We start from the raw sequence: 57,671 nt of genomic DNA on the forward strand, positions 1-57,671 counted from the left end.
CGTAGCTGATGAGCGGGTCGGCCTTCAGGTCCGATTTCGACTCGGCGAGCACCGAGCCGTCGGCCGCCTTGATCGTCACCGTCGACGTCGTCTTCAGCGGGATGTACGTCACCGACGCGATCAGCCCGAAATGCTCGGTCATGTTGTACTGCAGGCCCGCGTTGAACACCGGCTGCCATGACGACGACGCCTTCGCCTCCACCGATGTCGTACCCGGCTTGCCCGCGCCCGCCGCGAGAATCGCGCCGAGGTTTTCCTGCGTCTGCTTGATGAAGTTCGTGTTGAGCTGCAGGTCGCTGAACCAGTTGTACGACACGCCGAGGCCGACGAACGGCCGGAACTTCGCGGTCGCCTGCCCGAAGTAGTACTGCAGCAGCACGGCCGGGCTCCACTGCCGCACGCTCTTCACGATCGGGTTGACCGACGCCAGCCCGATGTTTTGCGTGCCGAGCGCGCCGGCAGGGCCGGGCGGCTTGATCGTGCCCTGGCCCGACACCTTGAACACCGGCGGCACGCCCGCCACCGACGTGACCGCGATGTGGTCGGTCAGGAAGTGGCTGATGGTCAGGCCGACGGTGTCGGCGCCGTTCGTGCGCAGCCCGGTGCCCGGCGACGTGAACGACGGCGGCAGCCGCAGCGGCGTGTTGATCGGCGTCGGCGCGACGTTGGTCGTCATTGGCGTGCTGCTCTGCTGCGGCATCACGTGGAACCAGCCCAGCGTGACGACGTTGCTGCCGGCGCTCTGCGCGTGCGCCGCGAGCGGCGCCAGGGCGGCGACGCCCGCCGCCGCGCAGAGAAGTGTTTTCTTCATCACGGCATTCCCCTCCGCTTACTGGACGAACGCGCCGATCGTGAAATACGGCGTCGATCCCGCGTTATCGAGGAAACCGAACACGCCACCCGTGAAGATGAACTTGCCGGTCGGCGACGTGCTGCCCGAACCCGTGTGGATCGTCGTGACCACGCCCGGCACCTTCTGCGTGTAGTCGAGATCGAGCGCGGTCGCGAGCGAGGCCTGCGACGGCTGGAACGGATCGAGCAGCGTGGCCTGGTTGTTGATCAGCGCGGTGGTCCGGTAATTGAACTGGCTGTCGACGCCGACGTACTCGCCGTTCTGCGAACCGGCCGCGATGGCCGTCTGCGGCGCGAGGATCGAGATGCTCGATTCGTCGTCGGCGGTGAGGCCTGGCACGCCGTTGCTGTCGGGCGTCGGGTTCGGGTTGGCGACGCCCGTGCGCACGAGGATCGGCACGAGCTGGTTGCGCAGCTTGCCGACGATCATGAAGCCCTTGCCCTGCGGCGTCGCCGACAGTGTCGGCTTCAACTGGCTCTGGTAGTTGTTCGACTGGAACGCGCCGCTGCCGTCGGCGGACTGCGCGAAGTTCGTGCCCTGCTGCGTGCACGCGCCGCCGGCGAACTGGCCGGTCGTGTCGCACTTGGTCCACGAGCCGTCCGCGTTGATCGTCACCTTCGCGTCGATCGATGCGGGCGCGAAGTTCTGCGACGGCACTTCGCCGAAGCCGACATGGCTGTACGTGCCCGCGACCTTCGTGATGTCGGTTTCGATCGACGAGAAGCCGATGAACGGGTAGTACGGGAATTTCGTATCGGGCACCGCGGCCTGGCCGAGCACGCCACCGAACTGGATTTCCTTGCCGGGAATCGTGCCGCCCGCGACGCCTTCGCCGACGAAGATCCGCGCCGGACGCGACGCGTCGAGGCTCGCGCCGTTCAGGCGGAACGCGCACTGGTTCAGCTTGTTGGTCGGCAGCAGCGTTTCCTGCGTGAGCGTGCCGCTGTCGACGGTGCCCGCGCGGGTCGGCGTGACGGTGCCGGTCGTGCGCGGCACGGCCGATTCGACATACGTGACCTGCCAGGTCATCTTGGTCGTGTCGAGCTGGACCTTGGCGAGTTCGCCGCTGCCCGCGCCGCCCGTAAACACGGTGCTGTAGTCGAGCGACGCAGGACAGAGCCGGTCTTCGACGAGCGGGGGCGGAGTGTCGTCGCCACCGCCGCCGCAGGCGGAAAGAAGGGGGGCGGCAAGGGCCGCCGCCAGAATGAGGTTGCGCTTCATGTTGCTCCTCCAGATTTGTCTTGTGCGGCGGCCAGCTCCCTGTCGGCCGCTTCTGTTGCTTGTGCTCGTCCTGCCTGCGCCGTGCCGTTCGCGCGTCCGTCACGCGGCGGCGGGCTGGCCGCCGCCGCGTCTCCGATCGCTACTTGCTGATCTGCGCACCCACGCCGAAGTACGGTGTCGACGACGTGGTCGAATTCGCCGACGTCGACGTGACGCCGCCGTTCACCGTGCCCTGGATGAGCGCCGCGTACAGCCCTCCCGTCGCGATCACCACGCCCGACGCGGACGGGTAGGTCGCGCCGCCGGGCGGCGTCGTCTTCGCGTTCAGCAGGCCCGGCGTCGCCTGGCCGTAGTCGAGCGTGAAGCCGTCTTCCTCGGCCTGCGTGGTCGGGTTGATGAACGACGCGTTGCTGCCGCGAATCAGTGCAGCCGTGTACTTGAAGTTCGAGTCCGCGCCCGCGTAGCCGCCGTCGATCGCGCCCGACGTGACCGCCGTCGCCGCGCCGAGCACCGCGATGCCCGATTCGTCGTCGACCTGCGCGTCGGTGTGCAGCGGCGGCGTGCCGAGGTTCACGTTGCCCGTGCGCACGATCACCGGCACGGTCGCACCGTTGAGCTGGCCGATCACCATGTGCGCGGTCGCCGACTTGCCGGTCGCGCCGACGATCGGCAGTTGCGTCTGCGGCAGCGTCTGCGGTGCCTTCGTGCTGTCGAAATAGCCGCCGTTCGCGGTGTTCGCCGTCCACGGATTGCCGGTCGTCTGGCAGCCGCCCGAGCCGGTCGACGTGCATGCGCCGTTCGCGTCGAACGTCTCGCTCGAGTTCGAGCCCTTCGTCGCGTAGTTGCCCGACGGCACGAGGTGATAGATCAGCGCGTTGTACGTGCCCGGCAGCTTCGACAGATCGGTCGTCGTGTTCGAGAAACCGAGGAACGGATAGAAGTCGAAGTGGCGGTTCGGCACCTGGCCGACGTTCTGCACGAGGCCCGGGATGATCGTCAGCCCGTCGTACTGGATCGTCGCACCCGGAATGCCGCCGCCCGCGACGCCCATGCCGACCAGCAGCATCGGCGGGTTCGCCTGGTTGAAGTCGGCTGCCGTCGAGTAAGTCGCGCCGCCCGGCGCGGTGCCCGCGCCCGGCGTGAGGATGAACGCGCAGCGCGTCTGCTCGGCGGTCGGCAGCGTGCCGGTCGGCGGATGGATGACCTTGCCGGCGATCGTCGTGCCGGCGCGGCTTGGCGTCACCGTGCCGGTCGCGAGCGGAATCGGCGACTCGAGCCACTTGAGCGTGTACGTCATCGCGACCGCGTCGATGTTGACGCTGACGATCTCGCCGCTACCGGCGCCGCCGAGATACGTGCTCTTCACGATGTCGGCATTGGCCGGGCACAGCGAACCGTTGACGGGCTGCGAAGGCGGCGGCCCTTGCGTGCCGCAGCTCGATCCGGAACATTGGGGCGCATTGATCGGCGCGGGCGCGCCGGAATCCCCCCCACCACATGCAACCAGGAAAGGGGTAATGGCAAAGGCCGTTGCCACCCCCTTCGATAAGGCGTGCGACATACCGCTGTCTCCAATCGTTTAATTGTGCGAGCTAATGTCGCCGCCTTGATTTTTGCTGTCAATTGATGAACCCGTCTAAAAAAGGCGATTGAAACGATTGTCGTGTTTTGAATCCTTGTCCAACACGGCATTCGGTAAGAATTAAAACGGGCGAAGGGCTGACGAAAGCTGTCGGAGTGGGGGATGTGCCACGCTCGCCAGGCTGTCGAAGAGCCTTCGCGCGTATAACGGCAGCGTTTAAAGCGGCGGTATCCGGTTTATCCCTATTCGGGATTGACTGGATAAAGAACTGGGAGATTAATTCGCAGGTAATCGCGCAACGGAAAGCTTGTAAATATTTGTAAATGCGCGAACCGGGTTTTATATATTGCCTGATACGGGTAAATAAAAAGCCGGCCAGCGGCCGGCTTTGCATCGCATGCGACGATGATCAGCGTGTGAGGCCCGCGTCCTCGGCTGCGCCGATGCTGAGGTTCATGCACTGGATCGCGGCGCCCGACGCGCCCTTGCCGAGGTTGTCGAGCCGCGCGACCGTGACGAAGCGCTCTTCGTTGCCGAACACGAACAGGTCGACGCGGTTCGTGTCGTTGTTCGCCTGCACGTCGAAGAAGCCGCTGTCGAGGTTCGCGTCCGCGTTGAACGGCGCGACGCGCACGAACGCTTCGTCCGCGTAGTACTCGGCGAACACGCGCTGCACGTCCTGCGGCGTGGCGCGCTTCGCGAGCTGGTCGGGCGAGAAGTAGGTCGTCACCGCCAGGCCCTTCAGGAACGGGCCGACGATCGGCGTGAAGATCGGCGGGTTCGCGAGGCCCGTGTGCGCGGCCATTTCCGGCAGGTGCTTGTGCGCGAGGCCGAGCGCATACGGGCGCGGGCTCGCGAGCTTGCCGCCCGGCGCGGCGCTCTCGTAGTCGGCGATCATCGACTTGCCGCCGCCGCTGTAGCCGGTGATCGAGTAGCTGTGCGCGGCGAAGGTCGGCGCGACGATGCCCGCGTCGACGAGCGGACGCATCGCGAGCACGAAGGCCGATGCGTGGCAGCCCGGCACCGCGATGCGCTTCGACGTGCGAATCTTCTCGCGCTGCGCGCGGGTCAGTTCGGGCAGGCCGTAGGCCCAGTCGGCGCTGGTGCGGAACGCGGTGCTCGCGTCGATCAGCGTCGTGTTCGGGTTCTCGACGAGCGAGGCCGATTCGCGCGAGGCGACGTCCGGCAGGCACAGGAACGTGACGTCCGACGCGTTGATCAGGCGGCGGCGCTCGTCGACGTCCTTGCGCTTCGCATCATCGATGCGCAGGATCTCGATGTCGTTGCGTGCCGACAGGTATTCGAAGATCTTGAGGCCGGTCGTGCCTTCCTGGCCGTCGACAAAAACTTTGGTGCTCATTTCGCTCTCACTGAATGAAACGGGGGCCCGCGCCCTGAATCCGTCATTTTAAGACGTCATCCGGTGGACCTGCACCGCGCGGGGCGAAAAAAAGACGGCGGGCGGGCCGTCTTGTGTCCCTTTGATGCCCGCCGACACGAGCGCGCGGGCGTCGGGGCGCGCTCAGCGGCCGCCGGCGGTCCAGCGGGCCGTTGCCTCGGCGACGCGCCGGCCGAACGCTTTTGCGGTTTCGAGGTCGCCCGGCAGCGGGCCCTCGTCGGGCGTCGCATCCGCCGGCGACTGCGCGAGCAGGCCCGTGGAGCCGCCGACGAAGTTGATGTCGTTGCGGGCGGCCGCCTTCGAGTTGGCCGGCATCAGCCCGGTGCCGACCCATACCATCCCATGCTGCATCGACAACGTGACGAAATATTGAATCGTCGAGAACTTGTCGCCGTTCATCGATGCGGAATTCGTGAAGCCCGCGGCGATCTTGTCCTTCCATTTCTGCGTGAACCACGCTTTCGACGTCGCGTCGGCGAACTGCTTGAACTGCGCCGACGGGCCGCCCATGTAGGTCGGCGCGCCGAAGACGATCGCGTCGGCCGCATCGAGCGCGGCCCAGCCCGCGTCGTCGAGGTCGCCAACGGCGAGCAGGCGCACGGTCGCGCCGGCGTCCTGCGCGCCCGCATGCACGGCCTCGGCCAGTTTCTGCGTGTGACCGTAGCCGCTGTGATAGACGATGACGATGTTCGACATGAAGCGTTCTCCGGAAAGGGGCGGGAACGGCGGCCGCAGCGGCCTGCCGCGTCACGCGTCGCCGGCGGGCGGTGCGATGGATGCGCGGCGGGGCGCCGGCGACGCGTGACGAAGAGTCTAGCAAGCCGAAATGACGGGAAAACGCGCGCGTGCGGGGCACGGAAATTCGCGCTGGCAGGCAATCGCGGCGTGGCGGCGCGCGGCGCCTGTTACTGCCCGTAGTTGACCGTAAGTTGCGCGTTGCCGATCGCCAGCGTGCCGATCTCGTGGTCGAACATCGGTGCGGGGCGGCCCTGCGCGACGCGCAGGTCGGTGCCCTTCAGCGCGTAGACGGTGATCACGTAGCGGTGCGGCTTGCCGGGCGGCGGGCACGGGCCGCCGTAGCCGTCGATCCCGAAGTCGTTGCGCGCCTCGCTCGCGCCGATGCGCCGCAGGAAGCCGGACGCGCTCGCGTCGGCGGGCAGGCTCGTGACCGTGGCCGGGATGCCCGCCACGGCCCAGTGCCACCAGCCGTGCCCGGGCGCGTCGGGATCGAAGATCGTGACCGCGTAGCCGCGCGTGCCGGGCGGCGGGTTGTGCCAGGTGAGCTGCGGCGAGCGGTTTGCGCCCTTGCAGTCGCCGCGGTCGAACACGTTCGCGGCGTGGACGCGCCCGCCGGGCGTCAGGTCGTCGCTCGACACGGTGAACGGGCCTTCCGCATGCGCGGGCAGCGCCGCGAAGACGGCAGCGTAGAGGAGAGCGGCGATGAATGGAGACGGGCGACCCGATGGCGCAGGCGGAGTGATCCGGCGATCCACACGCATATGGCGCTTCTCCCGTCACGTGGGCCGAGCCGATGCTCCCGGCGTTGTTGGCGTTGCGTGTCGCCCGCGCAGCTGATGGCGGCGATGGATCAAGTCTAGCATTAGGGTTCGATGAGCGATGCACACCGCAACCCGCGATTGCGACCGGTTCTTGCGCGGGTCGATGGACGAAAAAAAGCCGCCCGCGACGAAGCGGGCGGCTTTTTCAGCCAGGGCGCCGGCCTGCGTGCCGGCGCGGCGTCATTCCTTGGGGGCCGTCGCGCCGCCATGCGCAGCCGACCATTCGGCCGGCGCGTGCAGGAACTTCTCGACTTCGTCGAGCGTCTTCGTCTCGAAGTAGCCCGACGCCTTCGCGACGCGCAGCACGTCCCACCAGGTCGCGAGCGCGTGCAGGTCGACGTCGATGTCCTTCAGGACCGACACGCTTTCCTTGAAGATGTCGTAGTGGAACAGCACGAAGCAGTGGTTCACCGTCGCGCCCGCGGTACGCAGCGCGTTGACGAAGTTGATCTTGCTGCGGCTGTCGGTCGTCAGGTCTTCCACGAGCAGCACGCGCGAGCCTTCTTCCAGATGGCCCTCGATCTGCGCGTTGCGGCCGAAACCCTTCGGCTTCTTGCGCACGTACTGCATCGGCACCATCATCCGGTCCGCGATCCATGCCGCGAACGGGATGCCGGCCGTCTCGCCGCCCGCCACCGCGTCGATCTGCTCGAAGCCGATGTCGCGCGTGATCGTCGTTTCCGCCATTTCCATCAGCGCGCGGCGCACGCGCGGATACGAGATCAGCTTGCGGCAGTCGATATAGACGGGGCTTGCCCAGCCGGACGTGAAGATGAACGGTTTCTCGGCGTTGAAGTGCACCGCCTGCACTTCGAGCAGAATTTTGGCGGTCGTATCCGAGATCGACTGACGATCGTAGCCTGTCATGGGCATTCCTTGGGTGATGAGCGAGGAGCGGGCGCGGGCCCGGTGGCGCAGCACGGGAACCCGGCCGGAGGTCGGGGCGCAATCGGAGGACCGATCGCATCGCTGCGCGCGTAGCCCGCGATTTTACCCGATTCAGGGTGGTTTTCGGCGGAATTCGCGCAGGTTCGCCACGCCGCTCACCACCGGCGAAACAAGCGGGGACGGACCGCTCGCGTGCCGATGCCGGGGATGCGGCGCTGCACCAACGCGTGTCATGCGCGGGGTGTACACTAGGCGACCCTTAGAAATCGTTCAGTACTTTGTACTTTCCTCTTGCCACCCGCCAAGGTTCGATGGCGTGCCGATCCGGCGCGTCGCGTGCCGTCTCGCAGTCGACCATCCCCTCGATTCAAGCAGACGCGGCTCAAGGTGCGGTGTACTGAACCGTCAAAATTTCGCATGTCTCTCGCAGGTCAATCATGGACGAACAACTGAAGCAGGCCGCTCTCGCTTATCACCTGAACCCGAAACCCGGCAAGATTTCGGTCACCCCCACCAAGCCGCTGTCGAACCAGCTCGATCTGTCGCTCGCGTATTCGCCGGGTGTCGCCGCTGCGTGCGAGGCGATCCACGCCGATCCGCTCGACGCGCAGAAGTACACGTCGCGCGGCAACCTGGTCGGCGTCATCACGAACGGCACGGCCGTGCTCGGTCTCGGCAACATCGGCCCGCTCGCCGCGAAGCCGGTGATGGAAGGCAAGGGCTGCCTCTTCAAGAAATTCGCGGGCATCGACGTGTTCGACATCGAACTGTCGGAGTCCGACCCGGACAAGCTCGTCGACGCGATCGCGATGCTCGAGCCGACGCTCGGCGGCATCAACCTCGAGGACATCAAGGCGCCGGAATGCTTCTACATCGAGCAGAAGCTGCGCGAGCGCATGAAGATCCCCGTTTTCCACGATGACCAGCACGGTACCGCGATCATCGCGTCGGCCGCGATCCTGAACGGCCTGAAGGTCGTCGGCAAGAAGCTCGCCGAAGTGAAGCTCGTGTGCTCGGGCGCCGGCGCCGCGGCCATCGCGTGTCTGGACCTGCTGGTGAACCTCGGCCTGACGAAGTCGAACATCCTCGTCGCCGATTCGAAGGGCGTGATCTACGAAGGGCGCGGCAATCTCGATCCGTCGAAGCAGCGCTATGCGGCGACCACCGACGCGCGCACGCTCGCCGATGCGATCGTCGGCGCCGACGTGTTCCTCGGCTGCTCGAGCGCGGGCGTGCTGAAGCAGGACATGGTCAAGACGATGGGCGACCGCCCGCTGATCCTGGCGCTCGCGAACCCGGAACCGGAAATCCGCCCGGAAGACGCGAAGGCCGTGCGCCCGGACGCGATCGTCGCGACCGGCCGTTCGGACTACCCGAACCAGGTCAACAACGTGCTGTGCTTCCCGTTCATCTTCCGCGGCGCGCTCGACGTCGGCGCGACGACGATCACGGAAGAAATGAAGCTCGCGTGCGTGCGCGCGATCGCCGAGCTGGCCGAGGAAACCGACCAGAGCGAGGAAGTCGCGAAGGCATATGAAGGCCACTCGCTCGAATTCGGGCCGGACTACCTGATTCCGAAGCCGTTCGACCCGCGCCTGATCATCAAGATCGCGCCGGCCGTCGCGCAGGCCGCGATGGATTCGGGCGTCGCAACGCGCCCGATCCAGGACATGGACGCGTACCGCGAGCAACTCGGCGCGACCGTCTACCGCACCGGCATGGTGATGCGCCCGGTGTTCGCGACCGCGAAGAAGAAGCAGGCCCGCATCGTGTTCGCCGAGGGCGAGGACGAGCGCGTGCTGCGCGCCGCGCAGTTCGTGCTGCAGGAAAAGATCGCGCAGCCGATCATCGTCGGCCGTCCGTCGGTCATCGAGATGCGCCTGCAGAAGATTGGCTCGAAGCTGAAGGCCGGCGTCGATTTCGAAATCGTCAATCCGGAAGACGACACGCGCTACCACCGCTACTGGCAGGCGTACCACGAGATCGCCGCGCGCGACGGCGTGACGCCGGAAGTCGCGAAGGCCGCGATGCGCAAGTTCAACACGCTGATCGGCGCGATGCTCGTGCACCTGGGCGACGCGGACGGGATGATCTGCGGGATGATCGACACGTTCCACAGCCACCTGAAGTTCATCGAGCAGGTGCTGGGCCGCGCGAAGGGCGCCGAGCACTTCGCCGCGATGAACCTGCTGATGCTGCCGGGCCGCAACCTGTTCGTGTGCGACACGTACGTGAACGAACTGCCGAGCGCCGAACAACTCGCCGACATGACGATCCAGGCCGCGGCCGAAATCGAGCGCTTCGGCATCGCGCCGAAGGCCGCGCTGCTGTCGAACTCAAACTTCGGCAGCGCGCCGTCGGCGTCGTCGCGCCGGATGGCCGAGGCCCGCAAGCTGATCGTCGAACGTGCGCCGAACCTGGAAGTCGACGGCGAAATGCATGGCGACGCGGCACTGTCGGAGCTGATCCGCAAGCAGGCCTTCCCGGGCACGACGCTGTCGGGCGAAGCCAACCTGCTGATCATGCCGAACGTCGAAGCCGCGAACATCGCGTACAACCTGCTGAAGATGGTCGGCGGCGAAGGCGTGACGGTCGGCCCGTTCCTGCTTGGCGTCGCGAAGCCGGCCCACATCCTGACGCCGGCCGCGACCGTGCGCCGGATCATCAACATGACGGCCGTTGCCGCCGCGAACGTGAACACGAAGTAAGTTCGCGCCCGCGTGTGCCGCGCTTCAGGCGCGGCGCAATGAAAAACGCCACGGAGCTGCGTTCCGTGGCGTTTTTTTTATCGTGAACCGCAAGCGGTGCGGGCGGGCGTCCGGACCGCGAACGCCCGCCGCGCGCCGTTACGCGACCTGCTGTTGCGACTGGCCGCCTGTCGGCGAACGCCATTTCGTGAGCAGCGTGTCCCACTTCTGGCGTACCGCGCGCAGGTTGTTGTCCTTCACGTGGCCGTAGCCGCGAATGCCGTCCGGCAGCCCCGCGAGCTCGAGGGCGAGCGGGCGGTTGGCCGCATTCAGCTTGGCCGTCACTTCGCCGATCAGCGCCTCGTACTCGCCGATCAGCGCGCGTTCGGTGCGGCGCTCCTCGGTGCGACCGAACGGGTCGAGCCCCGTGCCGCGCAGGAACTTCGCCTTCGCGAGCAGCCGGAACGCCGACATCATCCACGGACCGTACGCCTTCTTCACGAGATGGCCATGCGCGTCCGTCTTCGCGAACAGCGGCGGCGCGAGGTGGAATTTCAGTTTCCAGTCGCCTTCGAACTGCGCGGACAGGCGTGCGAGGAACGCGGGATCGGACTGCAGCCGCGCGACCTCGTATTCGTCCTTGTACGCCATCAGCTTGAACAGGTTGCGCGCGACCGCTTCGGTCAGCTGCTCCTGCATCGTGTCGCCGTCCGCCAGCGCGCGCTCGGCGGCACGCACCTGGTCGACGAACGCCGCATAGCGCGATGCGTACGCGGCGTTCTGGTACGCGGTGAGGAATTCCACGCGCTTCGCGATCAGTGCGTCGACCGCCTTCTTCGTGTGCAGCGCGATCACCGTGGCGCCTTGCGCGGGGCGTGCATCGCCGGCCGCGGCCTGCTTCACGCTGGCAAGGTCGTGCGCGGCGCGGCGGCCCCAGTCGAATGCCGCGCGGTTCTTCTCGACCGACACGGCGTTCAGTTCGATCGCGCGTTCGAGCGACGCGAGCGTGAGCGGCAGCCAGCCCTTCTGCCACGCGTAGCCGAGCACGAACGGGTTCGTGTAGATCGCGTCGCCGAGCAGCGCGACCGCGAAGCGGTTCGCGTCGATGAAGTCGACGGCTTCGCCCGCCGCCGCGCGGATGTCGTTCTCGGCGGACACGCCGGGGAACGCCCAGTTCGGATTCTTGATGAACTCGGCGGTCGGCGTCTGCGCGCTGTTGACGACCACGCGCGTCGTGTCGTGCCGCATCCGCGACGTGCATTCGTCGCCGGCCGTGACGATCGCGTCGCAGCCGATCACGAGGTCGGCTTCGCCCATCGCGATCCGGGTCGCGTGGATGTCGGTCGGCGCGTGCGAGATCTGCACATGGCTCATCACGGCGCCGCCCTTCTGCGCGAGGCCCGTGACGTCGAGCACGGTCACACCCTTGTTCTCGAGGTGCGCGGCCATCCCGAGCAGCGCGCCGATCGTGACGACGCCCGTGCCGCCGACGCCCGTGACCAGTACGCCGTACGCGCGGTCGATGTCCGGCAGCGTCGGCTCCGGGATCGGCGGCAGTGCGTTGCCATCGACCGAAACCGCCTTCGGCTTTTTCAGCTGGCCGCCCTCGACCGTGACGAAGCTCGGGCAGAAGCCCTTCACGCACGAGAAGTCCTTGTTGCAGCTCGACTGGTTGATCTGGCGCTTCGTGCCGAATTCGGTTTCCAGCGGCTCGACCGACAGGCAGTTCGACTGCACCGAGCAGTCGCCGCAGCCTTCGCACACCGCGTCGTTGATCACGACGCGCTTCGCCGGGTCCGGATACGTGCCGCGCTTGCGGCGGCGGCGCTTCTCGGTCGCGCAGGTCTGGTCGTAGATCAGGATCGTCGTGCCGGCGATCTCGCGCAGCTCGCGCTGCACGTCGTCGAGCTGGTCGCGGTGATGGATCGTCACGTCCGGCGCGAGCAGTGCCTTCTTGTCGTCGTACTTCTCCGGCTCGTCGGTGACGATCACGATCTTCCTCGCGCCTTCGGACGCGAGCTGGTGCGTGATCTGCGGCACCGTCAGCACGCCGTCGACCGGCTGGCCGCCCGTCATCGCGACCGCGTCGTTGTAGAGGATCTTGTAGGTGATGTTCGCCTTCGACGAAATCGCCGCGCGCACCGCCAGCAGGCCCGAGTGGAAATAGGTGCCGTCGCCGAGGTTCGCGAATACGTGCTTCTCGTCCGTGAACGGCGCCTGGCCGATCCACGGCACGCCTTCGCCGCCCATCTGGCTGAAGGTGCTCGTGCTGCGATCCATCCACACGGTCATGTAGTGGCAGCCGATGCCGGCGATCGCGCGCGAGCCTTCCGGTACGTTGGTCGACGTGTTGTGCGGGCAGCCCGAGCAGAACCACGGCTTGCGCTCGGTCTGCACGTGCGGCTTCGCGAGCGCCATTTCCTTCGCGTTGATCACGGCGAGTCGCGCGGCGATGCGCGCGCGCACGTCGGACGGTAGCTCGAACTTCTCGAGGCGCGTCGCGATCGCCTTCGCGATGATCGCGGGCGACAGTTCGTAGTGCGCGGGCAGCAGCCAGTTGCCCATCGGCACCGACCATTCGCCGCCGGCGCCGTCCTTCTCGTCGAACTTGCCGAACACGCGCGGCCGTTGCCCGTCGGGCCAGTTGTACAGCTCTTCCTTGATCGCGTATTCGAGGATCTGGCGCTTTTCCTCGACGACGAGGATTTCGTCGAGGCCGCGCGCGAACGCCTGCGCGCCCTGCGCTTCGAGCGGCCACACGCAGCCGACCTTGTAGAGTCGGATGCCGATCCGCGCGCAGGTTTCGTCGTCGAGACCGAGGTCGGTCAGCGCCTGGCGCACGTCGAGGTACGCCTTGCCGCCGGTCATGATCCCGAAGCGCGCGCTCGGCGAGTCGATCTCGATCCGGTCGAGCTTGTTCGCGCGCACATAGGCGAGCGCCGCGTACCACTTGTAGTCGAGCAGCCGCGCTTCCTGCACGAGCGGCGGATCGGGCCAGCGGATGTTCAGGCCGCCGTCCGGCACGATGAAGTCGGTCGGCAGCACGATCTCGGTGCGATGCGGGTCGATGTCGACCGACGCCGACGATTCGACGACGTCCGTCACGCACTTGAGCGCGACCCACAGGCCCGAATAGCGGCTCATCGCCCAGCCGTGCAGGCCGAAATCGAGATATTCCTGCACGTTGGACGGGAACAGCACGGGCAGCCCGCAGGCCTTGAAGATGTGCTCGGACTGGTGCGCGAGCGTAGACGATTTCGCCGCGTGGTCGTCGCCGGCGAGAACCAGCACGCCGCCGTGCTGCGACGAGCCGGCCGAGTTCGCGTGCTTGAATACATCGCCGGTGCGGTCGACGCCCGGGCCTTTGCCGTACCACATGCCGAACACGCCGTCGTGCTTCGCGCCGGGGTACAGGTTCACCTGCTGCGAGCCCCACACGGCGGTGGCGGCGAGATCTTCGTTGAGGCCGGGCTGGAATACGATCTGGTGGGCCGCCAGGTGCTGCTTGGCCTTCCAGAGCGAAAGATCGAGGCCGCCGAGCGGCGAACCGCGATAGCCGGAGATGAAGCCGGCCGTATTGAGGCCGGCGGCACGGTCGCGTTCCTGCTGGAGCATCGGCAGGCGCACGAGGGCCTGAATGCCGCTCATGTACGCGCGACCGCGTTCCAGTGTGTATTTGTCATCAAGCGTGACGGACTTCAGCGCGGCTTCCAGGGATGCGCGTTGGTCTGCGTCTAGCGGGGCATTCATTAACAGTCTCCTCCACCCAGTTTGGGATCACCAAAACTCGACTGCTCCGGCGTCTTGTGAACGCGTCGGCAGTGGCCGGCATATTGGCCGGTTTTAAGCGATGGTAGCACTGGGGCAAACCCGCCACCCACCGGCCGGAATGCGGCGGCGCATCAGGAAAACAGGGCCGTATGATGCGTTACATCATGTAAAGGCATGTAAAGCCGGCCCCATCTACGGGCAAATGCCGTTAATCTTGTCGGCCTGCCGGAGGTGCCCGGCCGCGTTGGTTGGTTTCGACGCAATCGGGGAGGCGCCGGCAGTTTTACAGGAGGTGCAATGAACACACGTCATATCCAGAGTTTCCTGATCGTGTCCGCCGCGTTTTTCGCGATGACCGGCCCGGTGCGCGCGCAAGGCGCGAGCGCACTGGCGGCAGCCGGCGCGCAGATGCGTCAGATCGTGCCGGCACAAGACGCCGTCGCGCAGCCGTCGGCGGAGCGCGCCGTCGAGTCGAAGGCGAACGCGCGTTGATCCGGTCGCGCGGCCCGCAGGCCGCGCCGGAATGCAAAAAGGGCGGGAATCCTCGGATTCCCGCCCTTTTTCTTTGTACCGCCTGATCGTGCGGCCGGCCGGGTTGCCCCGGGCAGCGGCGTGCCGGATGCGTCAGGCCTTGTCCTGCACGACGCCGCGGCGGATCTGGTCGAGCTCGATCGATTCGAACAGCGCCTTGAAGTTGCCTTCGCCGAAGCCCTGGTTGCCCTTGCGCTGGATGATCTCGAAGAAGATCGGCCCGATCTGGTTTTCGGTGAAGATCTGCAGCAGCAGGTCGTCGCGCGCGCCGTCGATCAGGATCTTGCGCTTCTTCAGTTCGTCCAGCGATTCGCCGTGGTCCGGCACGCGGCGGTCGACCAGCTCGTAATACGTGTCGATCGTGTCGAGCAGCTTCACTTCCTTGCTGCGCAGGCCGTCGACCGCGCCGTAAATGTCGCTCGTGCCGAGCGCGATGTGCTGGATGCCTTCGCCGTGATACGCGTCGAGGTATTCCTGGATCTGGCCGGCGGTGTCCGAGCCTTCCTCGTTGATCGGGATGCGGATCTTGCCGCACGGCGACGTCATCGCCTTCGACTTCACGCCCGTCACCTTGCCTTCGATGTCGAAGTAGCGCACTTCGCGGAAGTTGAACAGGCGCTCGTAGAACTCGGCCCATTCCTGCATGCGGCCGCGATGCACGTTGTGCGTCAGGTGGTCGATGTAGGTGAGGCCGTGGCCGGCCGGGTTCGGATTCGCGCCGGCGATCGGCTCGAAGTCGACGTCGTAGATGCTGATGTCGCCGATCGCGCCCGGCTGCGCGCCGTTCTTGCCGCGCCAGCGGTCGACGAAGTAGATCAGCGAATCGCCGATGCCCTTGATCGCCGGGATGTTCAGTTCCATCGGGCCGGTCTTGTTGTCGAAGCCCCATGCGCCAAGTTCCAGCGCGTGCTTGTATGCCTTCGCGGCGTCCTCCACGCGGAACGCGATCGCGCAGATCGACGGGCCGTGCAGGCGCGCGAAGCGTTGCGCGAACGAATCGGGTTCGGCGTTGATGATGAAGTTGATGTCGCCCTGGCGGTACACCGTCACGTCCTTGTGGCGGTGGCGTGCGATCGCGGTGAAACCCATCCGCTCGAACAGTTGTCCGAGCGCTTTCGGGTCCGGTGCCGTGTATTCGATGAATTCGAAGCCGTCGGTGCCGACGGGGTTGTCCCAGTTGGGGATCTGCATGTCGTGTCTCCTGTGCTTGGCGATCGGCCGGGGCGATGTGCGCATGTCCGGCCCGGTTCGATGTCGAAGGCGGCGCACGCGTCGGCGTGCGCAACGAATCGGTACGTGCGACAGAGTGTAGCGGGCGGCCGCGAGCGGAAGCTTGCGAACTTAGTCGTCCGTGCCTACGATGGCGCAATTTCCAGTCTCTAAATAACCATTGGAGGGCAGAAGATGGCGCAAGCCGAATTGGATGCCATCGACCGGCGGATTCTCGCGATTCTTCAGGAGAACGGGCGCCTGTCGAACCAGGAGATCGCCGAGCGCGTGAACCTGTCGCCGAGCCCGTGCCTGCGGCGGATCCGGCGGCTCGAGGAGATCGGCGTGATCACCGGTTACGTCGCGCTGCTGAACCCGCAGAAGCTCGGGCTCGACCTGCTCGCGTACGTCAGCGTGCGGCTCGAAAAGCGCGGCGGCCTGGCGCCGGTCCGGGCCGATGAGACGTCGGCGCGCGCGGGCGCGACCCATGCGGAGCTGTTTCGCGCGGCCGTGCAGACGTGGCCGGAAGTGGTCGCGTGTCACGCGATGACGGGAGACATGGATTACCTGCTGCGCGTGCAGGTCGAGGACATGGCGCATTTCTCCCGCTTCGTGCAGGAGCATTTGCTGCATCACCCGTCGGTCATCGACGTGAAGACGAGCTTTTCGCTCGAATGCTTCAAGGAGACGACGGCGTTGCCGATTCGGTCGGTGCGCTAGCAAACGCGCCCGGCAGGGAAGGGAGGGGCCGGGCGCGCCGCAGGCGCGGCCCGGTTGGCCGACGTTACGCCGTCAGTGCGGCGGGCATCAGCGATTCGATGAACTTCGACGTGCGGTGCGTCTGGCGCTTGAGCGCGTAGTCGAACACCGCGGCCTGCTCCTGCAGCATCTCGGCGATGATCGTCGAGTGGTCGGCCGGCGGCAGCGACAGGTACGCATCGGCTTCGCCGTACGCGTACTCGATCCGCATCCCGGACTTCTTCGCGATGTGCATCATCGTCGCGTTGCGCGACAGGCAGTGCATGTACAGCATCGTCACGCGCGTGTTGCGGCTGCGGATCGCCGCACGCTCGAACAGTTTCGAGCCGACGCCGCGGCCGCGTGCGCTTTCGAGCACCGACACGCCGAATTCGGCCGTGCGCTTGTCGCCCTCGGCCGGCAGGTAGGCCAGGTGGCCGACGCCGATCAGCTCGAGGCCGTGGTCGAACACGCCGAACACGGTGTCGCGACCGAAGTCGATCGTGCGGACATAGTTCTCGATCACGTGGTCGGGCACCATCTGGCCGAAGCGCAGCAGGCGGTCCTCTTCGTCGAGCGAGAGAAAGTGAGTGAGCATCTGCTCACGGTCTTTGGAAGCCAGTTCCCTGACGAGAACCGGCGCATTACCGGCGGTGCCGACGACATCGGCCGTGCCGTTGAATTGCGTGTTCATCGTGGGTTCCTCAGTGTGTGCCCATACAGCGGGTTGTGCAACGCAACAGCATTTTACCCGCTCCGGATAGGGGAAAACCCGAATTTAACGATGTTTGAGCTGGAGGGGGAATTCTAAATCCGCTTAATTAAATTGCTATCTATTTGATTTTTAACGGATTAAAAATTCATCATATGAAGCGCGCGGCGGGCTGTCGCAGTGTGCCCGTCGCGCAACGCTTGCTGCTGTGCGGCAATCAGGCCGCCGGCGTCAGCCCGCGTTCGATCAGGTCGATCACCTGTTCGGCGAAGTCGCGGTAGCCGAGGCGGCCGCCCGGCTTCAGCCACGTGAACGTCCAGTTGATCATCCCGAACACCATCATCGTCACGGATGTCTGGTTTTCCTTCGAGATGCGGTCCGGGTAGGCGCGTGCGAGCTGCCGCGCGAACGCCGCGACGACGTCGCGCTGGCGGTCGAGCACGATTTCCCGCTGCGCGTCCTCGAGATACTTCACGTCGTTGAGCAACGCGACGTGGCGGCTGTGCGACGTCTCGTACTCGGCGAGGAACGCGCGCACGAGCTCGGCGAACGCGTCGCGCTCGCTGAGGCCGCGCCGCTGGCTCGCGGCTTCGACCTCGGCGATGATCAGCATCAGCCGCTTCGTGTAGCGGTCGAGCAGGTCGAACAGGATCGCTTCCTTGCTCTCGTAATAGTGATAGAGGCGTGCCTTCGACGTGCCGCTCGCGGTCGCGAGATCGGACATCGAGGTGCTCGGGTAGCTCGTCTGCGCGAATTTCTCGGCGGCCAGATCGAGGATCTGCTCGCGCTGGGATTCGTGGTCGGGCGCTCGGGTACGGGCCATGGTCGAATGCGGAAGATTAGTGGTGCGCGGCGGCCGCGCGTACCTGCGTGGAAGAGAGGGCGGCAGGCGTGTCGTCCTGCAGCTCGAGCCGGCCGGCTGCCGCGAGTTCGCGGCAGCGCCACCAGGCGATCGAGTCGCTGACGAACAGTCCGCCGCGGTCGGCGTCGGCCATGATGCTGCCGACGAGGCGCCGTGCGGGCAGCCAGTCGGTTTCCACGCGCGAGACGATCAGCGCGTCGAGATCGGCGTAGTGGCCGCTCTTGATCGTGTTGCTGACCCAGTAGCGAAGTTCGGCGTTCAGGTGCTTCGCCTCCTGCCATTCGAGCGCGAGGCGGCCGATGCGCAGCACCGAGATCGGCGCGGCCACCGGCCGTTTCCGCGCCAGTTCCGCAGGCGAGAACATCCCGGTCGTGCACGCCTGGTCGGTGCGCGACAGCGACGCGCGCTGGGCCGTGTCGAGGTCGGCGGCCGACAGCCGCACTTCGTTCAGGCGCTGCGGGACGTTGCGCAGGTGATAGGCGACGCGGCGCAGCAGCAGCTTGTCGCCGACGCTCGGCGCGTGCCACACGACCACCTGGCCCGACTCCAGCGCGAGCTGGTCGAGGCGCGCGAATTCATCTTCGATTTCCTGGTTCCAGTCGGGAATCTGGTCGCCGAGCACGCGGTGCCAGAAGGCGGCGCGCGTGTCGGGCGTCTCGTCGGCGCCCTTGAGCGGCCCGACGCCGAGATCGTCGAGCAATCCGACGACGCGCTCGTCGCGTCCGGCTTGCGCGAGAGCCTCGCGCAGCGACGCGGCGGCGGTGCCGCCCTGAATCACATGAATGGTACTCATCGGCCTGTCGTCAACAAAAGAAAACCGCCGGCCGGGCGGACGTTGCGATGTCCAGCCGGCCGGCGGCCCCTAGTGTAAGCGAGATGTGTGACGGCGAGAAACCGTCCGGCGCCGCGACGCGACGCCGCTCAACGTTCGTCGTAGCTCACGACGACCTTGTCGCTGACCGGGTGGCACTGGCATGTGAGCACGAAACCGTCCTTCACTTCGTGCTCCTCGAGCGTGTAGTTCTTCTCCATCCGCACTTCGCCCTCGATCACCTTCGCGCGGCATGTGCAGCATACGCCGCCCTTGCACGCGTACGGCAGCGCGAGGCCCGCGCGCAGGCCGACATCGAGCAGGCTCACGCCTTCGTACGGCAGGCGCAGCTTGCGCTTCTTGCCGTCGAGCACGATTTCCAAGTCGGCGGCCGGCGTCTGTTCGGTGATTTCGACGACCGGGGCGCCGGCCTGCGGCAGCGGCGTGCCGAAGCGCTCGACATGCACCTTCGCCTGCGGCACGCCGGCCGCCTTCAGGGCCGCCTCGGCCGCGTCCATCATCGGCGCGGGGCCGCAGATGAACGCCTCGTCGATCGCGTCGGCCGGCGTCAGCGTGCCGAGGAATTCCGTGCATTTCGCCTGGTCGAGCACGCCGTTGAACAGTTCGACGTCCTGCTGGTCGTCCGATAGCACGTGATAGAGGACGAAGCGGTTCATGTAGCGGTTCTTCAGGTCCTCGAGCTCCTCCGCGAACATGATCGCGTCGACGCTGCGGTTGCCGTAGATCAGCGTGAACGTGCTGCGCGGCTCGAGTTCGAGCGTCGTCTTCACGATCGCGAGCACGGGTGTGATCCCGGAGCCACCGGAAAACGCGACGTACTGCTTGCCGTGGTCGGCGTTCAGGTGCGTGAAGAAGCGGCCGTCCGGCGTCATCACGTCGATCGTGTGGCCCGGCTTCAGCGAATCGAATGCGAAGTTCGAGAAGCGGCCGCCGCGCACACGCTTGATGCCGATGCGCAACTCGCCGTCACGGTCGTAGTCCGTCGTGCCGACGCAGATCGAATACGAGCGGCGCGTCTCCTCGCCGTCGATGTGGGTCTTCAGCGTGACGAACTGGCCTTGCGTGAAGCGGTACGCGTCGCGCAGCTCGGGCGGCACGTCGAAGGAGACGGTGACGGCGTCGGCGGTCTCGGGCCGCACGTCGCGGATACGCAGCGGATGAAATTGCGGGGTCGACGACCCCCGCCGGGCCGCCCGAAGGGGGGCGTCTGCCCCCTCGGGGCGCAGCGAACGAAGAGAGCGTGGGGGCTGTTTCATCTCAGTAAGGTTTGAAGTAGTCGAAGGGTTCGCGGCAGTCGACGCAGCGATACAGCGCCTTGCAGGCCGTGGACGCGAATTGCGCGAGGCGTTCGGTGCGGGCGGAGCCGCAGCGCGGGCACGCGGGCGCCGCGACCGGGCGCGGCACGAAACGCACGACGTTCTCCCGCGGAGCGGCGCTGCCGCACTGGCCGACGGGCGGTGCGATGCCGTAAGCGCGCAGCTTGTCGCGCGCTTCCTGCGTGATCCAGTCGGTCGTCCACGCGGGCGCGAGCACCGTCTCGACCCGGTGCGGCGGCAGGCCGGCGGCCTGCATCGCGGCCGCGATGTCCTCGGCGATCTGCGACATCGCCGGGCAGCCCGAGTAGGTCGGCGTGATCACGACTTCGAGCAGGCCGTCGTCCGCGCGGCGGACGTCGCGCAGGATGCCGAGCTCGCGGATCGACACGACCGGGATCTCGGGGTCGGGCACGGCTTCGAGCACGTCCCATGCGCGGGCGAGCAACGGATCGTCGCGGCGCGCGGCGGGCGCGGTGTTGGCGGCGGCGGTCTGGAAGGACATCGTCGGGCTCCGTGGCGTCGGCCGGTTACCAGGTCGCGCCGGGGTGCTGGCGCGCGAGGCTCTGCATTTCCGCGAGCAGGTAGCCCATGTGCTCCGAGTGCTCGCCCTGCTTGCCGGTCGTGACGTGCTGCACGGGTGCCGGCAGCACGAGTGTCGCTTCGGCGAGCGCGTCGTCGACGTCCGCGCGCCAGGCGGCTTCGATCGCAGCCGGTGCCGGACCGATGCCCGGTGCGGCGATTGCGTCGTCGATCGCGTCGGCCGCGAAGAATTCGCGCGTGTACGGGATCAGGTAGTCGAGTGCGGCCTGCGCGCGGCGGTGCGATTCGTCGGTGCCGTCGCCCAGGCGCACGAGCCATTCGCGCGCGTGCTGCACGTGATAACGGACTTCCTTCACCGATTTCGCGGCGATCGCCGCGAGCTGCGTGTCGGTCGACGATTCCAGCGCGCTCCACACGTGCAGCATCAGTGCCGCGTAGAGGAAGTTGCGCACGATCGTCACCGCGTAGTCCTTGTCGGCGTGCGCGGTGCCCGCGAGCGGGCCGTAGTGCGGCAGTTCCACGAGCATGAAGTTCGCGAACTCGCGCTCGGTACGGAAGTACGCGTAATCGTTCTCGGTCTTCGTCGCGCCGGTGAGCTGGCGTTCGAGTTCGGCCGCATGCGTATACAGCATGCGCGCCTGGCCGATGAGGTCGAGGCTCATGTTGGTGAGCGCGATGTCTTCCTCGAGGATCGGGCCGTGGCCGCACCATTCGGCGTTGCGCTGACCGAGGATCAGCGCGTTGTCCGCGAGGCGCAGAACGTAGGAGAGGTGTTCGGGCGTGATCGTCATGGCGCGGGCGTTACATGTGGTTGACTTCGTCGGGCAGCGTGTAGAACGTCGGGTGACGGTAGATCTTGTCGCCCGCCGGCTCGAACAGTTCGGCCTTCTCGTTCGGATCCGATGCGGTGATCGCCGACGACGGCACCACCCAGATGCTCACGCCTTCCTGGCGGCGCGTGTAGACGTCGCGTGCCATGCGCAGCGCCATCGACGCGTCGGCGGCGTGCAGGCTGCCGCAATGCTTGTGGTCGAGGCCCTGCTTGCTGCGCACGAACACTTCCCAGATCGGCCATTCCTTGTTCATCACTTTCTCCTGATTCCTGAATTCGATGGTTGCCGCTCAGGCGGCGTGCTGTTCGGCGCGGGCGCGGCGCTTCGCTTCGTGCGCGAGGGCGGCTTCGCGCACCCATGCGCCGTCCTCGTGCGCCTTCACGCGGGTCGCGAGGCGTTCCTTGTTGCACGGGCCGTCGCCGTTGACCACGCGCCAGAATTCATCCCAGTCGATCGTGCCGTAGTCGTGGTGGCCGCGCGTGTCGTTCCACTTCAGGTCGGGGTCGGGTAGCGTCACGCCGAGTATCTTCGCCTGGTCGACCGTCGCGTCGACGAACTTCTGCCGCAGGTCGTCGTTCGAGATCCGTTTGATGCCCCATTTCGCGGACTGGCTGCTGTGGACCGAATCGGCGTCGCTCGGGCCGAACATCATCAGCACCGGCCACCACCAGCGATTCACGGCCTGCTGGACCATCGCGCGCTGCGCGCCGGAACCCTTCATCATCGACAGCAGCGCGTCGAAACCCTGGCGCTGGTGAAACGACTCTTCCTTGCACACGCGGATCATCGCGCGCGCGTACGGGCCGTACGTGCAGCGACACAGCGGGATCTGGTTCATGATCGCGGCGCCGTCGACGAGCCAGCCGATCACGCCGACGTCGGCCCAGGTCGGCGTCGGGTAGTTGAAGATGCTCGAGTATTTCGCCTTGCCTGCATGCAACGCGTCGATCAGCGAATCGCGCGACACGCCGAGCGTTTCGGCCGCGCTATAAAGATAGAGGCCGTGGCCGGCCTCGTCCTGGACTTTCGCGAGCAGGATCGCCTTGCGCTTCAGGCTCGGCGCGCGCGAGATCCAGTTTCCTTCGGGCAGCATGCCGACGACTTCCGAATGCGCGTGCTGCGAGATCTGGCGAACCAGCGTCTTGCGATAGGCGTCGGGCATCCAGTCCTGCGGTTCGATCTTGCTGTCCGCGGCCATGACCGCATCGAACCGCGCCTGCTCGGGCGACTCGGCTGCGGCGTCGAGCGGCGCGACGTTGCCGGGGATGTCGAGGGATTGCGTGTACATGGCGAGGCTCTCGTCCGGTTGAGTGTGTGCGAAGTATAAACCAACCGACCGGTCGGTTAATAAATTTCTTGCGGATTTGCGGCGAGACTCGGGTAAACGAGGGACGTCGGGGCGCGATCGGGCGGCGCGAGAGCGGTTCGGCGCGTGGGCCCGGCATCTTCTGCGGCACAATGCCCGCTTTCCGATGAGGATTTTGCCGATGTCATTCCGAAGCAGTTTCGCCGCGGCCGTGCTGGGTGCGGCCGTTTTCGTGTCGCCGCTTGCGGCCTCGGCCGCGCCGGCCGGATGGGTTGCCGCGTGGGCGACCGCGCTGCAGCCGATTCCGGACCTTGCCGCACCGCCGCCGCTCTATCGCGCACCGGACGTGGCCGGGCGGACCGTGCGCCAGATCGTCTATCCGACGGTGTCGGGGCGGGCCGCGCGGATTCGCGTCAGCAATGCATACGGTCGTGCGCCGCTGGTCGTAGAAGCTGCGAGCCTCGCGCGCGCCGGAGACGGCGCTGCGCTCGCCGGCGGCGCGGCCGCGGCGGTCCGGTTTGGCGGCAAGGCGTCGGTGACGCTCGCGCCGGGCCAGGAACTCGAAAGCGATCCGGTGGCGATCGACGTGACGGCCGGGCGGCCGTATGCAATCAGCCTCCAGATGGGGCCGAACCAGCGGATGATGGTCTGGCACCGCGTGTCGAACCAGTTCAACTACGTCTCTGCGCCGGGCGATCACGTGAGCGATCCGGGCGCCGCTACGTTCCGCACTCGTTTTACCCAATATGCATGGGTGACCGAGCTGGCCGTCGAGGCCGGTTCCGCGCGAGCCAGCGTAGCCGCGATCGGCGATTCGATTACCGACGGCCTGCGCTCGAGCCTGAACCTGAACCGTCGCTGGCCGGACGCGCTGGCGCGTCGGCTGACGGCGTCGGGCGCAGATTCGGTCGGCGTCGTGAATCTCGGCATCAGCGGGAACCGGCTGCTCAGCGATTCCGCGTGCTACGGCACGTCGCTGGCGTCGCGGTTCGAGCGCGATGCGCTGTCGCGCGCGGGCGTGAAGGCGGCGGTCGTGCTGATCGGGATCAACGACATCAACTTCGCGGCGATGCCGCCGCGCGTGGGGCTCGATTGCGACCACCCGCATACGCAGGTCACGGCTGTGTCGCTGATCGATGGTTATCGCCGGCTGATCGAGGCGGCGCACCGTCAGGGCGTGAAGGTCTTCGGCGCGACGCTTACTCCGGCCGGATTGCCGGCCGGACGCGAGTCGATCCGGCTGGAGGTGAATCGGTGGATCCGGAGCGGCGGCGGGTTCGACGGTGTGGTCGACTTCGATGCGGTGCTGCGCGATCCGGCGCGCCCGAGCGTGCTGCAACGCCGATACGACAGCGGCGACGGTATCCATCCGAGCGACGCCGGCTACACGGCGATGGCCGACGCGGTGCCGGTCGAGCAACTGCAAGCTGCCGTGGGCGGCAAGTGACACCCTCTTATATATAGGGCGAAGCGCTGCCGGCGGCCAGGAGGCCGACGGCGATACCCGGCCCGTCACGCCCAAAGCCTCCGTGCGCGTCAGCGCACGGAGGCTTTTTCGAATTAATTTCACAAAGGGGCTTGCGCGATTGGCGCGTGCTGCATAGAATCACGCCTCTTTCGCGCTAACGGAAACGCAGTGCGGAAGAGGGGAAGCGAAGTCGGTGGTGTGCAGCGGTTGAGGCACGCGGCTGGCGCAGGAAGATGGACCCCGCAGTCGCAACGAAGCAGTTAAAAAGTTGTTGACGATCTGCGAAACACGGTTCATAATCTCGCTTCTCTGCTGCTGAAAACGCAGCGCTGCTGAGAAGCGAAACGGTTCTCGCAGACATGCTCTTTAAAAATTAACAGCCGATAAGTGTGGGCGCTTGATGGAAGCGAGCTGATCTTCGGATCAGAAAGCGAAAGTATCAAGAGTCTCACACTAAAGTAAGTCAGGTTCATGAAGCAATTCATGTTCCTGTCAGCTTTGAGTGAGCGACCGGTTCTACGGAACCGAAAACAGTAACAGGTTTAAACTGAAGAGTTTGATCCTGGCTCAGATTGAACGCTGGCGGCATGCCTTACACATGCAAGTCGAACGGCAGCACGGGTGCTTGCACCTGGTGGCGAGTGGCGAACGGGTGAGTAATACATCGGAACATGTCCTGTAGTGGGGGATAGCCCGGCGAAAGCCGGATTAATACCGCATACGATCTAGGGATGAAAGCGGGGGACCTTCGGGCCTCGCGCTATAGGGTTGGCCGATGGCTGATTAGCTAGTTGGTGGGGTAAAGGCCTACCAAGGCGACGATCAGTAGCTGGTCTGAGAGGACGACCAGCCACACTGGGACTGAGACACGGCCCAGACTCCTACGGGAGGCAGCAGTGGGGAATTTTGGACAATGGGCGAAAGCCTGATCCAGCAATGCCGCGTGTGTGAAGAAGGCCTTCGGGTTGTAAAGCACTTTTGTCCGGAAAGAAAACCTCTGCCCTAATACGGCGGGGGGATGACGGTACCGGAAGAATAAGCACCGGCTAACTACGTGCCAGCAGCCGCGGTAATACGTAGGGTGCGAGCGTTAATCGGAATTACTGGGCGTAAAGCGTGCGCAGGCGGTTTGTTAAGACCGATGTGAAATCCCCGGGCTCAACCTGGGAACTGCATTGGTGACTGGCAAGCTAGAGTATGGCAGAGGGGGGTAGAATTCCACGTGTAGCAGTGAAATGCGTAGAGATGTGGAGGAATACCGATGGCGAAGGCAGCCCCCTGGGCCAATACTGACGCTCATGCACGAAAGCGTGGGGAGCAAACAGGATTAGATACCCTGGTAGTCCACGCCCTAAACGATGTCAACTAGTTGTTGGGGATTCATTTCCTTAGTAACGTAGCTAACGCGTGAAGTTGACCGCCTGGGGAGTACGGTCGCAAGATTAAAACTCAAAGGAATTGACGGGGACCCGCACAAGCGGTGGATGATGTGGATTAATTCGATGCAACGCGAAAAACCTTACCTACCCTTGACATGGTCGGAATCCCGCTGAGAGGTGGGAGTGCTCGAAAGAGAACCGATACACAGGTGCTGCATGGCTGTCGTCAGCTCGTGTCGTGAGATGTTGGGTTAAGTCCCGCAACGAGCGCAACCCTTGTCCTTAGTTGCTACGCAAGAGCACTCTAAGGAGACTGCCGGTGACAAACCGGAGGAAGGTGGGGATGACGTCAAGTCCTCATGGCCCTTATGGGTAGGGCTTCACACGTCATACAATGGTCGGAACAGAGGGTTGCCAACCCGCGAGGGGGAGCTAATCCCAGAAAACCGATCGTAGTCCGGATCGCACTCTGCAACTCGAGTGCGTGAAGCTGGAATCGCTAGTAATCGCGGATCAGCATGCCGCGGTGAATACGTTCCCGGGTCTTGTACACACCGCCCGTCACACCATGGGAGTGGGTTTTACCAGAAGTGGCTAGTCTAACCGCAAGGAGGACGGTCACCACGGTAGGATTCATGACTGGGGTGAAGTCGTAACAAGGTAGCCGTATCGGAAGGTGCGGCTGGATCACCTCCTTTCTAGAGCTATCTCGCGAAGTTGAGCGCTCACGCTTATCGGCTGTAAATTAGGACAGACTCAGGGGTCTGTAGCTCAGTTGGTTAGAGCACCGTCTTGATAAGGCGGGGGTCGTTGGTTCGAATCCAACCAGACCCACCAATTGTCTGGAAACACCTGAGGAAGTCTCTGTACATGGGGGCATAGCTCAGCTGGGAGAGCACCTGCTTTGCAAGCAGGGGGTCGTCGGTTCGATCCCGTCTGCCTCCACCAATTGCGATGCTCGTTAGCGCTTCAGCGCTTACGAGCATCTCACTCCCGAAGGGGAGCCCCAACGGAGAATATTTGATTGGGTTCGAGAGAACGAATCGAGTATTCCCCATTGGCGATTGAGCCAGTCAGAGCGATATGAGTAACACCATATCGGCTGTCGTTCTTTAACAATCTGGAAGAAGTAAGTAATTTGGATAGCGGAAGCGTCTTGAGATGGACGTGGAAACTATCCGGGTTGTGATTGTATCGATGTATCTCAAGATGATTCGAACTTCATGTTCGGCTCAATTGGAATACGGCACAAATGCGAGAACTCAACCTGTAGCGACTGTAGCGTCGAAAGATGAGACAGACTCGTTATAGGGTCAAGCGAACAAGTGCATGTGGTGGATGCCTTGGCGATCACAGGCGATGAAGGACGCGGTAGCCTGCGAAAAGCTACGGGGAGCTGGCAAACGAGCTTTGATCCGTAGATGTCCGAATGGGGAAACCCGGCCCTTTTGGGTCATCCTAGACTGAATACATAGGTCTAGTGAAGCGAACGCGGTGAACTGAAACATCTAAGTAACCGCAGGAAAAGAAATCAACCGAGATTCCCAAAGTAGTGGCGAGCGAAATGGGATGAGCCTTGTACTCTTTATTTGTATTGTTAGCCGAACGCTCTGGAAAGTGCGGCCATAGCGGGTGATAGCCCCGTAGGCGAAAACAGTATGAAAGAACTAAGTGTACGACAAGTAGGGCGGGACACGTGAAATCCTGTCTGAAGATGGGGGGACCATCCTCCAAGGCTAAATACTCGTGATCGACCGATAGTGAACCAGTACCGTGAGGGAAAGGTGAAAAGAACCCCGGGAGGGGAGTGAAATAGATCCTGAAACCGCATGCATACAAACAGTCGGAGCCTCGCAAGGGGTGACGGCGTACCTTTTGTATAATGGGTCAGCGACTTACGTTCAGTAGCAAGCTTAACCGTATAGGGCAGGCGTAGCGAAAGCGAGTCCGAATAGGGCGTTCAGTTGCTGGGCGTAGACCCGAAACCAAGTGATCTATCCATGGCCAGGATGAAGGTGCGGTAACACGTACTGGAGGTCCGAACCCACTAACGTTGAAAAGTTAGGGGATGAGCTGTGGATAGGGGTGAAAGGCTAAACAAACTTGGAAATAGCTGGTTCTCTCCGAAAACTATTTAGGTAGTGCCTCGTGTCTCACCTTCGGGGGTAGAGCACTGTCATGGTTGGGGGGTCCATTGCGGATTACCCCGCCATAGCAAACTCCGAATACCGAAGAGTGCAATCACGGGAGACAGACATCGGGTGCTAACGTCCGGTGTCAAGAGGGAAACAACCCAGACCGCCAGCTAAGGTCCCCAAATATAGCTAAGTGGGAAACGAAGTGGGAAGGCTAAAACAGTCAGGAGGTTGGCTTAGAAGCAGCCACCCTTTAAAGAAAGCGTAATAGCTCACTGATCGAGTCGTCCTGCGCGGAAGATGTAACGGGGCTAAGCTATATACCGAAGCTGCGGATGCGAGCTATGCTCGCATGGTAGGAGAGCGTTCCGTAAGCCTGCGAAGGTGCGTTGAAAAGCGTGCTGGAGGTATCGGAAGTGCGAATGCTGACATGAGTAGCGATAAAGGGGGTGAAAGGCCCCCTCGCCGTAAGCCCAAGGTTTCCTACGCAACGTTCATCGGCGTAGGGTGAGTCGGCCCCTAAGGCGAGGCAGAAATGCGTAGCTGATGGGAAGCAGGTCAATATTCCTGCACCATTGTTAGATGCGATGGGGGGACGGATCGCGGAAGGTTGTCCGGGTGTTGGAAGTCCCGGTCGCTGCATTGGAGAAGGCGCTTAGGCAAATCCGGGCGCAGGATTCAAGGGTGTGGCGCGAGCTCCTTCGGGAGCGAAGCAATTGGAAGTGGTTCCAAGAAAAGCCTCTAAGCTTCAGTCTAACGATGACCGTACCGCAAACCGACACAGGTGGGCGAGATGAGTATTCTAAGGCGCTTGAGAGAACTCGGGAGAAGGAACTCGGCAAATTGGTACCGTAACTTCGGGATAAGGTACGCCCTTGTAGCTTGATGCCCCTGCGGGCAGAGGGTGAAGGGGTTGCAATAAACTGGTGGCTGCGACTGTTTAATAAAAACACAGCACTCTGCAAACACGAAAGTGGACGTATAGGGTGTGACGCCTGCCCGGTGCCGGAAGATTAAATGATGGGGTGCAAGCTCTTGATTGAAGTCCCGGTAAACGGCGGCCGTAACTATAACGGTCCTAAGGTAGCGAAATTCCTTGTCGGGTAAGTTCCGACCTGCACGAATGGCGTAACGATGGCCACACTGTCTCCTCCCGAGACTCAGCGAAGTTGAAGTGTTTGTGATGATGCAATCTACCCGCGGCTAGACGGAAAGACCCCATGAACCTTTACTGTAGCTTTGCATTGGACTTTGAACCGATCTGTGTAGGATAGGTGGGAGGCTATGAAACCGGAACGCTAGTTTCGGTGGAGCCGTCCTTGAAATACCACCCTGGTTTGTTTGAGGTTCTAACCTTGGCCCGTGATCCGGGTCGGGGACAGTGCATGGTAGGCAGTTTGACTGGGGCGGTCTCCTCCCAAAGCGTAACGGAGGAGTACGAAGGTACGCTAGGTACGGTCGGAAATCGTGCTGATAGTGCAATGGCATAAGCGTGCTTAACTGCGAGACCGACAAGTCGAGCAGGTGCGAAAGCAGGTCATAGTGATCCGGTGGTTCTGTATGGAAGGGCCATCGCTCAACGGATAAAAGGTACTCTGGGGATAACAGGCTGATACCGCCCAAGAGTTCATATCGACGGCGGTGTTTGGCACCTCGATGTCGGCTCATCTCATCCTGGGGCTGTAGCCGGTCCCAAGGGTATGGCTGTTCGCCATTTAAAGAGGTACGTGAGCTGGGTTTAAAACGTCGTGAGACAGTTTGGTCCCTATCTGCCGTGGGCGTTGGATATTTGAAGGGGGCTGCTCCTAGTACGAGAGGACCGGAGTGGACGAACCTCTGGTGTACCGGTTGTCACGCCAGTGGCATCGCCGGGTAGCTATGTTCGGAAGAGATAACCGCTGAAAGCATCTAAGCGGGAAACTCGCCTTAAGATGAGATATCCCTGGGGACTAGATCCCCTTGAAGGGTCGTTCGAGACCAGGACGTTGATAGGTCAGGTGTGTAAGCGCAGTAATGCGTTCAGCTAACTGATACTAATTGCCCGTAAGGCTTGATCCTATAACAAGTCTGTCTCGATAGCCGTTAGCGCTTCAGCGCTTACGGATATCGAGCGTCGAGTGCAAGGCACTCGACGTACGACGGTTGAAGTACCGCGTACGTGTGAGATACAACCTCACAACCCCTAAATTACTGCTTCTTCCGAGATTGGTCGCGCTGCGAAGCAACGCGACACCCCTCTTTGCCTGATGACCATAGCGAGTCGGCCCCACCCCTTCCCATCCCGAACAGGACCGTGAAACGACTCTACGCCGATGATAGTGCGGGTTCCCGTGTGAAAGTAGGTAATCGTCAGGCTCCCTAAGCCAAGAACCCCCGCCCGAAAGGCGGGGGTTTTTGCATTTGGGCAGCCAAAATGATAGCGGGGCGGGGATCGGCTGCCTGGCTGGAGCTGGAGCACCGATTCAGACCAGGACCGGCCCCCTCTTCCAGCATGTTGGCGCAAGACGCGCTCAGACCGCCCAGATTGGCCACGGCACGGGGAACTGACGCTGTCGTGACCGACACCTCCCATCTACTATCAGCAGCGACAGCGATCAAGTCATCAGGTCGGCAACCGAGTCGATCACACACCCGGCAACTTCTTCGCGGCAACCTACCGTCACGGATTTTCTCGTCCCTTGGCGCGGCTGCATCGCGTTGTCTGCCTCTCAATGATCGGCCATCATGTCCGGTTCACTGACGTATTGAGCGTATCCTCTGCCAAAATCGAGATCGCCATTTCACAGCGGCCGGGGTATGCCCGGAGCCCTTCGTCACCAGACTCGCCGTTCGCGTAAGCCTAGCGCTACGTGTCGCATGCCCGATTTTCAGCGTCCTCCTGTCGCAAGCTCTGAACGATCACTGCCAATTGAAACTGCGCGACTGGATTGCGCCACGGACGGCATCGCGTCGTTATCAGGCGTTGTTCTCAGTCAAATTCGCCGCATCTTTACTCAAATCGCTTCCTTCGAGGCGAAGGACGCGCGTAGTCCGCTGCAAAGAAAGACCCGGCTATAGAACCAACCCTGACGTGCGCGGATCCGCCGGCCGGATGCGATCAGAAATCCGCGCTGTTGCTTTTGACGAGCACGGGCTGACCGTCTCGCACCACGTAGATTTTCTCGATGAGCGAATAGGCGGTACGGCCAAAGCAGTCTCGCCCTTCGCCCATTGATGCGAAGTGCGTGCCGCCTGCGTCGACGCCGGTCGATAGCACCGTGCACGCGGTACTCGGATCGCTGAGCGCGGAGTGCTGGGCCGGCGGAAACCGGCGCGTTGTGTTCCGGCCTTGATCTCGGGTCAGCACGAGCATTGCCGGGCAACGAGTAGCGGACGTCAACGACCGTGGGTCGCATATCAGCTTTCCGGCGTCTTCGGACGTCTGGGATGCGGCGAAAGCGCCCGAGTCGAACCCCCACGCAGATATTCGCGCTCAGCTGAACGAGGCGGGAATCGTACGGGCATGCGGGATGCCGTGCGTGCGCCCCGGATTCACTGTGATACGCCGACCAGATGCTGACGTTGGTGGGCTTGCACGACGGGGCGACGCAATGAGAGCCACACTGTGCAGGACATTCGCCGCGATGGCGGCGCCGAGGCTACGGGGCAACCCCGAGCGTGGGCGCATGTCGTCGCCAAGCAATGGCTGCAACACGTCGACGCAGGCTTGAGCTGCCGGACTCATCTTGCGGCGCGTCGTCGCCGGCGCTTGCCGCGACGAGGTACGCGGATGCATCGTTGAGCAGCCACGCATACGCGATCGCATCCTGACTCATGGGATGCGCCGCGGGCGAACCGACGCGTGTCGAGCCACGGCACCCGGCATCGAGCGCCGGCTTCAACCTGTCATACGCAGCGAGCGCAGTGGCTGCTTTCGGGCGTCCCGTCGCGTGGCTGTCAGTCAGTGCCTGCCGACGGGTCTTCGCGATTGTGCCCGAGCGACACCAGGTGTCTGCCGGGCCGGCGGCATGTGCGGCCAACGCCATGAAGGTCATCGCAAGAGCAAGCAGGCGCACGAGGATTTGTACCGGGAGCGGCGACCCGGGATGGTATCGCGCTGGCCGCCGAAGTCGTCAAAGACAGGGGCGGGTGACCACGATTCCGTGCGGAAGCCTTGGCCCAATGTCCGGTGCGACTGCCCGACTGCGCGCGAAAGCCCTGTCACGTGCACCGCCTGCAGATCGCGACCAGGCAACCCCGCGTGCCGGGTGCGACATCCCAGCTTCCCTCCAGTGGCGGGGCTGAAGCCCTCCCGAATACCGGGAGCGGGATCGACGAAGCTGCCCGGCACGAAATTTGCGGAAATTTTGCGTCCACCCGCTTGGCATTGTGCACAGGAGGTCGTATGATGGCGATCTTTCGTTTTTAGCGTAGATCGAGATCGACGCTGAAGGCGGAGTCTGACGATGATGTGGCGCCGATCGGCAACATCTCGTGCTTGCCTCAGCCAGGCGAGGGCGGGAGATCGGTGGTAGAGCAAGTGTTAGGAAGAGAGTGAAAATAATCTTCCGGATGTGCTTGACAGGAGTGCGATGCACCCCCATAATCGTCAGTTCTCTACGGAGGGGTGCCCGAGTGGCTAAAGGGGGCAGACTGTAAATCTGTTGGCTTACGCCTACGTTGGTTCGAATCCAACCTCCTCCACCAAGAACATCAGCTGAAAGAGCGGTAGGGAATCGTTAGTAGCCCGTGCGGGTGTAGCTCAATGGTAGAGCAGAAGCCTTCCAAGCTTATGACGAGGGTTCGATTCCCTTCACCCGCTCCAGACCGTGAAGTTGAAGCGTAAAAACAACGCCCATGTGGCTCAGTGGTAGAGCACTCCCTTGGTAAGGGAGAGGTCGGCAGTTCGATCCTGCCCATGGGCACCAGCAGTTAAAAGTCAGTGTCTTGTTTGCGCGCGGCGCAACCTGTGAAATTCCTTTTGGGAGTCGAAAATGGCCAAGGGTAAATTTGAGCGGACCAAGCCGCACGTGAACGTTGGTACGATTGGTCACGTTGACCACGGCAAGACGACGCTGACGGCAGCGATCACGACGGTTCTGACGAAGAAGTTCGGCGGCGAAGCGAAGGCCTACGACCAGATCGACGCGGCACCGGAAGAAAAGGCGCGCGGCATCACGATCAACACGGCACACGTCGAGTACGAAACGGCTAACCGCCACTACGCACACGTCGACTGCCCGGGCCACGCTGACTACGTGAAGAACATGATCACGGGCGCGGCACAGATGGACGGCGCGATCCTGGTTTGCTCGGCAGCAGACGGCCCGATGCCGCAAACGCGTGAGCACATCCTGCTGGCGCGTCAGGTTGGCGTTCCGTACATCATCGTGTTCCTGAACAAGTGCGACATGGTGGACGACGCTGAACTGCTCGAGCTGGTCGAGATGGAAGTTCGCGAGCTCCTGTCGAAGTACGACTTCCCGGGCGACGACACGCCGATCGTGAAGGGTTCGGCGAAGCTGGCGCTGGAAGGCGACCAGGGTGAACTGGGCGAAGTGGCGATCATGAGCCTGGCCGACGCGCTGGACACGTACATCCCGACGCCGGAGCGTGCAGTTGACGGCGCGTTCCTGATGCCGGTGGAAGACGTGTTCTCGATCTCGGGCCGTGGTACGGTGGTGACGGGTCGTATCGAGCGCGGCATCGTGAAGGTCGGCGAAGAAATCGAAATCGTCGGTATCAAGCCGACGGTGAAGACGACCTGCACGGGCGTTGAAATGTTCCGCAAGCTGCTGGACCAAGGTCAGGCAGGCGACAACGTCGGTATCCTGCTGCGCGGCACGAAGCGTGAAGACGTGGAGCGTGGCCAGGTTCTGGCGAAGCCGGGTTCGATCACGCCGCACACGCACTTCACGGCTGAAGTGTACGTGCTGAGCAAGGATGAAGGCGGTCGTCACACGCCGTTCTTCAACAACTACCGTCCGCAGTTCTACTTCCGTACGACGGACGTGACGGGCTCGATCGAGCTGCCGAAGGACAAGGAAATGGTGATGCCGGGCGACAATGTGTCGATCACGGTGAAGCTGATTGCACCGATCGCGATGGAAGAAGGTCTGCGCTTCGCAATCCGCGAAGGCGGCCGTACGGTCGGCGCCGGCGTCGTCGCCAAGGTCATCGAGTAAGCCAGTTATTCGTTGATCGACAGTTTTGGGGCTGGCAGCAGCCGGCCCCAACATGGTTTAGGGGTATAGCTCAACTGGCAGAGCGTCGGTCTCCAAAACCGAAGGTTGGGGGTTCGATTCCCTCTGCCCCTGCCAAAAAATAGCCACGTGTCCTACGTGGCATTTGTTTTAAGGTGTTATGGCGAATCCATCCGTCGAAACTGTAAATACCTCCGGCGATAAGCTGATGCTGGCCCTGGGCGTATTGCTGGTGTTGGCCGGATTCGTGGGCTTCTTCTGGCTGGCCAATCAGCAGTGGTATGTCCGCGGTGCCGCGTTGGCGGTAGGTATCATCGCCGGCGTGGCCGCCGGGCTGATGTCCGCACCTGGCAAGGGCCTGATCGCTTTTGCCAAGGATTCGTACAAGGAAGTCCGGAAGGTCGTTTGGCCCACCCGCAAGGAGGCAACGCAAACCACACTCGTCGTGTTCGGTTTCGTGCTCGTGATGGCGATTTTCCTCTGGTTGAGTGACAAATCGATCGAATGGGTAATTTTCTCGGCGATTCTGGGTTGGAAATGATATGAGCGATACTCCGGCATCCCCGAGCGGAAAGCGATGGTACGTCGTGCACGCCTACTCCGGCATGGAGAAGAGCGTGCAACGTGCGCTTCAGGAGCGCATCGAACGTGCTGGCATGCAGGACAAATTCGGTCAGATCCTGGTCCCGACCGAAGAAGTGGTCGAAGTCAAAGGCGGCCACAAGGCTGTGACCGAGCGCCGTTTCTTCCCCGGCTACGTGCTGGTGGAAATGGAAATGACGGACGAAACGTGGCACCTCGTGAAGAACACCGCGAAGGTCACCGGTTTCGTCGGCGGTGCGCGTAACCGCCCGACCCCGATTTCCCCGAAGGAAGTCGAGAAGATCATGTCGCAGATGCAGGAAGGCGTCGAAAAACCGCGCCCGAAGACCCTGTTCGAAGTCGGCGAGATGGTGCGTGTCAAGGAAGGCCCCTTCACGGACTTCAACGGCACCGTCGAAGAAGTCAACTACGAAAAATCGCGCGTGCGTGTGTCGGTCACCATCTTTGGCCGCTCAACCCCGGTCGAACTCGAGTTCGGTCAGGTCGAAAAAGTTTGATCCCGACTCGGTGGGCAGCCTAGGCTGCCCACCTTCGCGCTTGCGGCCCGCGTTATGGCCGTTGAGGAGCGTCAGTAGCCAGCGGCGAAAGCGCGTTATCACTCACCGAACGCCGCTTGGCGTTCCAACGAGGTTTTCAAATGGCAAAGAAGATTATCGGCTTTATCAAGCTGCAGATCCCTGCAGGTAAAGCCAACCCGTCGCCGCCGGTCGGTCCGGCACTGGGCCAGCGCGGCCTGAACATCATGGAGTTCTGCAAGGCGTTCAACGCGCAGACTCAAGGCATGGAGCCGGGTCTGCCGGTGCCGGTGGTCATCACGGCATTCGCTGACAAGAGCTTCACGTTCGTGATGAAGACGCCGCCGGCGACCGTCCTGATCAAGAAGGCGGCGAAGGTGGACAAGGGCTCGAGCAAGCCGCACACCGACAAGGTCGGTTCGATCACGCGCGCTCAAGCTGAAGAAATCGCGAAGACCAAGATGCCGGACCTTACGGCCGCTGATCTGGACGCAGCTGTTCGCACCATCGCTGGTAGCGCACGCTCGATGGGCATCACTGTGGAGGGTGTGTAAATGGCTAAGATCTCCAAGCGCCGTCAGGCATTTGCCGCCAAGGTTGATCGTCAGAAGCTGTACGCGATCGAAGACGCACTGGGCCTCGTGAAGGAATGCGCGAGCGCGAAGTTCGACGAGTCGATCGACGTCGCAGTCCAGCTCGGCATCGATGCGAAGAAGTCGGACCAGGTCGTTCGTGGTTCGGTCGTTCTGCCGGCCGGTACGGGCAAGTCGGTTCGCGTTGCCGTGTTCGCGCAAGGCGAGAAGGCCGAGCAGGCTCGTGCAGCAGGCGCGGAAATCGTCGGTATGGAAGACCTGGCTGAGCAGATCAAGGCTGGCCAGATGGACTTCGACATCGTGATCGCTTCGCCGGACACGATGCGTATCGTCGGTACGCTCGGTCAGATCCTCGGCCCGCGCGGCCTGATGCCGAACCCGAAGGTCGGTACGGTCACGCCGGACGTCGCAACCGCCGTCAAGAATGCGAAGGCTGGTCAGGTGCAATTCCGTGTCGACAAGGCCGGTATCATCCACGCGACCATCGGCCGTGCATCGTTCGAGCCGACCGCGCTGCGTTCGAACCTGTCGGCGCTGATCGAAGCGCTGCAGAAGGCGAAGCCGGCAACGAGCAAGGGCGTGTACCTGCGCAAGATCGCACTGTCGAGCACGATGGGCGTCGGCGTGCGTGTCGACCAGGCTACGCTGGCAGCGTAAGTAAGTATTCGGGCCGCTTCGTTCGCGAAGCGGCCTTCATGGGCTTTGGGCGGTTGTTCGTGCAGCAAGGCGGGCAACCGGTTATCAAAGACCGTTGGTGGGGCGCAGCAGTCAGGTGATCCCTTAATTCAAGCCAACGCAGATGGCGAACCCGAAAAAGTTTTGCAGTGGTGAAGCCGCAGGCCGTGAAGCGATTCGCGGCGTGAGGTGGAAATACTCCTAACGAGGTCGGACGCCGTTGTTGAACGAGGTACGTGAGGTTTCGTGCCGAACGTATCGTTTCTGGAGGCTAACCGTGCCGCTTAATAGAGAAGACAAGCAAGCCGTCGTCGCTGAGGTTTCCGCGCAAGTCGCGAAGGCCCAGACCGTTGTGCTGGCTGAGTATCGTGGAATTGCGGTTGGCGATCTGACCAAGCTGCGCGCGAAAGCGCGTGAGCAACAGGTTTACCTGCGCGTGTTGAAGAACACGCTGGCGCGTCGCGCTGTTGAAGGTACGCCGTTTGCTCCGCTGGCAGAGCAGATGACTGGTCCGTTGATCTACGGCATCTCGGAAGATGCAATTGCTGCTGCTAAGGTCGTCAACGACTTCAGCAAGAGCAATGACAAGTTGGTCATCAAGGCTGGTTCGTTCGATGGCAAGGTGATGGACAAGGCTGGCGTGCAAGCGCTGGCAAGCATCCCGAGCCGCGAAGAACTGCTCTCGAAGCTGCTGTTCGTTATGCAATCGCCTGTTTCGGGCTTCGCGCGTGCTCTCGCCGCGCTGGCCGAGAAGAAGCAAGCGGAAGCTGCGTAAGCGGACGTGCATCAGCGTCATTGATCGCTGGCTGTATCCGAATTCAATTTAGGAGTATTTCAAATGGCAATCGCAAAAGAAGACATCCTGGCAGCAGTCGAAGGGATGACCGTTCTGGAACTGAACGAACTGGTCAAGGCGTTCGAAGAGAAGTTTGGCGTGTCGGCAGCTGCTGTTGCAGTCGCTGGCCCGGCAGGCGGCGGCGCTGCTGCTGCTGCTGAAGAGCAGACCGAGTTCACGGTCGTTCTGGCTGAAACGGGCGCCAACAAGGTGTCGGTCATCAAGGCCGTTCGCGAACTGACGGGCCTGGGCCTGAAGGAAGCGAAGGATCTGGTTGACGGTGCACCGAAGCCCGTCAAGGAAGGCGTCGACAAGGCTGCTGCTGAAGAAGCCAAGAAGAAGCTGGAAGAAGCAGGCGCGAAGGCCGAAATCAAGTAAGTTTCGGCGCGCTGTGCGAAGGCTGGCGGTATTTTCACCGCCGGCCTTTTTGTGCTTTGTGGGGACGTTATTCTGGCACTCATTCGGGAGCCCGAATAATCGGCCCCAGAAGCCAAAGAAAACCGCCTGATCGTTGTCATTGGTCACGATGGGCGTTTCTCTTTGTCTTCTGAAGCGACTGCAGAAGGCAAGTTTGGTCGGGTAGCGGGCAACACAGGCATCCGCTGCCGTCAGCCAGCGGTTGGTAGCGGCCAACCACCAAGCTTCTCGGCTCGTTCAAGCCGTCGGACGGCCATCGGGTCTCAGTCGGTGAACACTCGGGTTTGAAACGTCCAGGTATTCCGCCTCGATAGCACCCGCCGTGATTCGGAGATCGTATGCAATATTCCTTCACCGAGAAGAAGCGCATTCGCAAGAGTTTCGCGAAGCGCCCCATCGTTCACCAAGTTCCTTTCTTGCTGGCTACCCAGCTTGAATCATTCAGCACGTTTCTGCAAGCCGATGTGCTGGCGACGCAACGCAAGCCTGAAGGTTTGCAGGCCGCGTTCACATCGGTATTTCCCATTGTTTCGCATAACGGTTTCGCGCGCCTCGAGTTCGTGAGCTATGCGCTGTCCCCGCCGGCATTCAACATCAAGGAATGCCAGCAGCGCGGCCTGACGTACTGCTCCGCGCTGCGCGCGAAGGTCCGTCTTGTCATCCTCGACAAGGAATCGCCGAGCAAGCCGGTCGTCAAGGAAGTGAAGGAGCAGGAAGTGTACATGGGCGAAATGCCGCTCATGACGCCGACGGGCTCGTTCGTCATCAACGGCACCGAGCGTGTCATCGTCTCGCAGCTGCACCGTTCGCCGGGCGTGTTCTTCGAACACGACAAGGGCAAGACGCACAGCTCGGGCAAGCTGCTGTTCTCGGCACGGATCATTCCGTACCGCGGCTCGTGGCTCGACTTCGAATTCGATCCGAAGGACATCCTGTACTTCCGCGTCGACCGTCGCCGCAAGATGCCGGTCACGATCCTGCTGAAGGCCATCGGCCTCACGCCGGAACAGATCCTCGCGAACTTCTTCGTGTTCGACAACTTCACGCTGATGGGCGAAGGCGCGCAACTCGAGTTCGTGCCCGAGCGTCTGCGTGGTGAAGTCGCGCGTTTCGACATCACGGATCGCGATGGCAAGGTCATCGTCCAGAAGGACAAGCGGATCAACGCGAAGCACATTCGCGACCTCGAAGCCGCGAAGACCAAGTTCATCTCGGTGCCGGAAGACTATCTGCTCGGCCGCGTGCTGGCGAAGAACGTCGTCGATGGCGACACCGGCGAAGTGATCGCGAGCGCGAACGACGAAGTCACGGAAAGCGTGCTCGAGAAGCTGCGCGAAGCGGGCATCAAGGACATCCAGACGCTCTACACGAACGACCTGGACCAGGGCCCGTACATCTCGTCGACGCTGCGTGTCGACGAAACGACCGACCGGACGGCCGCGCGCATTGCGATCTACCGCATGATGCGTCCGGGCGAGCCGCCGACCGAAGAAGCGGTCGAGGCACTGTTCAACCGTCTGTTCTACAGCGAAGAAGCGTACGACCTGTCGAAGGTCGGCCGCATGAAGTTCAACCGCCGCGTCAGCCGTGACGAGATCACCGGCCCGATGACGCTGCAGGACGACGACATCCTCGCGACGATCAAGATCCTCGTCGAACTGCGCAACGGCAAGGGCGAAGTGGACGACATCGACCACCTCGGCAACCGTCGCGTGCGTTGCGTCGGCGAACTGGCGGAAAACCAGTTCCGCGCGGGTCTCGTGCGTGTCGAGCGCGCGGTCAAGGAGCGCCTCGGCCAGGCCGAAAGCGAAAACCTGATGCCGCACGACCTGATCAACTCGAAGCCGATTTCGTCGGCGATCCGCGAGTTCTTCGGTTCGTCGCAGCTGTCGCAGTTCATGGACCAGACCAACCCGCTGTCGGAAATCACGCACAAGCGCCGTGTTTCCGCACTGGGCCCGGGCGGTCTGACGCGCGAGCGCGCAGGCTTCGAAGTCCGCGACGTGCACCCGACCCACTACGGCCGTGTGTGCCCGATCGAAACGCCGGAAGGTCCGAACATCGGCCTGATCAACTCGCTCGCGCTGTACGCGCACCTGAACGAATACGGCTTCCTCGAGACGCCGTACCGCAAGGTCGTGGACAGCAAGGTGACCGACCAGATCGACTACCTGTCGGCGATCGAGGAAGGCCGCTACATGATCGCGCAGGCGAACGCCGCGATCGACGAGAACGGTCAGCTGATCGACGAACTCGTGTCGTCGCGTGAAGCCGGCGAAACGATGATGGTCACGCCGGACCGTATCCAGTACATGGACGTCGCGCCGTCGCAGATCGTGTCGGTTGCAGCCTCGCTGATTCCGTTCCTCGAACACGATGACGCGAACCGTGCATTGATGGGTTCGAACATGCAGCGTCAGGCCGTGCCGTGTCTGCGTCCGGAAAAGCCGGTCGTCGGTACGGGCATCGAGCGCACCTGTGCGGTCGACTCGGGCACGACGGTTCAGGCGTTCCGCGGCGGCGTCGTCGACTATGTCGACGCAGGCCGTATCGTGATTCGCGTGAACGATGACGAAGCGGTCGCAGGTGAAGTCGGTGTCGACATCTACAACCTGATCAAGTACACGCGTTCGAACCAGAACACGAACATCAACCAGCGTCCGATCGTGAAGATGGGCGACAAGGTCTCGCGCGGCGACGTGCTGGCCGACGGCGCCTCGACGGATCTGGGCGAGCTCGCGCTCGGCCAGAACATGCTGATCGCGTTCATGCCGTGGAACGGCTACAACTTCGAGGATTCGATCCTGATCTCGGAGAAGGTCGTGGCCGACGATCGCTACACGTCGATCCACATCGAAGAGCTGAACGTGGTCGCTCGCGACACGAAGCTCGGGCCGGAAGAAATCACGCGCGACATCTCGAACCTGGCGGAAGTCCAGCTCGGCCGTCTCGACGAATCGGGCATCGTGTACATCGGTGCGGAAGTCGAAGCGGGCGACGTGATGGTCGGCAAGGTCACGCCGAAGGGCGAAACCCAGCTGACGCCGGAAGAGAAGCTGCTGCGCGCGATCTTCGGCGAGAAAGCATCGGACGTGAAGGACACGTCGCTGCGCGTGCCGTCGGGCATGAGCGGCACCGTGATCGACGTCCAGGTGTTCACGCGCGAAGGCATCCAGCGCGACAAGCGTGCGCAACAGATCATCGACGACGAACTGAAGCGCTATCGTCTCGACCTGAACGACCAGCTGCGCATCGTGGAAGGCGACGCGTTCCAGCGTCTCGCGCGCATGCTCGTGGGCAAGGTCGCGAACGGCGGTCCGAAGAAGCTCGCGAAGGGCACGAAGATCGACCAGGCTTACCTGGAAGACCTCGACCACTACCACTGGTTCGACATCCGCCTCGCGGACGACGAAGCAGCGGCGCAGCTCGAAGCGATCAAGAACTCGATCGAAGAAAAGCGTCACCAGTTCGACCTCGCGTTCGAAGAGAAGCGCAAGAAGCTCACGCAAGGCGACGAACTGCCGCCGGGCGTGCTGAAGATGGTCAAGGTGTACCTCGCGGTGAAGCGCCGTCTGCAGCCTGGCGACAAGATGGCAGGCCGTCACGGTAACAAGGGTGTCGTGTCGAAGATCGTTCCGATCGAAGACATGCCGTACATGGCCGACGGCCGTCCGGCAGACGTCGTGCTGAACCCGCTCGGCGTGCCGTCGCGGATGAACGTGGGTCAGGTTCTGGAAGTGCACCTCGGCTGGGCCGCGAAGGGCCTCGGCTGGCGTATCGGCGAAATGCTGCAGCGTCAGGCGAAGATCGAAGAGATGCGCGTGTTCCTGACGAAGATCTACAACGACTCGGGCCGCCAGGAAGATCTGGAAAGCTTCACCGACGACGAGATCCTCGAGCTCGCGAAGAACCTGCGCGAAGGCGTGCCGTTCGCCACGCCGGTGTTCGACGGTGCGACCGAGGAAGAAATGGGCAAGATGCTCAACCTCGCGTTCCCGGACGACATCGCGGAACAGCTCGGCATGAACCCGTCGAAGAACCAGGTCCGTCTGTACGACGGCCGCACGGGTGAAATGTTCGAACGTCGCGTGACGCTTGGCTACATGCACTATCTGAAGCTGCACCACTTGGTCGACGACAAGATGCACGCGCGTTCGACGGGCCCGTACTCGCTCGTCACGCAGCAGCCGCTGGGTGGTAAGGCGCAGTTCGGTGGCCAGCGTTTCGGTGAAATGGAAGTGTGGGCACTCGAAGCGTACGGCGCGTCCTACGTGCTGCAGGAAATGCTGACGGTGAAATCGGACGACGTGAACGGCCGGACCAAGGTGTACGAAAACCTGGTCAAGGGCGATCACGTGATCGATGCAGGCATGCCGGAATCCTTCAACGTGCTCGTGAAGGAAATCCGCTCGCTCGGTATCGATATCGATCTCGACCGCAATTAATCGGACTACGGAGAGAAAGCAATGAAAGCTCTGCTCGATCTATTCAAGCAAGTCCAACAGGAAGAAGTTTTCGACGCGATCAAGATCGGTCTGGCCTCGCCGGACAAGATCCGTTCGTGGTCGTTCGGTGAAGTGAAGAAGCCGGAGACCATCAACTACCGTACATTCAAGCCGGAACGCGATGGTCTCTTCTGCGCGAAGATCTTCGGGCCGATCAAGGACTACGAGTGCCTGTGCGGCAAGTACAAGCGCCTGAAGCACCGCGGCGTGATCTGCGAGAAGTGCGGCGTCGAAGTGACGCTGGCGAAGGTGCGTCGTGAGCGGATGGGCCACATCGAACTGGCCTCGCCGGTCGCGCACATCTGGTTCCTGAAGTCGCTGCCGTCGCGTCTGGGCATGGTGCTCGACATGACGCTGCGCGACATCGAACGCGTGCTGTACTTCGAAGCGTACGTCGTGATCGAACCGGGCATGACGCCGCTGAAGGCGCGGCAGATCATGACCGAAGAGGATTACTACAACAAGGTCGAGGAATACGGCGACGAATTCCGTGCCGAGATGGGCGCGGAAGGCGTGCGCGAACTGCTGCGCGCGATCAACATCGACGAGCAGGTCGAGACGCTGCGCACCGAGCTGAAGAACACCGGCTCGGAAGCGAAGATCAAGAAGTACGCGAAGCGCCTGAAGGTCCTCGAGGCATTCCAGCGTTCGGGCATCAAGCCCGAGTGGATGATTCTCGAAGTGCTGCCGGTGCTGCCGCCGGAACTGCGTCCGCTCGTGCCGCTGGACGGCGGCCGTTTCGCGACGTCGGACCTGAACGACCTGTACCGCCGCGTGATCAACCGTAACAACCGGTTGAAGCGTCTGCTCGAGCTGAAGGCGCCTGAAATCATCGTCCGCAACGAAAAGCGGATGCTGCAGGAAGCCGTCGACTCGCTGCTCGACAACGGTCGTCGCGGCAAGGCGATGACGGGCGCGAACAAGCGCCCGCTGAAGTCGCTCGCCGACATGATCAAGGGCAAGGGCGGTCGTTTCCGTCAGAACTTGCTGGGCAAGCGCGTCGACTACTCGGGCCGTTCGGTCATCGTGGTCGGCCCGACGCTGAAGCTGCACCAGTGCGGTCTGCCGAAGCTGATGGCGCTCGAGCTGTTCAAGCCGTTCATCTTCAACAAGCTGGAAGTGATGGGCGTCGCGACGACCATCAAGGCTGCGAAGAAGGAAGTCGAGAACCAGACGCCGGTGGTGTGGGACATCCTCGAAGAGGTGATCCGCGAGCACCCGGTGATGCTGAACCGTGCGCCGACGCTGCACCGTCTCGGTATCCAGGCGTTCGAGCCCGTGCTGATCGAAGGCAAGGCGATCCAGCTGCACCCGCTCGTCTGCGCGGCGTTCAACGCCGACTTCGACGGTGACCAGATGGCCGTTCACGTGCCGCTGTCGCTCGAAGCGCAGATGGAAGCGCGCACGCTGATGCTCGCGTCGAACAACGTGCTGTTCCCGGCCAACGGCGATCCGTCGATCGTGCCGTCGCAGGATATCGTGCTGGGTCTGTACTACGCGACCCGCGAAGCGATCAACGGCAAGGGCGAAGGCCTGACGTTCACGGGCGTGTCGGAAGCGATCCGCGCGTACGAGAACAAGGAAGTCGAGCTGGCATCGCGCGTCAACGTGCGGATCACCGAAATGGTCCACAACGAAGACACGTCGGAAGGCGCGCCGGCATTCGTGCCGAAGATCTCGCTGTACGCGACGACCGTCGGTCGCGCGATCCTGTCGGAGATCCTGCCGCACGGCCTGCCGTTCTCGGTGCTGAACAAGCCGTTGAAGAAGAAGGAAATCTCGCGCCTGATCAACACGGCGTTCCGCAAGTGCGGTCTGCGCGCGACGGTGGTGTTCGCCGACCAGCTGATGCAGTCGGGTTTCCGTCTCGCGACGCGCGCCGGCATTTCGATCTGCGTGGACGACATGCTCGTGCCGCCGCAGAAGGAAACGATCGTCGGCGACGCCGCGAAGAAGGTGAAGGAGTACGACCGCCAGTACATGTCGGGTCTCGTCACCGCGCAGGAACGCTACAACAACGTGGTCGACATCTGGTCGGCGACGTCGGAAGCGGTCGGCAAGGCGATGATGGAGCAGCTGTCGACGGAGCCGGTGACGGACCGCGACGGCAAGGAAACGCGCCAGGAGTCGTTCAACTCGATCTACATGATGGCCGACTCGGGCGCCCGGGGTTCGGCGGTGCAGATTCGTCAGCTGGCCGGTATGCGAGGCCTGATGGCGAAGCCGGACGGCTCGATTATCGAGACGCCGATTACCGCGAACTTCCGCGAAGGTCTGAACGTGTTGCAGTACTTCATCTCGACCCACGGTGCACGTAAGGGTCTGGCTGATACGGCACTGAAGACCGCGAACTCGGGTTACCTGACGCGTCGTCTCGTCGACGTCACGCAGGATCTGGTCGTGGTCGAGGACGATTGCGGCACGTCGAACGGCGTCGCGATGAAGGCGCTGGTCGAAGGCGGTGAAGTCGTCGAAGCGCTGCGCGACCGTATCCTCGGCCGCGTCGCGGTCGCGGACGTCGTGAACCCGGAAACGCAGGAAACGCTGTACGAATCGGGCACGCTGCTCGACGAAACGGCGGTCGAGGAAATCGAACGCCTCGGCATCGACGAAGTGCGCGTGCGCACGCCGCTGACCTGCGAAACGCGTTACGGCCTGTGCGCAGCTTGCTACGGCCGTGACCTCGGCCGCGGCTCGCTCGTGAACGTCGGCGAAGCAGTCGGCGTGATCGCGGCACAGTCGATCGGCGAACCGGGCACGCAGCTGACGATGCGTACGTTCCACATCGGTGGTGCGGCATCGCGTGCGGCAGTGGCTTCGTCGGTCGAAGCGAAGAGCAACGGTATCGTGCGCTTCACGGCCACGATGCGCTACGTCACGAACGCGAAGGGCGAGCAGATCGTCATTTCCCGTTCGGGCGAAGCGATGATCACCGACGACTTCGGTCGCGAGCGCGAGCGTCACAAAGTGCCGTACGGTGCGACGCTGCTGCAGCTCGACGGCGTAACCATCAAGGCCGGCACGCAGCTCGCCACGTGGGATCCGCTGACGCGTCCGATCATCACCGAGTACGGTGGTACGGTGAAGTTCGAGAACGTCGAGGAAGGCGTGACCGTCGCGAAGCAGATCGACGACGTGACCGGCCTGTCGACGCTGGTCGTGATCGACGTGAAGCGTCGCGGTTCGCAGGCTTCGAAGAGCGTGCGTCCGCAGGTGAAGCTGCTCGACGCGAACGGCGAAGAAGTGAAGATTCCGGGCACGGAGCACGCAGTGCAGATCGGCTTCCAGGTCGGCGCACTGATTACCGTGAAGGATGGCCAGCAGGTGCAGGTCGGTGAAGTGCTCGCACGTATCCCGACCGAAGCGCAGAAGACGCGTGACATTACCGGCGGTCTGCCGCGGGTGGCGGAACTGTTCGAAGCGCGTTCGCCGAAGGATGCCGGCATTCTCGCGGAAGTCACCGGTACGACGTCGTTCGGTAAGGACACGAAGGGCAAGCAGCGTCTCGTCATCACGGATCTCGAGGGCAACCAGCACGAGTTCCTGATCGCGAAGGAAAAGCAGGTGCTGGTCCACGATGCTCAGGTCGTCAACAAGGGCGAAATGATCGTGGACGGTCCGGCCGATCCGCACGACATCCTGCGTCTGCAGGGTATCGAGGCGCTGTCGCGCTACATTGTCGACGAAGTGCAGGACGTGTATCGTCTGCAGGGCGTGAAGATCAACGACAAGCACATCGAGGTGATCGTTCGCCAGATGCTGCGTCGCGTGCAGATCACCGACAACGGCGATACGCGCTTCATCCCGGGCGAACAGGTCGAGCGTTCCGACATGCTGGACGAGAACGATCGCATGACCGCCGATGACAAGCGTCCGGCTTCGTACGACAACGTGCTGCTCGGTATCACGAAGGCGTCGCTGTCGACCGACTCGTTCATCTCCGCGGCATCGTTCCAGGAAACGACCCGCGTGCTGACCGAAGCGGCGATCATGGGCAAGCGTGACGATCTGCGCGGTCTGAAGGAAAACGTGATCGTCGGCCGTCTGATTCCGGCTGGTACGGGTCTCGCGTTCCACAAGGCACGCAAGGCGAAGGAATCGTCGGATCGCGAGCGTTTCGACCAGATCGCAGCGGAAGAGTCATTCGACTTCGGCACGCCGAGCGCGCCTGCCGCGGAAGAGCCGCAACAGCATCCGGCAGCCGAGTAAGCGTGGGCGGCGCGAGCCGCCTCGCCTCGCTGTCATCGAAACCGCCCGGTTCCGCCGGGCGGTTTTTTTTATCCGTCGTTCACGCGCGTCATGCGCGCGAACGAACCCTGTCCGATCGGCCAACATTGCACGATTCGCCGCGCGTCGCGCGAGTGGGTTGTTAAAATTGCGGTCATCGTTCTGCCGTCCTCGTTCTCACTCATGTCCCGCGCCCTCGAAATCCTCGACGAAGTCTTTGGTTATTCCGCATTTCGCGGCCAGCAGGGCGAGATCGTCGAACACGTCGCCGGCGGCGGCGATTGTCTCGTGCTGATGCCGACCGGCGGCGGCAAGTCGCTGTGCTACCAGATTCCGGCACTGCTGCGCCGCGAGGCCGGGCAGGGCGCTGGCATTGTCGTGTCGCCGCTGATCGCGCTGATGCACGATCAGGTCGCCGCGCTGAGCGAAGTCGGCGTGCGCGCGGCCTACCTGAATTCGACGCTGTCGGGCGCCGAGGCCGCGGCGACCGAGCGCGCGCTGCGCGAAGGCGAAATCGACCTGCTGTACGTCGCGCCTGAACGACTGATGACGGGGCGCTTCCTCGAACTGCTCGAGCGCGCGAAGATCGGCCTGTTCGCGATCGACGAAGCGCATTGCGTGTCGCAATGGGGGCACGATTTCCGCCCGGAATACATCAAGCTGTCGGTGCTGCACGAGCGGTTCCCGTCGGTGCCGCGCATCGCGCTGACTGCCACGGCCGACGCGATCACGCGCGACGAGATCATCGATCGTCTCGCGCTCGACGACGCGCGCGTGTTCGTGTCGAGCTTCGACCGCCCGAACATCCGCTACCGGATCGTCGAAAAGGACAACGCGCGTTCGCAGCTGCTCGACTTCATTCGCGCCGAACACACGAACGCCGACGGCACGACGGACGCGGGCGTCGTCTATTGCCTGTCGCGCCGCAAGGTCGAGGAAACGGCCGAGTGGCTGAAGGCGCAGGGCGTGCGCGCGCTGCCGTATCACGCGGGGATGGAGTTCGAGGTGCGGCAGAAGCACCAGGAAATGTTTCAGCGCGAAGAGGGCGTCGTGATGTGCGCGACGATCGCGTTCGGCATGGGTATCGACAAGCCCGACGTGCGCTTCGTCGCGCACCTGGACCTGCCGAAGAGCGTCGAAGGCTACTACCAGGAAACGGGGCGCGCAGGCCGCGACGGGATGCCCGCGAATGCGTGGATGGCGTACGGTCTCGGCGACGTCGTCCAGCAGCGCAAGATGATCGATGAATCCGATGCGGACGACGCACACAAGCGCGTCCAGACGTCGAAGCTCGACGCGCTGCTCGGGCTGTGCGAGACGATCTCGTGCCGTCGCGTGCGGCTGCTGAACTACTTCGGCGAGGCGAGCCAGCCGTGCGGCAACTGCGACACGTGCATCGAGCCGCCCGATTCGTGGGACGCGACGCGCGAGGCGCAGATGGCGCTGTCGTGCGTATTCCGCGCGCAGCGTGCGAGCGGCTTCAATTTCGGCGCGAGCCATCTGATCGAGATCCTGCGCGGCGGGCGCACCGAGAAGGTGCTGCAGCGCGGCCACGACCAACTCAGCACATTCGGGATCGGCGCGTCGCTGTCCGAGCCCGAGTGGCGTGCGATCTTCAGGCAACTCGTCGCGTACGGCTACCTGGCCGTCGATCATGGCGGCTTCGGCGCACTCGTGCTGACCGAGGCCGCGAAGCCCGTGCTGAAGAACGACGAGAAGGTCACGCTGCGCCGCTACGTGAAGCCGCAGCGCACGCGCCAGTCGTCGAGCCGCAGCGGCACGCGGGTCGATCCGACGGCAGGCATGGACGCGCGTGAGCGCGCTCGGTGGGATGCGCTGCGTGCGTGGCGCGCGGAAACCGCGAAGACGGACGGCGTGCCGGCCTACGTGATCTTCCATGACGCGACGCTCGCCGAAATCGCGCGCAACGCGCCGGAGTCGATCGACGACCTGCGCCATATCCCCGGCATGGGCGTGCGCAAGCTCGAGCGCTTCGGCGACGAGATCATCGACGTCGTCGAATCGGCCTGACACAGGTGTTCAGACCCTTCCGGTAAACCGCTCGGCCGGCCGGCGAATCACGCAAGCCGTTGACTTAGTTGGTATTTCCGGAATATGATGTTGGGTTCCGGTATTCGGCGGGCCGAGTCGCGTTCGAAGGTTCGCGTCTGTTTCGCCGGTTCGGAAGTCAACTGTGCGCCGATTCTCGCTTTGCCCGAAATCGATGTGCAGATTTTGTTCAATTTCAGGAATAAACAATGCCAACCATCAACCAACTGGTTCGCAAAGGCCGTCAGTCGGAAACGACGAAGAGCAAGAGCCCGGCCCTGCAGGACTGCCCCCAGCGTCGCGGCGTGTGCACCCGTGTGTACACGACGACGCCGAAGAAGCCTAACTCGGCACTCCGTAAGGTTGCCAAGGTTCGTCTGACGAACGGCTTCGAAGTGATTTCGTACATCGGTGGTGAAGGCCACAACCTGCAGGAGCACTCGGTTGTGCTGATCCGCGGCGGCCGTGTGAAGGACTTGCCGGGTGTGCGTTACCACATGGTTCGCGGCTCGCTGGATACCCAGGGCGTCAAGGACCGTAAGCAAGCGCGCTCGAAGTACGGCGCGAAGCGTGCAAAGGCTGCCAAGTAAGCAGTTTTTGATCAGGGATCGCCTCTGGGCGGTCAAGGCGGGAGTGCCGGATTGCCGGTGCTGTCGAGTAAGTGGTCACCCGGCCAAGCTGGTTAGTCGTGAAGATGTGATCGGGTTAGTTGGTGGCCGAGGGGCTGGATACAGCTCCAACTGAACAGGTAAAGGAAGAATCATGCCGCGTCGTCGCGAAGTCCCCAAGCGGGAAGTGTTGCCGGATCCGAAGTTCGGCAACGTTGATGTAGCCAAGTTCATGAACATGCTGATGCTGTCCGGCAAGAAGTCGGTCGCTGAACGCATCGTTTATGGCGCATTCGAACAGATCCAGACCAAGGGTGGCAAGGACCCGCTGGAAGTGTTCACGGTTGCGCTCAACAACGTGAAGCCGGTGGTCGAAGTGAAGAGCCGTCGCGTTGGTGGTGCCAACTATCAAGTTCCGGTCGAAGTGCGCCCGTCGCGTCGTATGGCATTGGCGATGCGCTGGCTGCGTGAGGCTGCGAAGAAGCGTAGCGAGAAGTCGATGGCTCTGCGCCTGGCAGGTGAACTCTCCGAAGCGGCCGAAGGCCGTGGCGGCGCGATGAAGAAGCGCGACGAAGTTCACCGCATGGCAGAAGCCAACCGCGCGTTCTCGCATTTCCGTTTCTAAGCGCCTGGCTGGGCTGTTAGCGGAAATAAATTCCGGGCGGGTGCGCTTTTCAGGCGCCTCGCCCGTTTGTGTTGAAGCGTGATGCAGCAGGGCTGCCTCACGTCATCCCAGTAGAGGATCAAAGTGGCTCGCAAGACTCCTATCGAGCGCTACCGCAATATCGGTATTAGCGCTCACATCGACGCCGGCAAAACGACGACGACCGAGCGCATTCTGTTTTACACCGGTGTGAACCACAAGATCGGTGAAGTCCACGACGGCGCAGCCACGATGGACTGGATGGAGCAGGAGCAGGAGCGTGGCATCACGATCACGTCCGCTGCTACCACCGCCTTCTGGAAGGGCATGGGCGGCAACTATCCGGAACACCGCATCAACATCATCGACACCCCGGGCCACGTCGACTTCACGATCGAAGTGGAGCGTTCGATGCGCGTGCTCGACGGCGCATGCATGGTGTACTGCGCAGTGGGCGGCGTGCAGCCGCAGTCGGAAACGGTGTGGCGCCAGGCTAACAAGTACAAGGTGCCGCGTCTCGCGTTCGTCAACAAGATGGACCGTACCGGCGCGAACTTCTTCAAGGTCTACGACCAGCTCCGCCTGCGCCTGAAGGCGAACCCGGTTCCGGTCGTGGTGCCGATCGGCGCGGAAGAAAGCTTCAAGGGCGTCGTCGACCTGATCAAGATGAAGGCGATCGTTTGGGACGAGGCGTCGCAAGGCACCAAGTTCGACTACGTCGACATCCCGGCGGAACTCGTCGACACGTGCAACGAGTGGCGCGAAAAGATGGTCGAGGCGGCTGCCGAGTCGAACGAAGACCTGATGAACAAGTACCTGGAAGCGGGTTCGCTGTCCGAAGACGAGATCGTGAAGGGTCTGCGTGACCGTACGATCGCGTGCGAAATCCAGCCGATGCTGTGCGGTACCGCGTTCAAGAACAAGGGCGTGCAGCGTATGCTCGACGCCGTGATCGACTTCCTGCCGTCGCCGGTCGACATTCCGCCGGTTACGGGCGAACTCGAAAACGGCGAGAAGACGGAGCGTCGTGCTGCCGATGACGAGAAGTTCTCGGCACTCGCGTTCAAGATCATGACCGACCCGTTCGTCGGCCAGCTGATCTTCTTCCGCGTTTACTCGGGCGTCGTCAATTCGGGCGACACGCTGCTCAATGCGACCAAGGACAAGAAGGAACGTCTCGGCCGTATTCTGCAGATGCACGCGAACCAGCGTGAAGAAATCAAGGAAGTTCGCGCGGGCGACATCGCTGCTGCGGTCGGCCTGAAGGAAGCGACCACCGGCGACACGCTGTGCGATCCGGCGCACCCGATCGTGCTCGAACGCATGATTTTCCCGGAGCCGGTGATTTCGCAGGCCGTCGAGCCGAAGACGAAGGCCGACCAGGAAAAGATGGGCCTGGCGCTCAACCGTCTGGCTCAGGAAGATCCGTCGTTCCGCGTGCAAACTGACGAAGAATCGGGTCAAACGATCATTTCGGGCATGGGCGAGCTCCACCTCGAAATTCTGGTCGACCGGATGAAGCGTGAATTCGGCGTGGAAGCGACCGTCGGCAAGCCGCAGGTGGCATACCGCGAAACCATTCGCAAGTCGGCCGCGGACGTCGAAGGCAAGTTCGTCAAGCAGTCGGGTGGTCGCGGTCAGTACGGCCATGCGGTCATCACGCTTGAGCGCAGCGAATTGGGCAAGGGCTACGAGTTCATCGACGCGATCAAGGGCGGCGTGATTCCGCGCGAATACATTCCGTCGGTTGACAAGGGTATCCAGGAAACGCTGAAGAGCGGCGTGCTGGCAGGCTTCCCGGTCGTCGATGTGAAGGTTACGCTGACGTTCGGTTCGTACCACGACGTCGACTCGAACGAAAATGCGTTCCGCATGGCTGGTTCGATGGCGTTCAAGGAAGCGATGCGCCGCGCGGATCCGGTTCTGCTCGAGCCGATGATGGCCGTGGAAGTGGAAACGCCGGAAGACTTCATGGGCAACGTGATGGGCGACCTGTCGGGTCGTCGCGGCATCATCCAGGGCATGGATGACATGGTCGGCGGCGGCAAGATCGTGCGCGCTGAAGTGCCGCTGTCGGAAATGTTCGGCTACTCCACGTCGCTGCGCTCGCTGACGCAGGGTCGCGCAACGTACACGATGGAATTCAAGCACTACGCTGAAGCTCCGAAGAACGTTGCAGAAGCGATCATCAGCGCCAAGTCGAAGTAATTCGCGACCACAACCAATTATTTTTGAAAGAAGAGAATCATGGCAAAAGGTAAATTTGAGCGGACCAAGCCGCACGTGAACGTTGGTACGATTGGTCACGTTGACCACGGCAAGACGACGCTGACGGCAGCGATCACGACGGTTCTGACGAAGAAGTTCGGCGGCGAAGCGAAGGCCTACGACCAGATCGACGCGGCACCGGAAGAAAAGGCGCGCGGCATCACGATCAACACGGCACACGTCGAGTACGAAACGGCTAACCGCCACTACGCACACGTCGACTGCCCGGGCCACGCTGACTACGTGAAGAACATGATCACGGGCGCGGCACAGATGGACGGCGCGATCCTGGTTTGCTCGGCAGCAGACGGCCCGATGCCGCAAACGCGTGAGCACATCCTGCTGGCGCGTCAGGTTGGCGTTCCGTACATCATCGTGTTCCTGAACAAGTGCGACATGGTGGACGACGCTGAACTGCTCGAGCTGGTCGAGATGGAAGTTCGCGAGCTCCTGTCGAAGTACGACTTCCCGGGCGACGACACGCCGATCGTGAAGGGTTCGGCGAAGCTGGCGCTGGAAGGCGACCAGGGTGAACTGGGCGAAGTGGCGATCATGAGCCTGGCCGACGCGCTGGACACGTACATCCCGACGCCGGAGCGTGCAGTTGACGGCGCGTTCCTGATGCCGGTGGAAGACGTGTTCTCGATCTCGGGCCGTGGTACGGTGGTGACGGGTCGTATCGAGCGCGGCATCGTGAAGGTCGGCGAAGAAATCGAAATCGTCGGTATCAAGCCGACGGTGAAGACGACCTGCACGGGCGTTGAAATGTTCCGCAAGCTGCTGGACCAAGGTCAGGCAGGCGACAACGTCGGTATCCTGCTGCGCGGCACGAAGCGTGAAGACGTGGAGCGTGGCCAGGTTCTGGCGAAGCCGGGTTCGATCACGCCGCACACGCACTTCACGGCTGAAGTGTACGTGCTGAGCAAGGATGAAGGCGGTCGTCACACGCCGTTCTTCAACAACTACCGTCCGCAGTTCTACTTCCGTACGACGGACGTGACGGGCTCGATCGAGCTGCCGAAGGACAAGGAAATGGTGATGCCGGGCGACAATGTGTCGATCACGGTGAAGCTGATTGCACCGATCGCGATGGAAGAAGGTCTGCGCTTCGCAATCCGCGAAGGCGGCCGTACGGTCGGCGCCGGCGTCGTCGCCAAGGTCATCGAGTAATATCGACGATCCGCGGGTCCCGACGGGGTCCGCGATTCCACGGTGTGCAGTTGTACCGTCGAAACCGGGTGTCCAGTTGTGCTGGCACCCGGTTTTGTTTTTTGCGGCGGGCGCCCTGTTGCACGGGGCGATAAACCTGCACCATCGCTTCACAATTTCGTGTAGAATCGCGGGCTTAGCAGTGGAAGTACCGTTCGGAACCTGGCGCCTCGCTCCCCGCAGGCTTCATGTTTCACGTTCTTTTGGTGTTCGGCGATGCAACATCGCCTCGCTCTTTTCAAGGAATCGTCATGCAGCAACAGAAAATCCGCATTCGCCTGAAGGCTTTCGACTATCGTCTGATCGATCAATCGGCTGCCGAGATCGTCGATACCGCGAAGCGGACTGGCGCAATCGTCCGTGGCCCGGTGCCGCTGCCGACGCGCATTCAGCGTTTTGACATCCTGCGTTCGCCGCACGTCAACAAGACGTCGCGCGATCAGCTCGAAATCCGCACCCACCAGCGCCTGATGGACATCGTCGATCCGACCGACAAGACGGTTGACGCGCTGATGAAGCTCGATCTGCCGGCTGGCGTCGACGTGGAAATCAAGCTGCAGTAAGGCTTCCAGCGCCGATCGGCTCGCCGGGCGGTGCTAAGTCTTTGATTGCTTGCGGAAATCGAAGGGTCGGGCTATAATGCTTGGCTTTTCGCGTATTCGCGTAAAAAAGTTGGGCCTTGCGTGCCCGGCATTTTGTAAATCAGCCCCGACCAATCGCAGTCGGGAATGGAGAAAATGATGAGCCTTGGACTCGTAGGTCGCAAGGTTGGCATGACCCGTATCTTCACGGCTGAAGGGGATTCGATTCCCGTCACCGTGCTGGACGTGTCGGACAACCGCGTGACGCAGATCAAGACTGTTGAAACCGACGGCTATACGGCCGTGCAGGTTGCATTCGGCTCCCGCCGCGCATCGCGCGTGACGAAGCCGCTGGCAGGTCATCTCGCCAAAGCCGGTGTCGAAGCCGGTGAAATCCTCAAGGAATTCCGCATTGATGCGGCCAAGGCAGCCGAGCTGTCGAATGGCGCCGTGGTCGGTGCAGATCTTTTCGAAGTGGGCCAGAAAGTCGACGTGCAAGGCGTGTCGATCGGTAAGGGCTACGCCGGTACGATCAAGCGTTACAACTTCTCCTCCGGCCGTGCCACGCACGGTAACTCGCGCTCGCACAACGTGCCGGGCTCGATCGGTATGGCGCAGGATCCGGGTCGTGTGTTCCCGGGTAAACGCATGACGGGTCACATGGGTGATGTGACGGTGACGGTGCAGAACCTCGAAATCGCTCGTATCGACGCAGAGCGCAAGCTGCTGCTCGTCAAGGGCGCGATTCCGGGCGCGAAGGGCGGCAAGGTTTTTGTGACGCCGGCCGTCAAGACCAAGGGGGCGAAATAATGGAACTCAAGCTCCTGAACGAAAATGGTCAGGAAGGTGCAGTGGTCAACGCATCGGACGTCGTGTTCGGTCGTGACTACAACGAAGCGCTGATCCACCAGGTCGTCGTCGCTTACCAGGCGAATGCTCGCCAGGGTAACCGCGCGCAGAAGGACCGTGAGCAGGTCAAGCACACGACCAAGAAGCCGTGGCGCCAGAAGGGTACGGGCCGTGCTCGTGCCGGTATGTCGTCGAGCCCGCTGTGGCGTGGCGGTGGTCGTATCTTCCCGAATTCGCCGGAAGAAAACTTCTCGCACAAGGTCAACAAGAAGATGCATCGCGCAGGTCTCTGCTCGATCTTCTCGCAGCTGGCCCGTGAAGGCCGTCTGTCGGTCGTCGAGGACATCATCCTCGAAGCGCCGAAGACCAAGCTGCTGGCCGAAAAATTCAAGACCATGGGTCTCGACTCCGTGCTGATCATCACCGACACGGTTGACGAAAACCTGTACCTGGCTTCGCGCAACCTGCCGCACGTGGCAATTGTCGAGCCGCGCTACGCCGACCCGCTGTCGCTGATCTACTTCAAGAAAGTGCTGGTCACGAAGGCTGCGGTCGCCCAGATCGAGGAGTTGCTGTCATGAGCGAGATTCGCAAGAACGATCATCGTTTGATGCAGGTCCTGCTCGCACCGGTGATCTCGGAAAAGGCGACGCTGGTTGCCGACAAGAACGAGCAAGTCGTGTTCGAAGTCGCACCGGATGCCACGAAGCAGGAAGTGAAGGCGGCTGTCGAGCTGCTGTTCAAGGTCGAAGTTGATTCCGTCAACGTGCTGGTTCAGAAGGGCAAGCAGAAACGCTTTGGCCGTTCGATGGGCCGTCGCAAGGACGTGAAGAAGGCGTACGTTTGCCTGAAACCCGGCCAGGAAATCAACTTTGAAGCGGAGGCCAAGTAATCATGGCAATCGTGAAAGTTAAACCGACTTCGCCGGGTCGCCGCGCGATGGTCAAGGTGGTCAACAAGAACCTGCACCAGGGCAAGCCGTTCGCGGCACTGCTCGACTCGCAGAGCTCGACCGCCGGCCGTAACAACAACGGCCGCATCACCACGCGCCACAAGGGCGGTGGTCACAAGCAGCAGTATCGTATCGTCGATTTCCGTCGCACGAAGGATGGCATCCCGGCAAAGGTCGAGCGTCTCGAGTACGACCCGAACCGCAGCGCGAACATCGCGCTGGTGCTCTACGCAGACGGCGAGCGTCGCTACATCATCGCCCCGAAGGGCCTGACCATCGGCCAACAGCTGATGTCGGGTTCGGAAGCGCCGATCCGTGCAGGCAACACGCTGCCGATCCGCAACATTCCGGTCGGTACGACGATCCACTGCATCGAGATGCTGCCGGGCAAGGGCGCGCAAATGGCGCGTTCGGCTGGCACGTCGGCCATGCTGCTGGCGCGCGAAGGCGTCTACGCGCAGGTTCGTCTGCGTTCGGGCGAAATCCGTCGCGTGCACATCGAGTGCCGTGCAACGATCGGTGAAGTCGGCAACGAAGAGCATAGCCTGCGCCAGATCGGCAAGGCTGGCGCGAACCGCTGGCGCGGTATCCGCCCGACGGTGCGTGGCGTTGCGATGAACCCGGTCGATCACCCGCACGGTGGTGGTGAGGGCAAGACGGCTGCAGGTCGCGACCCGGTTAGCCCGTGGGGTACGCCGGCTAAGGGTTATCGCACCCGCAGCAACAAGCGCACGACGACGATGATCGTCCAGCGCCGTCACAAGCGTTAAGGAGTAGGCAATGGCACGTTCTGTTAAAAAAGGTCCGTTCTGCGACGCCCATTTGCTGAAGAAAGTTGAGGCGGCTGCAGCTTCGCGCGACAAAAAGCCGATCAAGACCTGGTCGCGTCGCTCGACGATTCTGCCGGATTTCATCGGCCTGACGATCGCTGTTCACAACGGCCGTCAACACGTTCCGGTGTACATCTCGGAAAACATGGTCGGCCACAAGCTTGGCGAGTTCGCACTGACCCGTACGTTCAAGGGTCACGCAGCCGACAAGAAGGCCAAGAAATAAGGGGCAATCAAGATGGAAGTGAAAGCAATTCATCGCGGTGCCCGCATCTCGGCGCAAAAAACGCGCCTTGTGGCTGACCAGATCCGCGGTTTGCCGGTCGACAAGGCGCTGAACGTTCTGACGTTCTCGCCGAAGAAGGCGGCTGGCATCGTGAAGAAGGTTGTGCTGTCGGCAATCGCGAATGCGGAGCACAACGAAGGCGCCGATATCGACGAGCTCAAGATCAAGAGCATCTTCGTCGACAAGGCTGCATCGCTCAAGCGTTTCACCGCGCGCGCCAAGGGCCGCGGTAACCGCATCGAGAAGCAATCCTGCCACATCACTGTGACGGTCGGGAATTAAGGAGCCATACGATGGGACAGAAAATTCATCCGACTGGCTTCCGCCTGGCTGTCAGCCGGAATTGGGCTTCGCGTTGGTACGCGAACAACAACAATTTCGCGGCGATGCTGCAGGAAGACATCGGTGTTCGTGAATACCTGAAGAAGAAGCTGAAGAACGCTTCGGTCGGTCGGGTTGTCATCGAGCGTCCGGCCAAGAACGCGCGCATCACGATTTACAGCTCGCGTCCGGGTGTGGTCATCGGCAAGAAGGGCGAGGATATCGAACAGCTGAAGACTGAACTGCAACGCCGCATGGGCGTGCCGGTTCACGTCAACATCGAAGAGATCCGCAAGCCGGAAACCGATGCTCAACTGATCGCTGACTCGATCACGCAACAGCTCGAGCGCCGGATCATGTTCCGTCGCGCGATGAAGCGTGCGATGCAGAACGCGATGCGCCTGGGTGCCCAGGGCATCAAGATCATGAGCGCAGGCCGTCTGAACGGTATCGAAATCGCTCGTACGGAATGGTATCGCGAAGGTCGCGTGCCCCTTCACACGCTGCGTGCCGATATCGACTACGCGACTTCGGAAGCGAAGACGACCTACGGGATCATCGGCGTCAAGGTGTGGGTGTACAAGGGCGACACGCTCGGCCGCAACGACGCGCCGGTGGTGGAAGAAGCAGCCGAAGACAAGCGTCCGCGTCGCAATGCGCGTCCGGGCGATCGTCGTCCGCGCCGTGACGGCGAAGGCGGCG

General features: G+C 62.7%; 44 protein-coding genes, 6 tRNA genes and 3 rRNA genes (2 of these 53 running past the window's edge). 35 read left to right on the forward strand and 18 right to left on the reverse strand.

Annotation, left to right across the window (positions count from 1 at the left end; translation table 11 throughout):
- The 7 genes from CUJ89_RS01300 to CUJ89_RS01330 form a co-directional block, all read right to left on the reverse strand.
- A protein-coding gene (locus CUJ89_RS01300; RefSeq protein ID WP_114175644.1) for an OmpW/AlkL family protein crosses the window boundary here: on the reverse strand, positions 1-811 show its 5' portion. It extends 23 nt beyond the left edge of the window; 811 of the gene's 834 nt are visible here — the first part of the coding sequence; the start codon lies at positions 809-811; its stop codon lies off the left edge, out of view.
- Positions 812-829: 18 nt separating this feature from the next.
- The gene (locus CUJ89_RS01305; RefSeq protein ID WP_114175645.1) at positions 830-2,074 is read right to left on the reverse strand and encodes a DUF2957 domain-containing protein; all 1,245 of its coding nucleotides are present in this window, start codon (positions 2,072-2,074) and stop codon (positions 830-832) included.
- A 139-nt stretch (positions 2,075-2,213) separates the two neighbouring features.
- Positions 2,214-3,635: a DUF2957 domain-containing protein gene (locus CUJ89_RS01310; protein WP_114175646.1), complete on the reverse strand. Its 1,422-nt coding sequence runs from the start codon at positions 3,633-3,635 to the stop codon at positions 2,214-2,216.
- 430 nt (positions 3,636-4,065) lie between these two features.
- Positions 4,066-5,016 carry an N-acetyl-gamma-glutamyl-phosphate reductase gene (argC, locus tag CUJ89_RS01315; RefSeq protein WP_114175647.1) on the reverse strand — a complete coding sequence of 317 codons (951 nt, stop codon included), beginning with the start codon at positions 5,014-5,016 and terminating at the stop codon, positions 4,066-4,068.
- Between the two features lie 162 nt (positions 5,017-5,178).
- Positions 5,179-5,751: a flavodoxin family protein gene (locus CUJ89_RS01320; protein ID WP_114175649.1), complete on the reverse strand. Its 573-nt coding sequence runs from the start codon at positions 5,749-5,751 to the stop codon at positions 5,179-5,181.
- Positions 5,752-5,960: 209 nt separating this feature from the next.
- On the reverse strand, positions 5,961-6,554 hold the full coding sequence (locus CUJ89_RS01325; protein WP_114175650.1) for a YbhB/YbcL family Raf kinase inhibitor-like protein: 594 nt from the start codon (positions 6,552-6,554) through the stop codon (positions 5,961-5,963).
- A 240-nt stretch (positions 6,555-6,794) separates the two neighbouring features.
- Positions 6,795-7,481: an orotate phosphoribosyltransferase gene (locus CUJ89_RS01330; RefSeq protein WP_011546659.1), complete on the reverse strand. Its 687-nt coding sequence runs from the start codon at positions 7,479-7,481 to the stop codon at positions 6,795-6,797.
- Positions 7,482-7,939: 458 nt separating this feature from the next.
- Between CUJ89_RS01330 and CUJ89_RS01335 the strand changes: the two genes are divergently transcribed.
- The gene (locus CUJ89_RS01335; RefSeq protein ID WP_114175651.1) at positions 7,940-10,210 is read left to right on the forward strand and encodes an NADP-dependent malic enzyme; all 2,271 of its coding nucleotides are present in this window, start codon (positions 7,940-7,942) and stop codon (positions 10,208-10,210) included.
- Positions 10,211-10,348: 138 nt separating this feature from the next.
- Here the strand turns inward: CUJ89_RS01335 and CUJ89_RS01340 are convergent, their stop codons facing one another.
- A complete protein-coding gene (locus CUJ89_RS01340) occupies positions 10,349-13,939 on the reverse strand; it encodes an indolepyruvate ferredoxin oxidoreductase family protein (protein WP_114175653.1) in 3,591 nt (1,196 codons plus the stop codon).
- Between the two features lie 318 nt (positions 13,940-14,257).
- Between CUJ89_RS01340 and CUJ89_RS01345 the strand changes: the two genes are divergently transcribed.
- Positions 14,258-14,452 carry a hypothetical protein gene (locus CUJ89_RS01345; protein WP_114175654.1) on the forward strand — a complete coding sequence of 65 codons (195 nt, stop codon included), beginning with the start codon at positions 14,258-14,260 and terminating at the stop codon, positions 14,450-14,452.
- A gap of 132 nt (positions 14,453-14,584) precedes the next feature.
- On the opposite strand, the gene hppD is transcribed toward CUJ89_RS01345, so the two are convergent.
- A complete protein-coding gene (gene hppD / locus CUJ89_RS01350) occupies positions 14,585-15,682 on the reverse strand; it encodes a 4-hydroxyphenylpyruvate dioxygenase (protein ID WP_114175655.1) in 1,098 nt (365 codons plus the stop codon).
- Positions 15,683-15,895: 213 nt separating this feature from the next.
- Here hppD and CUJ89_RS01355 point away from each other — a divergent pair, with 213 nt between their 5' ends.
- Positions 15,896-16,420, forward strand: a complete 525-nt coding sequence (locus CUJ89_RS01355; protein ID WP_011350656.1) for an Lrp/AsnC family transcriptional regulator — start codon at positions 15,896-15,898, stop codon at positions 16,418-16,420.
- A gap of 64 nt (positions 16,421-16,484) precedes the next feature.
- Here CUJ89_RS01355 and CUJ89_RS01360 read toward each other — a convergent pair whose 3' ends face one another.
- The 8 genes from CUJ89_RS01360 to paaA form a co-directional block, all read right to left on the reverse strand.
- Positions 16,485-17,132 (reverse strand): GNAT family N-acetyltransferase, encoded by a 648-nt coding sequence (locus CUJ89_RS01360; RefSeq protein ID WP_114175656.1) that lies wholly within the window; start codon positions 17,130-17,132, stop codon positions 16,485-16,487.
- 235 nt (positions 17,133-17,367) lie between these two features.
- On the reverse strand, positions 17,368-17,973 hold the full coding sequence (locus tag CUJ89_RS01365; protein WP_114175658.1) for a TetR/AcrR family transcriptional regulator: 606 nt from the start codon (positions 17,971-17,973) through the stop codon (positions 17,368-17,370).
- 16 nt (positions 17,974-17,989) lie between these two features.
- Positions 17,990-18,805: a DUF1835 domain-containing protein gene (locus CUJ89_RS01370; protein WP_114175659.1), complete on the reverse strand. Its 816-nt coding sequence runs from the start codon at positions 18,803-18,805 to the stop codon at positions 17,990-17,992.
- Positions 18,806-18,933: 128 nt separating this feature from the next.
- Positions 18,934-20,070, reverse strand: a complete 1,137-nt coding sequence (gene paaE / locus CUJ89_RS01375; RefSeq protein WP_114178453.1) for a 1,2-phenylacetyl-CoA epoxidase subunit PaaE — start codon at positions 20,068-20,070, stop codon at positions 18,934-18,936.
- 31 nt (positions 20,071-20,101) lie between these two features.
- Complete coding sequence (paaD, locus tag CUJ89_RS01380; RefSeq protein WP_114175660.1) at positions 20,102-20,662, reverse strand: 1,2-phenylacetyl-CoA epoxidase subunit PaaD; 561 nt, start codon at positions 20,660-20,662, stop codon at positions 20,102-20,104.
- Positions 20,663-20,687: 25 nt separating this feature from the next.
- A complete protein-coding gene (paaC, locus tag CUJ89_RS01385; protein ID WP_114175661.1) occupies positions 20,688-21,491 on the reverse strand; it encodes a 1,2-phenylacetyl-CoA epoxidase subunit PaaC in 804 nt (267 codons plus the stop codon).
- Positions 21,492-21,501: 10 nt separating this feature from the next.
- Entirely contained in the window at positions 21,502-21,786 is a 285-nt protein-coding gene (paaB, locus tag CUJ89_RS01390; protein ID WP_010092957.1) for a 1,2-phenylacetyl-CoA epoxidase subunit PaaB, read from the reverse strand.
- 36 nt (positions 21,787-21,822) lie between these two features.
- The gene (gene paaA, locus CUJ89_RS01395) at positions 21,823-22,821 is read right to left on the reverse strand and encodes a 1,2-phenylacetyl-CoA epoxidase subunit PaaA (protein WP_114175663.1); all 999 of its coding nucleotides are present in this window, start codon (positions 22,819-22,821) and stop codon (positions 21,823-21,825) included.
- Between the two features lie 199 nt (positions 22,822-23,020).
- On the opposite strand from paaA, the gene CUJ89_RS01400 reads away from it, so the two are divergent.
- The 6 genes from CUJ89_RS01400 to rrf all read left to right on the forward strand — a co-directional run bounded on the left by CUJ89_RS01400 (position 23,021) and on the right by rrf (position 30,176).
- Positions 23,021-24,286 (forward strand): SGNH/GDSL hydrolase family protein, encoded by a 1,266-nt coding sequence (locus tag CUJ89_RS01400; protein WP_114175664.1) that lies wholly within the window; start codon positions 23,021-23,023, stop codon positions 24,284-24,286.
- Between the two features lie 565 nt (positions 24,287-24,851).
- Positions 24,852-26,384 (forward strand): 16S ribosomal RNA (locus tag CUJ89_RS01410).
- Positions 26,385-26,446: 62 nt separating this feature from the next.
- Positions 26,447-26,523: transfer RNA gene (locus CUJ89_RS01415), tRNA-Ile, on the forward strand.
- 35 nt (positions 26,524-26,558) lie between these two features.
- Positions 26,559-26,634 (forward strand) — tRNA-Ala (locus tag CUJ89_RS01420).
- Between the two features lie 363 nt (positions 26,635-26,997).
- Positions 26,998-29,879: ribosomal RNA gene (locus tag CUJ89_RS01430) — 23S ribosomal RNA — on the forward strand.
- A 184-nt stretch (positions 29,880-30,063) separates the two neighbouring features.
- Positions 30,064-30,176, forward strand: a 5S ribosomal RNA gene (rrf, locus tag CUJ89_RS01440).
- The 16S, 23S and 5S rRNA genes sit together here with 2 tRNA genes alongside, the layout of an rRNA operon.
- Positions 30,177-30,918: 742 nt before the next feature.
- Here the strand turns inward: rrf and CUJ89_RS01445 are convergent.
- Entirely contained in the window at positions 30,919-31,173 is a 255-nt protein-coding gene (locus CUJ89_RS01445; protein WP_114175665.1) for a hypothetical protein, read from the reverse strand.
- 1,248 nt (positions 31,174-32,421) lie between these two features.
- Between CUJ89_RS01445 and CUJ89_RS01450 the strand changes: the two genes are divergently transcribed.
- From CUJ89_RS01450 to rpsC, 26 genes are all read left to right on the forward strand, one after another.
- A tRNA-Tyr gene (locus CUJ89_RS01450) sits at positions 32,422-32,507 on the forward strand.
- Between the two features lie 44 nt (positions 32,508-32,551).
- Positions 32,552-32,625, forward strand: a tRNA-Gly gene (locus CUJ89_RS01455).
- Between the two features lie 28 nt (positions 32,626-32,653).
- Positions 32,654-32,728, forward strand: a tRNA-Thr gene (locus tag CUJ89_RS01460).
- 66 nt (positions 32,729-32,794) lie between these two features.
- Positions 32,795-33,985, forward strand: a complete 1,191-nt coding sequence (gene tuf, locus CUJ89_RS01465) for an elongation factor Tu (protein ID WP_114175667.1) — start codon at positions 32,795-32,797, stop codon at positions 33,983-33,985.
- A 59-nt stretch (positions 33,986-34,044) separates the two neighbouring features.
- Positions 34,045-34,120: transfer RNA gene (locus tag CUJ89_RS01470), tRNA-Trp, on the forward strand.
- A gap of 43 nt (positions 34,121-34,163) precedes the next feature.
- On the forward strand, positions 34,164-34,544 hold the full coding sequence (gene secE / locus CUJ89_RS01475) for a preprotein translocase subunit SecE (protein WP_114175670.1): 381 nt from the start codon (positions 34,164-34,166) through the stop codon (positions 34,542-34,544).
- A gap of 1 nt (position 34,545) precedes the next feature.
- A complete protein-coding gene (gene nusG / locus CUJ89_RS01480) occupies positions 34,546-35,103 on the forward strand; it encodes a transcription termination/antitermination protein NusG (RefSeq protein ID WP_006400672.1) in 558 nt (185 codons plus the stop codon).
- A gap of 140 nt (positions 35,104-35,243) precedes the next feature.
- The gene (rplK, locus tag CUJ89_RS01485; protein ID WP_006477201.1) at positions 35,244-35,675 is read left to right on the forward strand and encodes a 50S ribosomal protein L11; all 432 of its coding nucleotides are present in this window, start codon (positions 35,244-35,246) and stop codon (positions 35,673-35,675) included.
- Complete coding sequence (gene rplA, locus CUJ89_RS01490) at positions 35,676-36,371, forward strand: 50S ribosomal protein L1 (RefSeq protein WP_114175672.1); 696 nt, start codon at positions 35,676-35,678, stop codon at positions 36,369-36,371.
- A gap of 295 nt (positions 36,372-36,666) precedes the next feature.
- Positions 36,667-37,164: a 50S ribosomal protein L10 gene (gene rplJ / locus CUJ89_RS01495; protein ID WP_021161756.1), complete on the forward strand. Its 498-nt coding sequence runs from the start codon at positions 36,667-36,669 to the stop codon at positions 37,162-37,164.
- 63 nt (positions 37,165-37,227) lie between these two features.
- The gene (gene rplL, locus CUJ89_RS01500) at positions 37,228-37,602 is read left to right on the forward strand and encodes a 50S ribosomal protein L7/L12 (protein WP_114175674.1); all 375 of its coding nucleotides are present in this window, start codon (positions 37,228-37,230) and stop codon (positions 37,600-37,602) included.
- Positions 37,603-37,979: 377 nt separating this feature from the next.
- Positions 37,980-42,086 (forward strand): DNA-directed RNA polymerase subunit beta, encoded by a 4,107-nt coding sequence (rpoB, locus tag CUJ89_RS01505; RefSeq protein ID WP_114175676.1) that lies wholly within the window; start codon positions 37,980-37,982, stop codon positions 42,084-42,086.
- A 21-nt stretch (positions 42,087-42,107) separates the two neighbouring features.
- Positions 42,108-46,355 carry a DNA-directed RNA polymerase subunit beta' gene (rpoC, locus tag CUJ89_RS01510; RefSeq protein ID WP_114175678.1) on the forward strand — a complete coding sequence of 1,416 codons (4,248 nt, stop codon included), beginning with the start codon at positions 42,108-42,110 and terminating at the stop codon, positions 46,353-46,355.
- A gap of 201 nt (positions 46,356-46,556) precedes the next feature.
- Positions 46,557-48,404, forward strand: coding sequence for a DNA helicase RecQ (gene recQ / locus CUJ89_RS01515; protein WP_114175680.1), 1,848 nt, complete (start codon positions 46,557-46,559; stop codon positions 48,402-48,404).
- A gap of 227 nt (positions 48,405-48,631) precedes the next feature.
- Entirely contained in the window at positions 48,632-49,012 is a 381-nt protein-coding gene (gene rpsL, locus CUJ89_RS01525) for a 30S ribosomal protein S12 (RefSeq protein ID WP_006400662.1), read from the forward strand.
- A 172-nt stretch (positions 49,013-49,184) separates the two neighbouring features.
- The gene (gene rpsG, locus CUJ89_RS01530; protein WP_006477195.1) at positions 49,185-49,655 is read left to right on the forward strand and encodes a 30S ribosomal protein S7; all 471 of its coding nucleotides are present in this window, start codon (positions 49,185-49,187) and stop codon (positions 49,653-49,655) included.
- Between the two features lie 123 nt (positions 49,656-49,778).
- On the forward strand, positions 49,779-51,881 hold the full coding sequence (gene fusA / locus CUJ89_RS01535) for an elongation factor G (protein WP_114175682.1): 2,103 nt from the start codon (positions 49,779-49,781) through the stop codon (positions 51,879-51,881).
- Between the two features lie 39 nt (positions 51,882-51,920).
- The gene (tuf, locus tag CUJ89_RS01540; protein ID WP_114175667.1) at positions 51,921-53,111 is read left to right on the forward strand and encodes an elongation factor Tu; all 1,191 of its coding nucleotides are present in this window, start codon (positions 51,921-51,923) and stop codon (positions 53,109-53,111) included.
- Between the two features lie 290 nt (positions 53,112-53,401).
- Positions 53,402-53,713, forward strand: coding sequence for a 30S ribosomal protein S10 (gene rpsJ / locus CUJ89_RS01545; RefSeq protein WP_004199280.1), 312 nt, complete (start codon positions 53,402-53,404; stop codon positions 53,711-53,713).
- A 177-nt stretch (positions 53,714-53,890) separates the two neighbouring features.
- Positions 53,891-54,541 (forward strand): 50S ribosomal protein L3, encoded by a 651-nt coding sequence (gene rplC / locus CUJ89_RS01550; RefSeq protein WP_006482922.1) that lies wholly within the window; start codon positions 53,891-53,893, stop codon positions 54,539-54,541.
- Entirely contained in the window at positions 54,541-55,161 is a 621-nt protein-coding gene (gene rplD, locus CUJ89_RS01555) for a 50S ribosomal protein L4 (protein WP_011350675.1), read from the forward strand. The genes rplC and rplD overlap by 1 nt, the downstream gene beginning before the upstream one ends.
- The gene (rplW, locus tag CUJ89_RS01560; RefSeq protein ID WP_004199275.1) at positions 55,158-55,472 is read left to right on the forward strand and encodes a 50S ribosomal protein L23; all 315 of its coding nucleotides are present in this window, start codon (positions 55,158-55,160) and stop codon (positions 55,470-55,472) included. The genes rplD and rplW overlap by 4 nt, the downstream gene beginning before the upstream one ends.
- A gap of 2 nt (positions 55,473-55,474) precedes the next feature.
- Positions 55,475-56,302 (forward strand): 50S ribosomal protein L2, encoded by an 828-nt coding sequence (gene rplB, locus CUJ89_RS01565; RefSeq protein ID WP_114175684.1) that lies wholly within the window; start codon positions 55,475-55,477, stop codon positions 56,300-56,302.
- 10 nt (positions 56,303-56,312) lie between these two features.
- Positions 56,313-56,588: a 30S ribosomal protein S19 gene (gene rpsS, locus CUJ89_RS01570; RefSeq protein ID WP_004199273.1), complete on the forward strand. Its 276-nt coding sequence runs from the start codon at positions 56,313-56,315 to the stop codon at positions 56,586-56,588.
- Positions 56,589-56,600: 12 nt separating this feature from the next.
- A complete protein-coding gene (gene rplV, locus CUJ89_RS01575) occupies positions 56,601-56,930 on the forward strand; it encodes a 50S ribosomal protein L22 (RefSeq protein ID WP_114175686.1) in 330 nt (109 codons plus the stop codon).
- 11 nt (positions 56,931-56,941) lie between these two features.
- A protein-coding gene (gene rpsC, locus CUJ89_RS01580; protein ID WP_114175688.1) for a 30S ribosomal protein S3 crosses the window boundary here: on the forward strand, positions 56,942-57,671 show its 5' portion. Its footprint extends 71 nt past the window's final position; only the first 730 of its 801 coding nucleotides appear in the window; the start codon lies at positions 56,942-56,944; its stop codon lies off the right edge, out of view.

Origin of the sequence: Burkholderia pyrrocinia (assembly GCF_003330765.1) — a bacterium.
GTDB classification, from domain to species: domain Bacteria; phylum Pseudomonadota; class Gammaproteobacteria; order Burkholderiales; family Burkholderiaceae; genus Burkholderia; species Burkholderia pyrrocinia_B.

Bases quoted from the DNA above. Each gene is read 5' to 3' on its own strand.
- CUJ89_RS01305 (WP_114175645.1), bottom strand. From the start codon at position 2,074: ATGAAGCGCAACCTCATTCTGGCGGCGGCCCTTGCCGCCCCCCTTCTT.
- CUJ89_RS01310 (WP_114175646.1), bottom strand. From the start codon at position 3,635: ATGTCGCACGCCTTATCGAAGGGGGTGGCAACGGCCTTTGCCATTACC.
- argC (WP_114175647.1), bottom strand. From the start codon at position 5,016: ATGAGCACCAAAGTTTTTGTCGACGGCCAGGAAGGCACGACCGGCCTC.
- CUJ89_RS01320 (WP_114175649.1), bottom strand. From the start codon at position 5,751: ATGTCGAACATCGTCATCGTCTATCACAGCGGCTACGGTCACACGCAG.
- CUJ89_RS01325 (WP_114175650.1), bottom strand. From the start codon at position 6,554: ATGCGTGTGGATCGCCGGATCACTCCGCCTGCGCCATCGGGTCGCCCG.
- CUJ89_RS01330 (WP_011546659.1), bottom strand. From the start codon at position 7,481: ATGACAGGCTACGATCGTCAGTCGATCTCGGATACGACCGCCAAAATT.
- CUJ89_RS01335 (WP_114175651.1), top strand. From the start codon at position 7,940: ATGGACGAACAACTGAAGCAGGCCGCTCTCGCTTATCACCTGAACCCG.
- CUJ89_RS01340 (WP_114175653.1), bottom strand. From the start codon at position 13,939: ATGAATGCCCCGCTAGACGCAGACCAACGCGCATCCCTGGAAGCCGCG.
- CUJ89_RS01345 (WP_114175654.1), top strand. From the start codon at position 14,258: ATGAACACACGTCATATCCAGAGTTTCCTGATCGTGTCCGCCGCGTTT.
- hppD (WP_114175655.1), bottom strand. From the start codon at position 15,682: ATGCAGATCCCCAACTGGGACAACCCCGTCGGCACCGACGGCTTCGAA.
- CUJ89_RS01355 (WP_011350656.1), top strand. From the start codon at position 15,896: ATGGCGCAAGCCGAATTGGATGCCATCGACCGGCGGATTCTCGCGATT.
- CUJ89_RS01360 (WP_114175656.1), bottom strand. From the start codon at position 17,132: ATGAACACGCAATTCAACGGCACGGCCGATGTCGTCGGCACCGCCGGT.
- CUJ89_RS01365 (WP_114175658.1), bottom strand. From the start codon at position 17,973: ATGGCCCGTACCCGAGCGCCCGACCACGAATCCCAGCGCGAGCAGATC.
- CUJ89_RS01370 (WP_114175659.1), bottom strand. From the start codon at position 18,805: ATGAGTACCATTCATGTGATTCAGGGCGGCACCGCCGCCGCGTCGCTG.
- paaD (WP_114175660.1), bottom strand. From the start codon at position 20,662: ATGTCCTTCCAGACCGCCGCCGCCAACACCGCGCCCGCCGCGCGCCGC.
- paaC (WP_114175661.1), bottom strand. From the start codon at position 21,491: ATGACGATCACGCCCGAACACCTCTCCTACGTTCTGCGCCTCGCGGAC.
- paaB (WP_010092957.1), bottom strand. From the start codon at position 21,786: ATGAACAAGGAATGGCCGATCTGGGAAGTGTTCGTGCGCAGCAAGCAG.
- paaA (WP_114175663.1), bottom strand. From the start codon at position 22,821: ATGTACACGCAATCCCTCGACATCCCCGGCAACGTCGCGCCGCTCGAC.
- CUJ89_RS01400 (WP_114175664.1), top strand. From the start codon at position 23,021: ATGTCATTCCGAAGCAGTTTCGCCGCGGCCGTGCTGGGTGCGGCCGTT.
- CUJ89_RS01445 (WP_114175665.1), bottom strand. From the start codon at position 31,173: ATGCTCGTGCTGACCCGAGATCAAGGCCGGAACACAACGCGCCGGTTT.
- tuf (WP_114175667.1), top strand. From the start codon at position 32,795: ATGGCCAAGGGTAAATTTGAGCGGACCAAGCCGCACGTGAACGTTGGT.
- secE (WP_114175670.1), top strand. From the start codon at position 34,164: ATGGCGAATCCATCCGTCGAAACTGTAAATACCTCCGGCGATAAGCTG.
- nusG (WP_006400672.1), top strand. From the start codon at position 34,546: ATGAGCGATACTCCGGCATCCCCGAGCGGAAAGCGATGGTACGTCGTG.
- rplK (WP_006477201.1), top strand. From the start codon at position 35,244: ATGGCAAAGAAGATTATCGGCTTTATCAAGCTGCAGATCCCTGCAGGT.
- rplA (WP_114175672.1), top strand. From the start codon at position 35,676: ATGGCTAAGATCTCCAAGCGCCGTCAGGCATTTGCCGCCAAGGTTGAT.
- rplL (WP_114175674.1), top strand. From the start codon at position 37,228: ATGGCAATCGCAAAAGAAGACATCCTGGCAGCAGTCGAAGGGATGACC.
- rpoB (WP_114175676.1), top strand. From the start codon at position 37,980: ATGCAATATTCCTTCACCGAGAAGAAGCGCATTCGCAAGAGTTTCGCG.
- rpoC (WP_114175678.1), top strand. From the start codon at position 42,108: ATGAAAGCTCTGCTCGATCTATTCAAGCAAGTCCAACAGGAAGAAGTT.
- recQ (WP_114175680.1), top strand. From the start codon at position 46,557: ATGTCCCGCGCCCTCGAAATCCTCGACGAAGTCTTTGGTTATTCCGCA.
- rpsL (WP_006400662.1), top strand. From the start codon at position 48,632: ATGCCAACCATCAACCAACTGGTTCGCAAAGGCCGTCAGTCGGAAACG.
- rpsG (WP_006477195.1), top strand. From the start codon at position 49,185: ATGCCGCGTCGTCGCGAAGTCCCCAAGCGGGAAGTGTTGCCGGATCCG.
- tuf (WP_114175667.1), top strand. From the start codon at position 51,921: ATGGCAAAAGGTAAATTTGAGCGGACCAAGCCGCACGTGAACGTTGGT.
- rpsJ (WP_004199280.1), top strand. From the start codon at position 53,402: ATGCAGCAACAGAAAATCCGCATTCGCCTGAAGGCTTTCGACTATCGT.
- rplC (WP_006482922.1), top strand. From the start codon at position 53,891: ATGAGCCTTGGACTCGTAGGTCGCAAGGTTGGCATGACCCGTATCTTC.
- rplD (WP_011350675.1), top strand. From the start codon at position 54,541: ATGGAACTCAAGCTCCTGAACGAAAATGGTCAGGAAGGTGCAGTGGTC.
- rplW (WP_004199275.1), top strand. From the start codon at position 55,158: ATGAGCGAGATTCGCAAGAACGATCATCGTTTGATGCAGGTCCTGCTC.
- rplB (WP_114175684.1), top strand. From the start codon at position 55,475: ATGGCAATCGTGAAAGTTAAACCGACTTCGCCGGGTCGCCGCGCGATG.
- rpsS (WP_004199273.1), top strand. From the start codon at position 56,313: ATGGCACGTTCTGTTAAAAAAGGTCCGTTCTGCGACGCCCATTTGCTG.
- rplV (WP_114175686.1), top strand. From the start codon at position 56,601: ATGGAAGTGAAAGCAATTCATCGCGGTGCCCGCATCTCGGCGCAAAAA.